Annotated in this window: 65 protein-coding genes and 1 other RNA gene (2 of these 66 running past the window's edge); 23 read left to right on the top strand and 43 right to left on the bottom strand. The window is 53.3% G+C overall.

Annotated elements, in window-relative coordinates:
• Positions 1–565 carry the 3' portion of a glycoside-pentoside-hexuronide (GPH):cation symporter gene (locus tag K7B04_RS24235; RefSeq protein WP_167575172.1) on the top strand. 803 nt of this gene lie to the left of the window's left edge, so only the last 565 of its 1,368 coding nucleotides appear in the window; the start codon falls outside the window, past its left edge; its stop codon occupies positions 563–565.
• Between the two features lie 43 nt (positions 566–608).
• Here the strand turns inward: K7B04_RS24235 and emrB are convergent, their stop codons facing one another.
• From emrB to K7B04_RS24195, 8 genes are all read right to left on the bottom strand, one after another.
• Positions 609–2,147, bottom strand: coding sequence for a multidrug efflux MFS transporter permease subunit EmrB (gene emrB / locus K7B04_RS24230; RefSeq protein ID WP_163446252.1), 1,539 nt, complete (start codon positions 2,145–2,147; stop codon positions 609–611).
• Between the two features lie 16 nt (positions 2,148–2,163).
• Positions 2,164–3,336 carry a multidrug efflux MFS transporter periplasmic adaptor subunit EmrA gene (emrA, locus tag K7B04_RS24225; protein WP_064543230.1) on the bottom strand — a complete coding sequence of 391 codons (1,173 nt, stop codon included), beginning with the start codon at positions 3,334–3,336 and terminating at the stop codon, positions 2,164–2,166.
• A 111-nt stretch (positions 3,337–3,447) separates the two neighbouring features.
• On the bottom strand, positions 3,448–3,978 hold the full coding sequence (mprA, locus tag K7B04_RS24220) for a transcriptional repressor MprA (RefSeq protein ID WP_163446251.1): 531 nt from the start codon (positions 3,976–3,978) through the stop codon (positions 3,448–3,450).
• Positions 3,979–4,115: 137 nt separating this feature from the next.
• A complete protein-coding gene (locus tag K7B04_RS24215) occupies positions 4,116–5,297 on the bottom strand; it encodes an MFS transporter (RefSeq protein WP_223803217.1) in 1,182 nt (393 codons plus the stop codon).
• 175 nt (positions 5,298–5,472) lie between these two features.
• Positions 5,473–6,474, bottom strand: a complete 1,002-nt coding sequence (gene proX, locus K7B04_RS24210) for a glycine betaine/L-proline ABC transporter substrate-binding protein ProX (protein ID WP_223803216.1) — start codon at positions 6,472–6,474, stop codon at positions 5,473–5,475.
• Between the two features lie 63 nt (positions 6,475–6,537).
• Positions 6,538–7,599: a glycine betaine/L-proline ABC transporter permease ProW gene (proW, locus tag K7B04_RS24205; RefSeq protein ID WP_163446248.1), complete on the bottom strand. Its 1,062-nt coding sequence runs from the start codon at positions 7,597–7,599 to the stop codon at positions 6,538–6,540.
• Positions 7,592–8,797: a glycine betaine/L-proline ABC transporter ATP-binding protein ProV gene (proV, locus tag K7B04_RS24200; protein WP_064543239.1), complete on the bottom strand. Its 1,206-nt coding sequence runs from the start codon at positions 8,795–8,797 to the stop codon at positions 7,592–7,594. The genes proW and proV overlap by 8 nt, the downstream gene beginning before the upstream one ends.
• Positions 8,798–9,197: 400 nt before the next feature.
• A complete protein-coding gene (locus K7B04_RS24195) occupies positions 9,198–9,629 on the bottom strand; it encodes a carboxymuconolactone decarboxylase family protein (protein ID WP_163446247.1) in 432 nt (143 codons plus the stop codon).
• A gap of 86 nt (positions 9,630–9,715) precedes the next feature.
• Between K7B04_RS24195 and K7B04_RS24190 the strand changes: the two genes are divergently transcribed.
• Positions 9,716–11,065, top strand: coding sequence for a PLP-dependent aminotransferase family protein (locus K7B04_RS24190; RefSeq protein WP_163446246.1), 1,350 nt, complete (start codon positions 9,716–9,718; stop codon positions 11,063–11,065).
• A gap of 67 nt (positions 11,066–11,132) precedes the next feature.
• Here the strand turns inward: K7B04_RS24190 and K7B04_RS24185 are convergent, their stop codons facing one another.
• Positions 11,133–11,459, bottom strand: coding sequence for a DUF883 family protein (locus K7B04_RS24185; protein WP_064543245.1), 327 nt, complete (start codon positions 11,457–11,459; stop codon positions 11,133–11,135).
• Between the two features lie 150 nt (positions 11,460–11,609).
• On the opposite strand from K7B04_RS24185, the gene K7B04_RS24180 reads away from it, so the two are divergent.
• Positions 11,610–11,954: a DUF2002 family protein gene (locus tag K7B04_RS24180; RefSeq protein WP_064543247.1), complete on the top strand. Its 345-nt coding sequence runs from the start codon at positions 11,610–11,612 to the stop codon at positions 11,952–11,954.
• Between the two features lie 39 nt (positions 11,955–11,993).
• On the opposite strand, the gene K7B04_RS24175 is transcribed toward K7B04_RS24180, so the two are convergent.
• From K7B04_RS24175 to K7B04_RS24160, 4 genes are all read right to left on the bottom strand, one after another.
• Positions 11,994–12,443 (bottom strand): L-alanine exporter AlaE, encoded by a 450-nt coding sequence (locus tag K7B04_RS24175; RefSeq protein ID WP_163446245.1) that lies wholly within the window; start codon positions 12,441–12,443, stop codon positions 11,994–11,996.
• A 465-nt stretch (positions 12,444–12,908) separates the two neighbouring features.
• Positions 12,909–13,088: a hypothetical protein gene (locus tag K7B04_RS24170; protein WP_064543251.1), complete on the bottom strand. Its 180-nt coding sequence runs from the start codon at positions 13,086–13,088 to the stop codon at positions 12,909–12,911.
• Positions 13,089–13,146: 58 nt separating this feature from the next.
• Entirely contained in the window at positions 13,147–13,668 is a 522-nt protein-coding gene (locus K7B04_RS24165; RefSeq protein ID WP_223803215.1) for a rhodanese family protein, read from the bottom strand.
• 13 nt (positions 13,669–13,681) lie between these two features.
• Complete coding sequence (locus tag K7B04_RS24160) at positions 13,682–13,981, bottom strand: metalloregulator ArsR/SmtB family transcription factor (RefSeq protein ID WP_163446243.1); 300 nt, start codon at positions 13,979–13,981, stop codon at positions 13,682–13,684.
• Positions 13,982–14,602: 621 nt separating this feature from the next.
• Here K7B04_RS24160 and K7B04_RS24155 point away from each other — a divergent pair.
• The 4 genes from K7B04_RS24155 (at position 14,603) to K7B04_RS24140 (ending at position 19,566) form a co-directional block, all read left to right on the top strand.
• Positions 14,603–15,184: a fimbrial protein gene (locus K7B04_RS24155; RefSeq protein WP_167575178.1), complete on the top strand. Its 582-nt coding sequence runs from the start codon at positions 14,603–14,605 to the stop codon at positions 15,182–15,184.
• Positions 15,185–15,250: 66 nt separating this feature from the next.
• Entirely contained in the window at positions 15,251–15,916 is a 666-nt protein-coding gene (locus K7B04_RS24150) for a molecular chaperone (RefSeq protein ID WP_223803214.1), read from the top strand.
• A 77-nt stretch (positions 15,917–15,993) separates the two neighbouring features.
• Positions 15,994–18,447, top strand: a complete 2,454-nt coding sequence (locus tag K7B04_RS24145) for a fimbria/pilus outer membrane usher protein (RefSeq protein ID WP_223804219.1) — start codon at positions 15,994–15,996, stop codon at positions 18,445–18,447.
• Positions 18,448–18,459: 12 nt separating this feature from the next.
• Positions 18,460–19,566, top strand: coding sequence for a fimbrial protein (locus K7B04_RS24140; RefSeq protein ID WP_223803213.1), 1,107 nt, complete (start codon positions 18,460–18,462; stop codon positions 19,564–19,566).
• A 110-nt stretch (positions 19,567–19,676) separates the two neighbouring features.
• Here the strand turns inward: K7B04_RS24140 and K7B04_RS24135 are convergent, their stop codons facing one another.
• On the bottom strand, positions 19,677–20,099 hold the full coding sequence (locus K7B04_RS24135; RefSeq protein WP_167575182.1) for a hypothetical protein: 423 nt from the start codon (positions 20,097–20,099) through the stop codon (positions 19,677–19,679).
• A 250-nt stretch (positions 20,100–20,349) separates the two neighbouring features.
• On the opposite strand from K7B04_RS24135, the gene K7B04_RS24130 reads away from it, so the two are divergent.
• Positions 20,350–20,646, top strand: a complete 297-nt coding sequence (locus K7B04_RS24130) for a DUF406 domain-containing protein (protein WP_223803212.1) — start codon at positions 20,350–20,352, stop codon at positions 20,644–20,646.
• Positions 20,647–21,421: 775 nt separating this feature from the next.
• Here the strand turns inward: K7B04_RS24130 and K7B04_RS24125 are convergent.
• From K7B04_RS24125 to K7B04_RS24095, 7 genes are all read right to left on the bottom strand, one after another.
• A complete protein-coding gene (locus K7B04_RS24125; protein ID WP_223803211.1) occupies positions 21,422–23,755 on the bottom strand; it encodes a primase-helicase zinc-binding domain-containing protein in 2,334 nt (777 codons plus the stop codon).
• 13 nt (positions 23,756–23,768) lie between these two features.
• Entirely contained in the window at positions 23,769–24,089 is a 321-nt protein-coding gene (locus K7B04_RS24120) for a DUF5375 domain-containing protein (protein WP_223803210.1), read from the bottom strand.
• Positions 24,086–24,313, bottom strand: a complete 228-nt coding sequence (locus tag K7B04_RS24115) for a hypothetical protein (RefSeq protein WP_223804218.1) — start codon at positions 24,311–24,313, stop codon at positions 24,086–24,088. Before K7B04_RS24115 ends, K7B04_RS24120 begins: the two co-directional genes overlap by 4 nt.
• 105 nt (positions 24,314–24,418) lie before the next feature.
• Positions 24,419–24,868 carry a hypothetical protein gene (locus tag K7B04_RS24110; protein WP_223803209.1) on the bottom strand — a complete coding sequence of 150 codons (450 nt, stop codon included), beginning with the start codon at positions 24,866–24,868 and terminating at the stop codon, positions 24,419–24,421.
• Entirely contained in the window at positions 24,861–25,160 is a 300-nt protein-coding gene (locus tag K7B04_RS24105) for a Derepression protein (protein ID WP_223803208.1), read from the bottom strand. The genes K7B04_RS24110 and K7B04_RS24105 overlap by 8 nt, the downstream gene beginning before the upstream one ends.
• On the bottom strand, positions 25,153–25,713 hold the full coding sequence (locus K7B04_RS24100; protein ID WP_223803207.1) for a host cell division inhibitor Icd-like protein: 561 nt from the start codon (positions 25,711–25,713) through the stop codon (positions 25,153–25,155). The genes K7B04_RS24105 and K7B04_RS24100 overlap by 8 nt, the downstream gene beginning before the upstream one ends.
• Positions 25,710–25,976 (bottom strand): AlpA family transcriptional regulator, encoded by a 267-nt coding sequence (locus K7B04_RS24095; protein ID WP_223803206.1) that lies wholly within the window; start codon positions 25,974–25,976, stop codon positions 25,710–25,712. The genes K7B04_RS24100 and K7B04_RS24095 overlap by 4 nt, the downstream gene beginning before the upstream one ends.
• A gap of 550 nt (positions 25,977–26,526) precedes the next feature.
• Between K7B04_RS24095 and K7B04_RS24090 the strand changes: the two genes are divergently transcribed.
• The 5 genes from K7B04_RS24090 (at position 26,527) to K7B04_RS24070 (ending at position 30,058) form a co-directional block, all read left to right on the top strand.
• Positions 26,527–27,330, top strand: coding sequence for a capsid protein (locus K7B04_RS24090; protein ID WP_223803205.1), 804 nt, complete (start codon positions 26,527–26,529; stop codon positions 27,328–27,330).
• Entirely contained in the window at positions 27,327–27,569 is a 243-nt protein-coding gene (locus K7B04_RS24085; protein WP_223803204.1) for an ogr/Delta-like zinc finger family protein, read from the top strand. Before K7B04_RS24090 ends, K7B04_RS24085 begins: the two co-directional genes overlap by 4 nt.
• Positions 27,570–27,584: 15 nt before the next feature.
• Entirely contained in the window at positions 27,585–28,160 is a 576-nt protein-coding gene (locus K7B04_RS24080; RefSeq protein WP_223803203.1) for a phage polarity suppression protein, read from the top strand.
• A gap of 399 nt (positions 28,161–28,559) precedes the next feature.
• A complete protein-coding gene (locus K7B04_RS24075; protein ID WP_021000668.1) occupies positions 28,560–29,453 on the top strand; it encodes a DUF4747 family protein in 894 nt (297 codons plus the stop codon).
• Entirely contained in the window at positions 29,453–30,058 is a 606-nt protein-coding gene (locus tag K7B04_RS24070; protein ID WP_223803202.1) for a hypothetical protein, read from the top strand. The genes K7B04_RS24075 and K7B04_RS24070 overlap by 1 nt, the downstream gene beginning before the upstream one ends.
• A 25-nt stretch (positions 30,059–30,083) precedes the next feature.
• On the opposite strand, the gene K7B04_RS24065 is transcribed toward K7B04_RS24070, so the two are convergent.
• The 3 genes from K7B04_RS24065 to smpB form a co-directional block, all read right to left on the bottom strand.
• Positions 30,084–31,277, bottom strand: a complete 1,194-nt coding sequence (locus tag K7B04_RS24065) for an integrase domain-containing protein (RefSeq protein WP_223803201.1) — start codon at positions 31,275–31,277, stop codon at positions 30,084–30,086.
• 184 nt (positions 31,278–31,461) lie between these two features.
• Positions 31,462–31,824: a transfer-messenger RNA gene (gene ssrA / locus K7B04_RS24060) on the bottom strand.
• A 184-nt stretch (positions 31,825–32,008) separates the two neighbouring features.
• Positions 32,009–32,491, bottom strand: coding sequence for an SsrA-binding protein SmpB (gene smpB / locus K7B04_RS24055; RefSeq protein WP_064543348.1), 483 nt, complete (start codon positions 32,489–32,491; stop codon positions 32,009–32,011).
• Positions 32,492–32,642: 151 nt separating this feature from the next.
• Between smpB and K7B04_RS24050 the strand changes: the two genes are divergently transcribed.
• Both K7B04_RS24050 and K7B04_RS24045 read left to right on the top strand, forming a co-directional pair.
• Complete coding sequence (locus tag K7B04_RS24050; RefSeq protein WP_064543350.1) at positions 32,643–33,080, top strand: type II toxin-antitoxin system RatA family toxin; 438 nt, start codon at positions 32,643–32,645, stop codon at positions 33,078–33,080.
• Complete coding sequence (locus K7B04_RS24045; RefSeq protein WP_223803200.1) at positions 33,070–33,366, top strand: RnfH family protein; 297 nt, start codon at positions 33,070–33,072, stop codon at positions 33,364–33,366. Before K7B04_RS24050 ends, K7B04_RS24045 begins: the two co-directional genes overlap by 11 nt.
• Positions 33,367–33,431: 65 nt before the next feature.
• Here the strand turns inward: K7B04_RS24045 and bamE are convergent, their stop codons facing one another.
• From bamE to nadK, 3 genes are all read right to left on the bottom strand, one after another.
• Positions 33,432–33,770, bottom strand: a complete 339-nt coding sequence (gene bamE, locus K7B04_RS24040) for an outer membrane protein assembly factor BamE (protein WP_064543353.1) — start codon at positions 33,768–33,770, stop codon at positions 33,432–33,434.
• Between the two features lie 148 nt (positions 33,771–33,918).
• Positions 33,919–35,580: a DNA repair protein RecN gene (gene recN / locus K7B04_RS24035; protein WP_223803199.1), complete on the bottom strand. Its 1,662-nt coding sequence runs from the start codon at positions 35,578–35,580 to the stop codon at positions 33,919–33,921.
• 85 nt (positions 35,581–35,665) lie between these two features.
• Entirely contained in the window at positions 35,666–36,544 is an 879-nt protein-coding gene (nadK, locus tag K7B04_RS24030) for an NAD(+) kinase (protein WP_064543386.1), read from the bottom strand.
• 121 nt (positions 36,545–36,665) lie between these two features.
• On the opposite strand from nadK, the gene grpE reads away from it, so the two are divergent.
• On the top strand, positions 36,666–37,259 hold the full coding sequence (gene grpE / locus K7B04_RS24025; RefSeq protein WP_167575206.1) for a nucleotide exchange factor GrpE: 594 nt from the start codon (positions 36,666–36,668) through the stop codon (positions 37,257–37,259).
• Positions 37,260–37,301: 42 nt separating this feature from the next.
• On the opposite strand, the gene K7B04_RS24020 is transcribed toward grpE, so the two are convergent.
• Positions 37,302–38,588 (bottom strand): HlyC/CorC family transporter, encoded by a 1,287-nt coding sequence (locus K7B04_RS24020; protein WP_163448353.1) that lies wholly within the window; start codon positions 38,586–38,588, stop codon positions 37,302–37,304.
• A gap of 16 nt (positions 38,589–38,604) precedes the next feature.
• A complete protein-coding gene (locus K7B04_RS24015) occupies positions 38,605–39,396 on the bottom strand; it encodes an inner membrane protein YpjD (protein WP_163448355.1) in 792 nt (263 codons plus the stop codon).
• A gap of 224 nt (positions 39,397–39,620) precedes the next feature.
• On the opposite strand from K7B04_RS24015, the gene ffh reads away from it, so the two are divergent.
• The 5 genes from ffh (at position 39,621) to rplS (ending at position 43,097) form a co-directional block, all read left to right on the top strand.
• Complete coding sequence (gene ffh, locus K7B04_RS24010) at positions 39,621–40,985, top strand: signal recognition particle protein (RefSeq protein WP_064543362.1); 1,365 nt, start codon at positions 39,621–39,623, stop codon at positions 40,983–40,985.
• A 109-nt stretch (positions 40,986–41,094) separates the two neighbouring features.
• Positions 41,095–41,343 (top strand): 30S ribosomal protein S16, encoded by a 249-nt coding sequence (rpsP, locus tag K7B04_RS24005; protein WP_064543364.1) that lies wholly within the window; start codon positions 41,095–41,097, stop codon positions 41,341–41,343.
• Positions 41,344–41,361: 18 nt separating this feature from the next.
• Positions 41,362–41,910 (top strand): ribosome maturation factor RimM, encoded by a 549-nt coding sequence (rimM, locus tag K7B04_RS24000; RefSeq protein WP_035894946.1) that lies wholly within the window; start codon positions 41,362–41,364, stop codon positions 41,908–41,910.
• A gap of 30 nt (positions 41,911–41,940) precedes the next feature.
• Complete coding sequence (gene trmD, locus K7B04_RS23995) at positions 41,941–42,708, top strand: tRNA (guanosine(37)-N1)-methyltransferase TrmD (protein ID WP_064543366.1); 768 nt, start codon at positions 41,941–41,943, stop codon at positions 42,706–42,708.
• Positions 42,709–42,749: 41 nt separating this feature from the next.
• Positions 42,750–43,097 (top strand): 50S ribosomal protein L19, encoded by a 348-nt coding sequence (rplS, locus tag K7B04_RS23990; protein ID WP_006687325.1) that lies wholly within the window; start codon positions 42,750–42,752, stop codon positions 43,095–43,097.
• 162 nt (positions 43,098–43,259) lie between these two features.
• On the opposite strand, the gene K7B04_RS23985 is transcribed toward rplS, so the two are convergent.
• From K7B04_RS23985 to K7B04_RS23945, 9 genes are all read right to left on the bottom strand, one after another.
• Entirely contained in the window at positions 43,260–43,478 is a 219-nt protein-coding gene (locus tag K7B04_RS23985) for a DNA-binding transcriptional regulator (protein WP_112933321.1), read from the bottom strand.
• A 111-nt stretch (positions 43,479–43,589) separates the two neighbouring features.
• Positions 43,590–44,768, bottom strand: coding sequence for a phage late control D family protein (locus K7B04_RS23980; protein WP_223803198.1), 1,179 nt, complete (start codon positions 44,766–44,768; stop codon positions 43,590–43,592).
• Between the two features lie 2 nt (positions 44,769–44,770).
• A complete protein-coding gene (locus K7B04_RS23975; protein ID WP_223803197.1) occupies positions 44,771–45,235 on the bottom strand; it encodes a phage tail protein in 465 nt (154 codons plus the stop codon).
• Positions 45,236–45,246: 11 nt separating this feature from the next.
• Entirely contained in the window at positions 45,247–47,676 is a 2,430-nt protein-coding gene (locus K7B04_RS23970; RefSeq protein ID WP_223803196.1) for a phage tail tape measure protein, read from the bottom strand.
• Positions 47,669–47,788 carry a GpE family phage tail protein gene (locus K7B04_RS23965; protein ID WP_110140889.1) on the bottom strand — a complete coding sequence of 40 codons (120 nt, stop codon included), beginning with the start codon at positions 47,786–47,788 and terminating at the stop codon, positions 47,669–47,671. The genes K7B04_RS23970 and K7B04_RS23965 overlap by 8 nt, the downstream gene beginning before the upstream one ends.
• A gap of 32 nt (positions 47,789–47,820) precedes the next feature.
• Positions 47,821–48,102 (bottom strand): phage tail assembly protein, encoded by a 282-nt coding sequence (locus K7B04_RS23960; RefSeq protein WP_223803195.1) that lies wholly within the window; start codon positions 48,100–48,102, stop codon positions 47,821–47,823.
• Between the two features lie 62 nt (positions 48,103–48,164).
• A complete protein-coding gene (locus tag K7B04_RS23955; protein WP_223803194.1) occupies positions 48,165–48,683 on the bottom strand; it encodes a phage major tail tube protein in 519 nt (172 codons plus the stop codon).
• A gap of 12 nt (positions 48,684–48,695) precedes the next feature.
• Positions 48,696–49,886 carry a phage tail sheath protein gene (locus tag K7B04_RS23950; RefSeq protein WP_223803193.1) on the bottom strand — a complete coding sequence of 397 codons (1,191 nt, stop codon included), beginning with the start codon at positions 49,884–49,886 and terminating at the stop codon, positions 48,696–48,698.
• A gap of 64 nt (positions 49,887–49,950) precedes the next feature.
• Positions 49,951–50,529, bottom strand: a complete 579-nt coding sequence (locus K7B04_RS23945) for a recombinase family protein (RefSeq protein ID WP_223803192.1) — start codon at positions 50,527–50,529, stop codon at positions 49,951–49,953.
• Between the two features lie 119 nt (positions 50,530–50,648).
• Between K7B04_RS23945 and K7B04_RS23940 the strand changes: the two genes are divergently transcribed.
• Together K7B04_RS23940 and K7B04_RS23935 are read left to right on the top strand one after the other, a co-directional pair.
• Positions 50,649–51,341: a hypothetical protein gene (locus tag K7B04_RS23940; protein WP_223803191.1), complete on the top strand. Its 693-nt coding sequence runs from the start codon at positions 50,649–50,651 to the stop codon at positions 51,339–51,341.
• 8 nt (positions 51,342–51,349) lie between these two features.
• On the top strand, positions 51,350–51,523 hold the full coding sequence (locus tag K7B04_RS23935) for a hypothetical protein (RefSeq protein WP_223803190.1): 174 nt from the start codon (positions 51,350–51,352) through the stop codon (positions 51,521–51,523).
• A 76-nt stretch (positions 51,524–51,599) separates the two neighbouring features.
• On the opposite strand, the gene K7B04_RS23930 is transcribed toward K7B04_RS23935, so the two are convergent.
• The 5 genes in view from K7B04_RS23930 to K7B04_RS23910 are tightly spaced (at most 4 nt apart) and all read right to left on the bottom strand, a layout consistent with a single transcriptional unit that may run on beyond the window.
• On the bottom strand, positions 51,600–51,758 hold the full coding sequence (locus K7B04_RS23930) for a hypothetical protein (protein ID WP_223803189.1): 159 nt from the start codon (positions 51,756–51,758) through the stop codon (positions 51,600–51,602).
• A gap of 2 nt (positions 51,759–51,760) precedes the next feature.
• Positions 51,761–52,747, bottom strand: a complete 987-nt coding sequence (locus K7B04_RS23925; RefSeq protein WP_223803188.1) for a phage tail protein — start codon at positions 52,745–52,747, stop codon at positions 51,761–51,763.
• A complete protein-coding gene (locus tag K7B04_RS23920; protein ID WP_110140879.1) occupies positions 52,744–53,355 on the bottom strand; it encodes a phage tail protein I in 612 nt (203 codons plus the stop codon). The genes K7B04_RS23925 and K7B04_RS23920 overlap by 4 nt, the downstream gene beginning before the upstream one ends.
• Positions 53,348–54,256, bottom strand: coding sequence for a baseplate assembly protein (locus tag K7B04_RS23915; protein ID WP_223803187.1), 909 nt, complete (start codon positions 54,254–54,256; stop codon positions 53,348–53,350). The genes K7B04_RS23920 and K7B04_RS23915 overlap by 8 nt, the downstream gene beginning before the upstream one ends.
• A 4-nt stretch (positions 54,257–54,260) precedes the next feature.
• On the bottom strand, positions 54,261–54,434 hold the final stretch of the coding sequence (locus K7B04_RS23910; protein WP_223803186.1) for a GPW/gp25 family protein. The gene runs 174 nt beyond the window's last position; 174 of the gene's 348 nt are visible here — the last part of the coding sequence; its start codon lies off the right edge, out of view; its stop codon occupies positions 54,261–54,263.

Here is a 54,434-nt window from a genome sequence, read left to right as displayed (position 1 = left end):
TTCTCTGTTTATGCTTGGCGGGATGTTTGCTTCCATGGCGGGGTCCGTGCTGGCAAAACCGTTTGGTACCCGTTTTTGCAAGGTGAAGCTGTCATTCTGGATTAACCTGCTCACCGCCGCATTTGGCGTTATTTGTTTCTTCGTTCCTCCGCAGGCATGGATAGCGATATTTGTCATTCACATTATTATTTCTATTATTCAGGGCGGAAACGGTGCATTGCAGTGGTCGATGATCACCGATACAAATAATTACGGCGAATGGAAAACGCAGCGTCGCATTACCGGTATGAATGTTGCGGCCAATATATTCATTATTAAGCTGGGGGTTGCCGTCGGTGGCGCCATTTTAGGTTGGGTATTGGCTTATTTCCATTACGAATCCGGCGTGGCGGTGCAGTCTGCTTCAGCGGCGCAGGGCGTCATGCTGTTATTTACGATTGTTCCGGCGGTTTTTTATATTCTCACGGCGTTTGCCATTAAGTTCTACGGCTTAAACGAAGGTCGTATGAATAACGTGGTTGCGGATCTGAAAAACGGTACGTTCGCGAATACGTCGGCTCAGTAGTTCTGGGTAAAAAAAAGCCAGCTCGCTTGAGCTGGCTTTTTAACTAGTGAGCGCCTCCGCCCCCGCTGCCTGCGCCAAATGGCGGTCTGGCGAACCATACCAGCCCCAGCAGCACCAGGAAGATCCCCGCCGAAATCCAGAAGATTTCATTGGCTGAGACAATCAGCCCCTGGTTGGTAATCTGCTGGGCTATCCAGCCGGAAGCCTGCTGCTGCGTCATACCCATGCCTTGCAGCTGATCGTACATCTGCTGGGCATTGGGGTTGAACGGCGTCACCGACTCGGTGAGCTGCGCGTGGTGCATCGCTTCACGGTTCGTCCACAGCGTGGTGGTAATCGACGTCCCGATGGAGCCTGCCAGCGTACGGGTAAAGTTCGACAGACTCGATGCGGCCGCCAGACGCTCAGGCGGTAGCCCGGAAAGCGTGATGGTGGTCAACGGCATGAAGAAGCACGCGACGGCGAAGCCCTGAATAAACTGCGGCCACGCCGAGGCGCCGAAGTCCATTCCCGGTTCGAAGGTGTAGGCGCGCCAGTAGAAGCACACGGCATACATAATAAAGCTGAAGGTCACCAGACGGCGCATATCCAGCTTATGGGCAAAGCGGCCGATAATCGGCGACAGCAGCACCGGAATGACGCCCACCGGCGCTGAAGCCAGACCGGCCCAGGTTGCGGTATAACCGTAGACCTCCTGCAATAGCTGCGGCAGCAAAACAATCGCGCCGAAGTAGAGCATATAGGCCAGGCTGATACACAGACAGCCGATGGTAAAGTTTCGCGACTTAAACAACGATAGATCGACTATCGGGTTATCGTCGGTTAACTCCCAGACTATCAGGAAGCTCAGCGACACCACCGCCACGATGGTCAGCACGATAATTTCCGTGGAGTTAAACCAGTCGAGCTCTTTCCCCTGGTCGAGCATCACCTGCAGGCTACCAATCCCCAGCACCAGCAGCGCCAGGCCAATACCGTCGATACGCCTTTGCTCGGTACGGGTCTCACGCCCGCGCAGGGTCTGGAGGCTTAACAGCACCACTATCGCGCCAATCGGCACGTTGATAAAGAAGATCCAGCCCCAGTGGTAGTTATCGCTGATGTAGCCGCCGAGGATTGGCCCGCAGATCGGGGCCACGATCACCGTCATCGACCACAGCGCCAGCGCGATTGAGCGTTTGGCGGGGGGATAGTTGCTGAGCAGCAGACTCTGCGACAGCGGGATCAACGGCCCGGCAACGATCCCCTGAATCACGCGGAAGAAGATCAGCATGCTCAGGCTGTTGGACATCCCGCACGCCCATGACGCAATGACAAAGGCGACGGTTGACCACAGGAACAGCTTCACCTCACCGACGCGCTTCGCCAGCCAGCCGGTAATCGGAATGGAGATGGCGTTCGCGACCCCAAATGAGGTGATAACCCACGTCCCCTGGCTCAGCGATGAGCCAAGGTTACCGGCGATGGTGGGGATAGCCACGTTCGCGATGGTGGAGTCCAGCACCTGCATAAAGGTGGCCAGCGACAGCGCAATGGTCATAATGACCAGCTGCGCGCCTTCCAGCGGTTTTTGCTGTTGCATTACGCGCACCCCAGCATTAGTTGGCGTTGGCCTGGACGATGTCGTTAATCAGCTTGTTCACCGGATCGAGGCTGATTTCACGCGCATTGCTCTCGTAAACCGGGCTGGTACGAATCTGGTTAGCCAGCATCTGACCGTCGCGGTTGGAGGTATCAACCTTCACCAACGTAGAGAGACCGATACGCAGCGGGTGTTTCGCCAGCTGATCGGCATCCAGTTCAATACGCACCGGCAGACGCTGCACGACTTTGATCCAGTTACCGGTGGCGTTCTGTGCCGGCAGCAGCGAGAAGGCGCTGCCGGTACCCATATCGAGACCGACTACTTTCCCGGTGTACTTGACGTCGTCGCCGTAGATATCACTGATGACCGTCACCGGCTGGCCGATACGCATGTGCGCCAGCTGCGTCTCTTTAAAGTTCGCGTCTACCCACAGGTTGCTGGCCGGTACTACGGCCATCAGCGGGGTGGTTGGGCTAATCTGCGCGCCCGGCTGGACGGAACGGCGGGAAACATAGCCGCTCATCGGGCTGACAATTTTGGTACGTTGCAGGGCAAGCCAGGCGTTACGAACGTCGGTTGCGGCCTGGCGAACCGTTGGCTGATCTTCCAGTTTGGTACCCAGAATCATCGCCTGGTTAGCGTTGTACTGCTGTACCGCCACATCGAGAGCCGCCTGAGCGCTGGTCACCGCATCTTTCGCGTGCTGCAGCTCTTCACGGCCAATCAGATTAGCGCTGCCCAGCGGAATACGACGGTTGAGGTCGGTTTGCGCCTGAGCCAGCGTGGTTTTGCGAATATCGATATTCGCCTGCAGCTGCTTGTTGTTGATCATCAACTGGCGCATCTGACGCACGCTGGAGGCCAGCTGGGTCTGCGCTTTTTCAAACGCCTGCTGAGCGTCGGTCTGGTCAAGCGTGACCAGCACGTCACCCTGCTGGATGTAGTCGGTGTTGTCGGCCCAGACTTTCGTCACGCTGCCGGACACCTGCGCCATGATTTGTACCTGGTTCCCTGCCACGTAAGCGTCATCGGTTTCTTCGAAGTGACGCAGAACCAAAAACCAGTAGGCCCCATAGGCCACGGCAATAATAACAAAGAGCAAGGTCAACAAGATGAGGGCGCGTTTACGTTTGCCTTTCTTGTTGGCGGGTTGCTGCGGGGTTTGAGTCTCCGCATTTGCGCTCATGTGATTCTCCACATTTCTTATTATTGATATCGGCAACGCCGACCTGTTTACCAGAAAGGCCAGCAGGGGTTATCTGCTGGCCTGTTTGTTTTCCTTGCGATCGCGGTAGTATCAGCGCAGGGCGTCGAGTACTGAGCCATCCTCTTCCATCTGATCCAGACGGGTAAGAAGTTTGCGGGTGATATGCTCAAGCTGATCTTTCTCAGCCGCGCTGAGAGACGACCAGAGCTGATGCAGGCAGTGATGCTGCGGAGGCAGAACCTCGTTCAGGAATTCGCGACCTTTGTCGGTGAGCTGCAGATGCAGGCAGCGGCGGTCATTGTCGCTTTCACGACGTTCAATCCAGCCGCGTTTTTCCAGTTCATCGGCGATGCGGGTGGCGTTGGTACGCGATGACCCGAGCGCGCAGCTGAGTTCGGAGGGCTGAATGCTGTGATTTTCTTGAGACTCCAGCGTGATTAGCGCCATAAACAACGTCTCGTTAATCCCTTGAGCTTTCAGCATTTTATTGCGGTTATCCAGCAGCTTACCCTGCATGTGCATGCACAGGCGAGTCAGGAGAATTTCCTGGAAAGGGAACTCTTCGCAGCGGCTGGCGCGAAATTTCAGCATTTGTTCAATGGGCGTAAACGAACTATCCATCTGGGCATTACCTCATTAGTTACAGCCGATATAGTAACGACAGTGACAAATAAAGTAAATGAATTATTGCCAGTAATTTATGTGATTGGTCTATGGCATAGGGGTGATGAATACGTATGCTCATCACCCCCTGGTCACTACTCGGCTGCCTGCCGATGGTAGCCCCACCACCAGACCAACAGGTTGGCGACGGAAATCGCCGCGCCAGCCGCACAGACACCGAGCCAGCCGGCATGCTGCCAGGCCCAGGCCGACAACAGCGACCCTGCCGCACCACCGATAAAGTAGCTGGTCATGTAGCCTGCGGTGAGTCGGTTACGGGCGTCCGGCTGCACGCGATAAATCACCGTCTGATTGGTGATATGCACGCCCTGAACCGTCAGATCGAGCACCAGAATACCGATAATCAGCGCAATGGCGGAGGTCTGGCCGTACCCAATCGCCACCCAGGAAAGCAGCAGCAACACCAGGCCCCAGGTGGTTGTCAGGTGCGCTTTGCCTTTATCCGCCAGCCCGCCGACAGGACGTGCGCCCAGCGCGCCTGCCGCGCCCGCCAGACCAAACAGGCCGATCGTGCCTTCCGAGTAGTTGAACGGTGCGCCCGAGAGCAGAAACGCCATTGAGGTCCACAGGATGCTGAAGTTGGCAAACGTCAGGCAACCGAGCAGCGCGCGGGTGCGCAGCAGCTTATCGTGCGCAAAGAGGCTAAAGATGGAGCCGAGCAGCTGTGGGTAGTTGAGGTGCGTCTCCTGCTTGAGTTTCGGTAGGCCACGCCACAGGGCGAAGGCCAGTACCAACATCAGCACGCTGGCGACCCAGTAAACGGTACGCCAACCGCCGAGGCTTGCCAGCAGTCCGGCGACGGTTCGCGCCAGCAGAATACCCAGCAGCAATCCGCTCATCACAGTTCCGACCACCTTGCCGCGCTTTTCCGGTGAGGCGAGGGTGGCCGCCATCGGCACCAGAAGCTGCGCGACGACGGAGAAGAGTCCCGTAAGGGCGGTACCGAGGATCATCATGCCCAGCGAACTGCTGCTGGCGGTGATCAACATGCCTCCCGCGGCGAGCAGCGTCATGGTGACAATCAGCGCGCGACGTTCAAACATATCGCCCAGCGGTACGAGAAACAGCAGCCCGGCGGCGTAGCCTAACTGGGCGGCGGTAACGATAAAGCCCGCCTGTCCGGCGCTCAGTGAGAAGTGACGGGCGATAGTCTCCAGCAGTGGCTGCGCATAGTAGTTACTGGCAACGGCGAGACCAGTGGCGATGGACATTAAGGCGATTAACGCTGGGCTAAGCCCGTGATCAGGTTTAGTCATGGTATTAAGAATGTGAGGAAGAATAGGGACGATAATAACGAAAGGCAGGGAGATGCGGGAACATGTCGCGTAGCGGAACGTGCTTTTTGATGGTGGGCTGGCCTTGTACAGGCCGGATAAGACAAAGCCGCCATCCGGCGAACGGTGGCGGCTTTGTCCGATACAGCTACGCTTATCAGGCCTTATTCTGCGCGGCCAGCGCTTCTTTTACCCAGCCGTCAAATAGCTGCTGGTGGGCTTTAATCCAGCCATCCACCTGGCCCTGAACGTCGGCTTCGGATGCCTTACCGGCATGCATCATGGAGTTCTGCGCGTTAATGTCAGACAGCGGCAGTTTCATAATGGCGAACAGTTTCGCGGCCGCCGGGTTTTTCTCAGCCCAGGCTTTGTTGGCAACGATATGGATAGTGCTCACCGGGAAGCCGTAGTTAGCGCCGTTAGGCAGCTTGGTGTCGGCATCTTTCGGTACGCCCGGCAGGGAAGAGAACGGCACCTGCAGCCACACCACGTCTTTACCCGGTTTCAGCACATCGCTCACCCAGTACGGCGTCCAGGTGTAGTAGAAGATTGGTTTGCCTTCTTTAAAACGAGTAATGGTGTCGGCCATCATCGCCGCGTAGTTACCCTGATTATGATCGACGGTTTTGTTCAGGTCGTAAGCATCCAGCTGGTGATTGATGGCCGCTTCACAGCCCCAGCCTGGCGTACAGCCAGTCAGGTCGGCTTTGCCGTTACCGTTGGTGTCGAACAGTTTGGCGATCTTTGGATCTTTCAGCTGCGCAATATTGGTGATGTGGTATTGATCGGCGGTTTTCTTATCGATCAAATAACCCTGTGCCGCGCCGCCAACCAGCGTCCCTTCACGATAGAACTTCTTATCCCCGCCCGCCGCGGCGTACATGTCATTATGCAGTGGGATCCAGTTGACGGCGGTGAACGTCGCATCGCCGGCGGCGATCGAGGTGTAGCCGACGTTGTAATCGACTTCGTTCGGTTTACTGACGGTGTAGCCCAGTTTTTCCAGCGCGCGGCTCACCAGCAGCGTCTGGAAGGTCTCTTCTGACAGGGTGCTCTGCACCGGCTGAACGGTAATGCCTTTCCCTGGGAGGTCGGCAGCAAACGCGCTGGTGGAGACCAGCGTGGTAAAAGCAGTGGCTAAGACAAATGAGTGTCGCATCGTTGTTCCTTTAATAGTGATAGTCGTGGAGCGTTGGCCCGGCAGCGCGGGCCAACACGATGGTTACTTAGTGAAAGGGCGAAGCAGCAGACCCAACGGACCGGTGCTGTACCAGCGGCGGTTGCCACGGCTGCGGGAATCCCGGCCTACGGCCTGCGTCAGGCGGTCGAGGATAATGGCGAGGATAACGATCCCCACGCCGCCAACCGTCGCCAGGCCCATATCGAGACGGCCAATACCGCGCAGCACCATCTGGCCCAAACCGCCCACAGCGATCATTGAGGCGATAACCACCATCGACAGGGCCAGCATCAGCGTCTGGTTCACGCCCGCCATAATGGTCGGCATGGCCAGCGGCAGCTGTACTTTGAACAGCATCTGACGCGGGCTGGCGCCGAAGGAGCGCGAAGCTTCAATCAGGTCCGCCGGTACCTGGTTAATCCCCAGAATGGTCAGACGCACAATCGGTGGCAGGGCGAAGATAATGGTTACCACCACGCCTGGCACGTTACCGATACCGAACAGCATGACGATCGGCACCAGGTAGACAAACGCTGGAGTTGTCTGCATCGCATCAAGCAGTGGGCGAATAATCTTCGCCGCTCGCGGGCTACGCGCCAGCCAGATCCCTAGCGGCAGGCCTATCACCACGCAGAACAGCAGGGCGGTGAGCACCAGCGCCAGAGTGATCATGGCCTGCGACCAGGCACCGATGGCGCCGATGGCAATCAGCGAAATAAAGGTCGCGATGCCCATCCCAACGCTGGAAATCTGCCAGGCAATCAGGGCGAACAGCACGATCGCCACCGGCGCAGGCATCCCCAGCAGCAGCTGCTGGAAGGCACTCAGGATGTAATCGACAGGAACGCGAATCCCCTGGAACAGCGGACGGAAGTGCGTGACCACCCAGTCGATGCCGTGCGTCACCCAGCTATCGAGCGGGATCAGCGTCTTATGGAACGGGTCCATAATGTCGAAGTGTTCGGGCTGTGGCGCAGGCGCGCTGTGCAGCCAGTCGGCGTTGCCGCCGGACGGTGCCGAAGCCGGTGAACCCCAGGCATCGGCGGAGTTAGCCGCGCTATCGGCGGCCGGTGCGGTATCCCACGGGTTAGATTGATCAGCCATTGTTGTTTGCCCCCTCGCGATCTAATGCCTGTAGCAGCATTCTTTTTGAAATAACGCCGACGTACTGCTGCTCTTCTCCAACAACCGGTACGGCGCAGGGGGCATGGCCCACATGAGAGAGCAATTCGCTGAGTGGCGTTTGCGCATCGACGGCCAGTGGCTCATCAAGAAGCGCCGCGTCAATTCCCTGGTTGGCTTTTAACGCCTCTTTCAGGGAATCAATGGAGACAATACCGACAAACTTATTCCCGCGTTCGATGACGTAGCCGTATTCACGGTCATCATCCTGCAGTAATTTGAGGGCTGAGCGCGGACCAAAGCCCGGAGTTTTACGGATCAGACCATCCGGATTACGGCGCGCAATATCCTTGGCGCTAAATACCTGGCTAATATCCACACCGCGGAAGAAGGTGCGGACATAATCATTTGCCGGATTATTCAGAATTTCATCCGGGGTACCGATCTGCACCACTTCGCCATTTTGCATAATGGCAATGCGATCGCCAATTCGCATAGCTTCATCAAGGTCGTGGGAAATAAATACCACGGTCCGCTGATGTTTGGCCTGTAATTTGACTAACTCATCCTGCATCTCGGTACGAATTAACGGATCGAGCGCCGAGAAGGCTTCATCCATTAACAGGATATCAGGGTTAATGGCCAGCGCGCGGGCTAAACCGACGCGTTGACGCATCCCGCCGGAGAGTTCGTCAGGATAGGCGTGCGCATAGTTTTCAAGGCCCACCTGGCGTAGCGCGTCCAACGCTTTCTCCTGGCGCTCTTTCACCGGCACACCGGCCAGATCCATGCCAAACGCGGTGTTATCCAGTACGCTCATGTGCGGCATGAGGGCGAATGACTGGAAGACCATTGCAATTTTTTTACGGCGGACATCGCGAAGCTCGGCGTCGGATATTTTGGCAATATCCACGCCGTCAATCAGCACCTGTCCACGAGTCGGTTCAATCAGACGATTGAGAAGGCGTACCATGGTGGATTTGCCGGAGCCGGATAACCCCATGATGACAAATATCTCGCCTTCTTCAATGGCCAGACTGGCATCTTTGACGCCAAGCGATAACCCTGTTTTCTCCAGAATTTGCTCTTTGCTGAAACCTTTGTCGATATATTTAAATGCTCGCTGTGGATGCTCGCCGAATATTTTATAAAGATTCTTAATTTCTAATTTAACTGCCATGCAATATGAAATTTCCTGTTTTTAGTTTATGTCGATATGCTACCTGATGAAAATAATGACCTGTATATACCCTAGCATACTGAGACGATGTGACAACCCTCAATCTGTTTTCATCCGAAATAGCCGGTAGGGTGATATCGCTCTCATTTCCCATGATATAAGGGCTGAGCGCAAATTCGCGGTGGTTGATTTTTTTATAATTTAAGTCAGGAAATTTGGTCGAGATCTAAAAAATGCACTGAATATTTTCTGAAAAAATGGCGGCGATTATTTGTATGATGATGACGTTTTTTTAGGAAATATCCGGGTGAAAAATAAGGACGTGTTTTGCTGAATTAACGCGATATATTCGAGGTAAAATAATGCCCGTGCATGGCGATGATTCACGGGCATTTCAGGACTACATCCGCATGCCAACGGCCAGGCGGTTAAAGGCATTCATCAGGCTGATGGCAAAGGTCATGTCGCTGATCTGCTCGGCGCTGAAGTAGGCCAGTAGGGGTTGATAGACGCTGTCTTCAGCGTGCGTTTCGGCGACGTACGTCAGATCTTCGGCCCAGGCCAGGGCGGCGCACTCCGCGTCGCTGAAGTGATTACTCACTCTCCATCCAGCCAGCGCATCTAATTTGGCTTGTTCAACGCCAGATTTACGCAGCGCTTTGCTGTGCATTTCCAGGCAGAACGCGCAGCCGTTGATTTGCGATACGCGTAAATACAGCAGTTCCAGCAGCGTACGCTCCAGCGAGCTTTTTTCCAGCGCGATACTGGCCTGTACCAGCCCGGCATAGACGTTGGGGCTGAGTTCACTATAGGGTTGGCGTAATGCAGTCATTGTCTTTCTCCTCGTTCAAGATGCGACAAAAATAGCACTATAATGGTCTTAGAAAGATGACCATATTAAGAGTAAAAAATAAGACCATGAAGCAGAAGAGCGAACCGCGTTACCGGCAAATAGCTCGCCAGCTGAAGACGGCGATTGAACAAGGAGAGCTGGCGGCAGGCAGGCGTCTGCCATCGAGCCGTCTCTATGCTCAGGAGCTTGGCGTTTCAAGGGTGACGGTGGAGAACGCCTACGGCGAACTGGTGGCACAAGGGTGGCTTGAGCGACGCGGACAGGCCGGTACGTATGTAAGCGATCACTTAACATTGGAGGCCGCGCCAGTCGAGCCACTTGGTTTTGGTGGCGAACAGTTTCAGCCGCAACCGTTTCAACTGGGACTACCCGCGCTGGATCTCTTTCCGCGTGGAATATGGTCCCGTGTGATGGGGCGTCGGCTGCGTACGCAAACGCGTTTTGATTTAGCGCTTGGCGACGTTTGTGGCGAAATGGCGTTACGCCAGGCGATTGTTGAATACCTGCGATTGTCCCGAAGTATTGAATGTGAAGCTGAGCAGGTGTTTATCACCTCGGGCTATGCGGCCGCGATGAGCCTGACCTTACAAGCTCTGTCGGGGCGTGGTGAGGGGATGTGGGTTGAAGACCCTGGTTTTCCGCTGATTCGCCCCATCATCGAGCAGGAAGGCGTGACGCTGCATCCTGTGCCGGTCGATGGCGAAGGGATGGACGTTGACTGGGCGCTCAAACATGCCGCCAATGCGCGTTTTGCGCTGCTGACACCCGCGCATCAAAGCCCGACGGGCGTGGCGCTATCGTTGCCGCGGCGGCGGCAACTGCTCGACTGGGCAGCGCATCACCAGGCGTGGGTGATTGAAGACGATTACGACAGCGAGTTTCGCTATCACGGCAAGCCGCTGCCGCCGCTGAAAAGCCTGGATGCACCGCAGCGGGTTATTTACATCGGTACATTCAGCAAAGCGCTATTTCCGGCGTTGCGTACCGCCTGGCTGGTGGTGCCGATGCCGCTGGTGGCGGCGTTCCGCCGCCAGGCCCAACGCGTGGCCTGCCCGGTACCGCTGCTCTGGCAGCAAACGCTGGCGGACTTCCTGCGCGAAGGCCACTTCTGGCGGCATCTGAAGAAAATGCGTCTTCACTACGCTCAGCGTCGGCGCTGGCTTGAAACAGCACTCGTGGCGCATGGTTTTCAGGTGGTGGAACAGCTGGGGGGCATCCAGTTGGTGGTATCGGTCGACGGGGATGATCGAATGATGGCTCGCCGGGCGCGAGAGGCGGGCCTGGCGGTGCAGGCGATAACCGACTGGCGCATGGCTCATCCCGGAGATGTCGGGCTGATTATGAGTTTTACTAATATAGTCTCGCCGGTGATGGCAAATGAACAGGTCGCGGCGCTGAGGCGAGCGATAAAATAAAAACCCCGGAGCATCAAAGATACTCCGGGGTAGACGCGTTTTTATTATCAACATCGTTATGGTTATATTATCGGCGCGATCCCAATAATACGCCAATAAAAATCCCCACTGCCGCGGCAGCGCTCACACTTTGCCAGGGTTTATCGCGAACATAGCTGTCTGCGGTGTCGGCAACATCGCAGGCGCTCTGTTGTAAACGGCTGCGACCATGAATACGAGCGCGGGTTTCACTCAGCAACGCTTTGGCTTTGCGTCGTGCAGTTTCCACTTCATCTTTATTCTCGCTGGCCCAGCTCTTGAGAATATCCTCCAGGCTATCGGCTAATTGGCTGACATCGTTATGAATATCCTGAGCTTCATCTTCTGCTTCATTGCGGTTAAATAATTTGGGCATAACGTCCTCCACGAAATTTGCTGGAGCGTTAAGTGTAGGTCATCCGCTATAAATTGCCGTGATTTAACGTGTTTATGGATTTATCTGAAAGCGAGGCGAATACTGATTCATGTAAGGTGGCGATGCAGTAAAAGATGACGAGGAAAAAATATGTATCTACGACCTGATGAGGTGGCGCGCGTTCTTGAAAAAGCGGGCTTTACCATGGATGCGGTAACCGCCAAAGCCTACGGCTATCGCCGGGGGGAAAATTATGTTTACGTCAACCGCGAAGCGCGGATGGGGCGTACGGCGCTAATCATTCACCCGGCGCTCAAAGACCGTAGCTTTAAATTTGCCGAACCGGCATCTGATATTAAAGCGTGCGATCACTACGAACAGTTTCCGTTGTACCTTGGCGGCGATGTTGAGCAGCATTACGGTATTCCGCACGGCTTTAGTTCACGAATGGCTTTAGAACGTTTCTTAGATGGGCTTTTTGGCGAGAATATCTAAATAAGAGACTGGCATGGCCAGTCTCTTATTACCCTGCTATCAGGCTTTCGCTTGGGTGTATTGCTCGACGCGGAACAAGCGACGGCAGAAATCGAGGAAGTAGCCGTAAGCGGCACCCATCACCAGCGATATCACCGCGTTTGAGCTAACCGCAGCGATAATCTGATGCCAATCGGCACCCACGCTCAGCAGAATTAAGACGTATACCGGCGACTGGAAGGTCACGTACGCTAGCGGATCTGCCACTCTTTTCATCCAGCCAGCCGGGCTGATTCGCGCGGCCTGGCGCATGATGAAGTCACGGTAGATACCGTATGGCCATGCAATAATAATGTTCACCGGAATCGCCACCAGTCGAGACGAAAGTGACTGCTCGAAGGTCATTCCCGAGAGAAAAATTTCAATCATCATGTTCACGACGGAACAGTAGACCACCATGGCGAAAGTGTCTGCTGCCGCATGACGCAGGCGTGACTGCGCAGAGAACATCGGTATGCTCCTCGAAAATAAACATTAAAACTGAGAGAAAACGTGCTTTTTGGCGTTTTGGGTTGGTTTGTTCAACGCATATAGGTTATCCATCTGCAATAAAACAAACAACTAGTGAAATATTTTTATTTAATGCGTTTTTATCAATAAAATACTCTGTTTTTGGTTGTTTTTTAACCTGTGCGCTATTTTTGTTTTCAATTCTGGTTTTTGTCTTAAAAATCATTTAATTACGCTTTGTTATCGAACAGTTAATTGTTTTGGAAGCGCAGGTCTTTTTTGCTGTCAGCGTGCTAATGCTGATTTTATTGTGATTACCGTCACTAATGGTGTTTTTATCTGACTGGAAGGTGTTTTTTTAGCATTAAACGCTGATGGATAGCATGGGAGGATATGCGTGATTTATGGGTAAACATTCAGTTTCGTGAGAAGAGGCGGTGAGGCTGGCTCACCGCGGGGGAGGTCTTAGCAAACGCCAAAGTCGCCTTCTTCACGATACGGGGCGACGTCATCGTTTTTCAGCGTGTATTGCTTACCGTGCTCATCGCTGGCCTGGACGGCCACGATGCTGTCTTCGTGTGCTTCAATAACCTTTAATTTCGGTCCGCCCATTTTCGGCTGAACCAGATCGCCAGGTGCAAACATCAACGTGCTCCTTTGTTATCTCTTGTCTTCATTAACGTTGCCGCAGCAGCGATAGCGCTTATCGCCTGTTCCACGGCATCACGGCTAGCAGGCGCGCCATACCGCAAAATCCGGTCATCCCGGCCAGGGTTAAGCCTGCGCCCACAAATGCACTCAGCAAGAAGAAGGCGCTGGATACGCTATAACCCAGTACGACGCCCAGTAAAATTAGCACGCCCGCGGCGATCTGTACCTGGCGCATAAGGGGTAGCGGCTGTGTTTTATCCTCGACCATCGGCAGACCCGCCTTTCGCCAGGCGTCGATCCCTCCGTCAACGATTTTGACTTCTGCTGGCGCGGCTGCGGCAACCAGTCGCGCTTCGTTGTTACGCGTGCGGTTGCCGGACTGGCAGTGAAAAATCACGACGCCACCGTCGGAAGAGGGTAGCGTTTGCCCTTTTTCGATAGCGCTGAGCGGGAAGGGGCGGGCCATGGGAATGTGTTCACGCACGTACTCATCGGCATCGCGTATGTCGATGAGGGTGGCACCCTGCTCAATGAGCGTAAGCGTGGCTTGTGGGGAAAGATATTCAACGGTCATGTTCAGGTGTTCCTCAAGGGCAGAAAAGCGTTTTTAAGGTAGCGACGATCTGCCTCACCGCGTCGTTTTTAATCGAGTAGTGGATGCGTTGGGCAGCGCGCTGGCTGTCAATCAGCCCCTCCTCGCGCATGCGAGCGAGATGTTGAGACGTGGCTGACGGGCTTAAGCCGGTGACTCGCGCGAGCTCGCCGGCACTAGTTCCGGGGGCATCGCACAGCATGCAAAGGATCAGTAGCCTGTGGGGGTTGCTCATCGCTTTCAGTAGCGTGGCGGCTTCACCGGCACGAGCCTGCAAAAAATCGATTTCGTTCATATCTTACTTTAGTGTTTTCTTAATTAAGAAAACACTAAATCAAAGTTGTTCCAATGACAAGTCCTGTTGTTCGAAGATGCTCTTAATGCTTAGCGTGATTATTATCAGAATTTAAAAAGTCCAGAGGGTGACGGTGTTCGGATTATTCTTACTTTGATTCATGTTCAGCATTTTTTGTTACGCAGATAATCTGATGTCATGCCTTGTAGTGTTAATTTCGTTAAATTTTAAAAGGTGGTGTTAATAATTGTTGGTCGTGCATTTGACACCGACACGTTGATAATCCTTTGTGGATAACATTTAGTGATAATTATCTATTTCTGCGAGTAAATAGAAGGTTCTTTTACGATATTTTTACGTAATTCTTTGTTGCAATGGTTTTTAATGTGGATATGATTAATGTCGTATTTCTAATGCACTTAATGAATTAGTGGTTAGTCTTAACTTACAAATAAAAAAATACTCTCCGTCTTTATAAAGGCGCGGAGTGCGATTACTTGTTTAATACCCTGTGGATGGAATCGAAGATTAATAATCATGGAGGGCTTTACGGCGAGGCGCGGATAAATCGTTTTTACCCGGCAACCGTCAGCATCAATGTATATCAATCAGAGATGAAGAATGAAAACACAATTTCGTATTATGGCAAGTGTCATCGGCTTAGTGGTATCGGGTGCGGTAGCCGCTGCTGGTGTGACCACTAACCCTGGTTCAACAGCGGGGACGCAAGGTACAGGCGGGCAGGTTGAATTCACCGGCTCCATTACGGATGTTTCCTGTAACGTCACCAGCAAAAGCGCCAATCAGCAGGTCGATCTTGGCAAATGGGCAAAATCCTATTTCACCGGGAGCGGCATTGAGACGACCAAAACTGCCTTCCATATTAATGTCGAAGATTGCCCAAGTTCGGTAACTCAGGTTGCCGTGCTGTTTGATGGTAATAAAGACAAAACCGACTCGTCTCTGCTTGCAATTAACACGGGTACCGGTAACGCTACGGGCATCGGCATCAAGCTGTATGAAGAAAATCAAAGTAAACAGGTGGCTTTGGGAGCGGTAACGGATAAGCATCCGGTTACTGCGGGGACATCTGGCACCGGCTCTGCCGATCTCACCTTCTACGCCGACTATAAGTCTACGGGCACTGCCGTCACTACCGGGAATGCAAACGGTGTCGCTGACTTTAACATGGTTTACAACTAATTAAAGCTCTGAGCAGAAGGTGCTTTCTGCTCAATCTCTCTGTTATTTTCTAACTCTGGTTTTCCAATGAATCGTTTTATCGCGAGCCTGGCTATTTCTTTATTCATAATCTCATCTGGCGCTCAGGCGGGGATCGTTATGGGCGGTACCCGCGTTATTTATGAAGAAGGTAAGCGTGAGGCATCTATTTCAGTGACGAATGCCGATAGCGCTACACCTTATTTGGTCCAGTCGTGGGTGGAAAATTATCTGACTACGGATAAGGGGCAGCCACCGTTTATTGTGACTCCTCCGCTCTTTCGTCTGGAGCCTGAGCAGAAAAATGTGCTGCGAATTAATTACACCGGCGCGCAATTACCTGCTGACCGTGAGTCCGTGTTCTGGTTGAACGTAAAAAGTATTGCCCCGACGCAAAAAGACGATGCCAATAAACTGCAGGTCAATATTAAATCGAAGTTTAAGATCTTTTATCGACCGAAAAATTTAGCCGGTGAGGCGGAAAGCGCCTGGCAGGCGCTAATATTCCGTTCGACCGGGAGCCGTCTGGTTGCTCATAACCCCACAGCTTATTTTGTCTCCTTCTTTTCACTGTCCGTTGGCGGGCAAGAACTGGAGTCGCCAGGCATGATTGCTCCCTTCAGCGATCAATCGTGGCCGGTTAATCGTTCAGGCGTCGTGAAGTGGCGAGCGATTAACGACTTTGGCGGTATTACCGACTACGCGCAGCAGTAACCTGACTGGCTCTCATTGTGAAAAAGTTAACCTCCGACAACGTGTTTGGTGAGGCTAGCGTTGGCCGTCATCCGCTGATGGCCTGCGTACCAGCGGCGCTGTTGCTGCTGTGCTACCAAAATACCACGCGAGCAGAGGACTATTTTGACCCTTCGGCGTTAGAGCTTTCGGACCCACAACAGAAAATGGCCGACTTGCACTATTTCGCGAAACCGGGTGGCCAGCAACCGGGGCGTTATCCGGTGGATGTGTGGGTCAATAACCAGCAGATGGGCCATGAAACCATTGAATTTGTCGATGTTAATGGCAGGCTGCAGCCACTTTTAACGCCAGCGCAGCTGGCCGAGTATGGCGTAAACGTTAGCGCCTTTTCGGCATTTGACTCGCTGCATGAACGGGAAACTTTCAGCCTGATTGGCAAGTTCATTCCCGATGCTTCCAGCACGTTTGATTTCACCGAACAGCGACTCAAACTGAGCATTCCGCAGGCGGCGATGAATCTGCAAAGCCATGGTTATGTCGACCCTTCCCGCTGGGATGATGGCATTCCCGCCGCATTTGTCGACTATAACCTGACCGGTGCGCAGACCCAGCAAAGTGGCGGTGACTTTCGCTCCAGCTATTTAAACTTGCGCAGCGGTATTAACCTGGGCGGCTGGCGGTTGCGCAATATTGCCGCCATGCAGTACGACAAGACTCGCCGCTGGCGCTCGCAAAGCACCTATCTACAACATGACGTGCGCGCTTTACAGAGTCAGCTGCGCATGGGCGACACCTATACCAGCGGTGATATTTTCGACAGCGTGCAGTTTCGTGGCATTCAACTGATGTCCAACGAAGAGATGCTTCCGGACAGCCTGCGCGGCTTTGCGCCGACAATTCGCGGCATGGCTCACAGTAACGCCAAAGTGACGGTCTCTCAGCATGGCTATGTCATTTACGAAACCTTTGTCGCGCCGGGCGCATTTGTCATTAACGATCTGTACCCGACTTCGCAGAGCGGCGATCTGGACGTGACGGTCAAAGAGAGCGATGGCTCAGAGCGTCAATTTACCCAACCGTTTTCAGCGGTGCCGTTTATGCTGCGTCAGGGGCGCATAAAATACAGCGTCAGTGCGGGACGTTTTTATTCGGCGCAGGCGCAGACACGCCGTCCGCAGTTTATGCAGTCCACTTTGTTCTACGGTCTACCTGCTGGCGTGACGCTCTACGGCGGCGCGCAGATTGCGGAGGATTACCAATCCTGGTCGGCCGGCGCGGGGCGCGGATTTGGCGTACTGGGCTCGCTGGGCGCTGATTACACCAGCGCGGTCACCCGCACTCCGTCAAAACAGCGCTATAACGGGCATTCGGCGCGGCTACAGTATCAAAAAGACTTCGTGACTACCGGCACGACATTGAGCCTGGCGAGCTACCGCTACTCTTCCAGCGGTTACTACGATTTTAGCGAGGCCAACGCCCTCGAGGGGCGCTATGGCGAAACGGACAACAAGCGGAATCGTGAAGAGATCTCGCTGTCGCAAACCTTAGGGAGCGCAGGTAGCCTGTCCGCTTCTGCTTGGACGCAAACGTACTGGCATTCCCCGCGCCACGATCAGACCGTTCATGTGGGATTCTATAGTGCATGGCACAGCGTTTCCTGGGGTGTGGGCTATTACTATACGCAGTCGTCGCAAAGCAATAAAAACGATCGTTCGCTCTCTTTCAACCTCAATATCCCGTTAGGCCCGGTGCTGCCGGATGCCTCCGTTAGCTACAGCACCACCTCCAATAACAACGGTTATGCCTCACAGCAGGCTTCGCTGTATGGCTCAGCGCTGGAGAAGAATAATCTCTATTACACCGTGCAGCAGGGCTATGGCAATAATGGTCAGGGTAGCAACAGCGGTGTATCGCTGGACTATCGCGGCGGCTATGGCGAAGCGCAGCTTGGCTACCAGCGCGATAAAACCTCCCGCCAGATTAACTGGGGAGCGTCTGGCTCCATTGTGGCGCATCCTCACGGCATTACCTTCGGCCAGTATACCGGCGACAGTTTTGCCATCGTTCGCGCTCCTGGCGCGGACAATGTGGCGATTCAAAATGGCACCGATCTGCACACCGACTGGCGCGGCTATGCCATCGTGCCGACGCTCACGGCGTATCGTAAAAACGATATTAGCCTGGATACCGAATCCATGGCGGATGACACCGAGGTTGAACTGGAAGGCCAAACGGTGATCCCCGGCGGCGGCGCGATCGTAGAGGCTGATTATCAGACGCATATTGGCCAGCGCGTCTTGTTTACGCTTCGAGGCAAAAACGGCCCGCTGCCGTTTGGTGCTAGCGCAACGCTTTCTGGCGTGGACGGCGCGGCATCGGGGATCGTGGCAGAGCAAGGCCAGGTGTATCTTAGCGGCGTTCCGGATGAAGGCATCCTGGCTGTGCGCTGGGATGTTGGCCATGTCTCGCAAAGCTGCGCGGTCCATTTCCATCTTCCCAACAACCAACAGCGTAATCCGGTTAAAACGGTGAACGCGGTCTGTTTATAAAAAGGCTTGAGTATGTACATCGGGTTACGGCGTATTTGCGTTTTTATACTGTTCATCGCGGGGCTGAATAGCTCGCAAGCCTGGGCGGAAAACTGCAGTAATACCATCGGCGATATGACTGTGAATACGCAGAACATCAAATACCTGCCTTCGCTGCCGATCAATTCGCAGATGTCCGGTTCAATGGCCGATAACAGTAGCGGTATACGCTTTACCTGCGACTTAACGGTTCCCGCCGCGGGTTGGAAGCGCCTGGTATATCAGCAGATGGATACCCAGGGGGCGGCGATCGCCGTGAATGGCGTGCATATTTTTGCCAGCAAGCTCAACGGTCTGGGTTACTCGCTTGGGTTCCAGTGCAATGGCGGTCCGGTGCATTATATTGACGGGAGCTCGTCTCCGGCGGGGAACGAGTCGACGACCATTTGCGATAGTGCCGATATGCCTACGCTGCTTGGCATGAAAGAGGTGATCATTAAGGCGTATATCACTTTCTACAAAACCGGCGAGGTGAACCTGTCCGGGGGCAATCATACCAACGTTGATGCGCAGCCGCAGGTGGGGAAGCTGTTTATGGAACTGCAGCCGGCATCGGGGCAAACCACAACCAGTACGTCGCCCACTTTCCTCGGGCTGTCGGCGCTTAACGTCGATATCGGCGCCAGCGGTAGCTGCCAGGTCACCACGTCCACGATTCACGTGGCGTTAGGCTCCGTTAATAAATCTGAATTTAAAGGCATTGGGACGACCGGTGGGCGTGCCCAGACGTTCGCTATTCCCGTTTACTGCTCGCAGCCGACGGAGGTACGGATGGGGTTCTTTGGCGTGGAGGATACGTCCGGGCAGCCGAATATTCTGGCGCTCACAAAGACCAGCGCAGCGGCCAGCGGCGTTGGTGTGGCGCTGAACTATGGTAACAACGGCGCATCAGCGCCTGCAGAAGGAACGGCGGTGAGTATTAATGAAGCCATGAACCTTCCGGTACTGAAGACGATTACGGCAAGCAACGCCGCCAGCGCCGAGCGGATAAATTTCTCTGCCCATTACGTGCAGACTGGCGCGGTAGTCAACGCCGGGACGGCGAACAGTATGGCGACGTTTACGCTGGTTTATAATTAATGGGGAAGGGCGAGATACCCCTATCGTCGTTGAATTGATCTGCCGTCTTAAAAGGGGCCTGACCGATGTAAAAAAAGCCGCTGATGCGGCTTTTTTGTATGAACGTCCGGTTACTCGCTGACTTTTTTCTCAAGTTCAGCGGCGCCGTCTTTGGTTTTATCCCAGCCTTCCTGAGCGCCTTTTTTGGTGGCGTCCCAGCCTTTCTGGCTAACTTGCTTGGTTTTATCCCAGCCTTTCTGCGCGCCTTCTTTGGTGGCATCCCACCCTTTTTCCGTTCCTTCCTTAGTTTTATGCCAGGTTTTCTGCGCACCCTCGCTGACCTGGCTGCCGACGCTATCACTTTTCCCTTCGGCGGCATGTTTCGATTTCAGCTTCAGCTCTTCACCCTGATTCTGCGCCTGATGCAGCTTTTCCTTCGCTGTGTTGGCGTTTTCCTGTGCTGCGGCTACGGTGTCGTCAGTTGCGTGAGTCGTTGCGGCAAAAACCGGTGATGCCAGCATAAGTACAGATAATGCAATCATTGTCTTTTTCATAATATCCTCATCTAACGATCTCAGTGTTATGAGCATGAACAAGGTTGGCATACCAGAGATTATGCGTCTCCAGGAATAAACTGTAAGTGAATCGTCTGGGTTTTGAATGAATGTTATGACCGTTGGGGGCAAAGGTGAGCTTCGTTCACGGCAGTTTGTATCGTAAGCGACTGGACGGTTTACGCACTAAAAGTATGGATTTTCCCTCGGTAGCGTCCTATCCTGAGAACAAATATACGAGGTTATCATTATGAAAGATGTTGTTGATAAGTGCAGTACCAAGGGATGTGCAATCGATATTGGTACAATTATTGAAAATGACGATTGTACCTTTCAAATCGAGCGAATTTTTCCAACGGAAAATGAAGCGGAGCTAGCGGTCGCTAAAATCCAGAAACTGGCTTCTGCTGCGGCATCGGATGGGAATCCAGAGGTTGAGTATCAGATTCTGAACGTCGATAACGAGGTGAAACTGGACGCTTCTGTCACATTCTCTTGTCAGGCAGAAAAGATCATTTTTGAATTATCACTACGTTCCGCATTCTGAGTGTAAGCGCGCCTGCCGGGACGTTCAGTTGATGAACGGTGGCAGGCCTGTTAAACGCCATCTTGTAGGCTCTGCCGGGAAAATGTGTTTATCCACCTCGGTTGCCATCGTGCTATATCGACCTTTCTTGTCCTTTATTATCTTGCTCGTACCTATCAGCCGGAGGCTGCATAGGTGCATTTGTTTGTCTGAAGCTGATAATAAAGCAACTGCCAGAGCTTAGTTCTACGGGACTTTATTAACAAAGTAAGCCCGTCACCGTGCGTTTAGACCTAACGAAAAAGTAGAGCTTTTCGTTGGGCCTATTAATGGGCCTAAAAGGTTCGGATTAATGAGTTCTCTTCGGACTTCTCGGGAAATTGAGGGCACAAAAAAGCCCGCAGGGCTTGCGCCGTGCGGGCTCTCAGGACTTCATCGGATGACTCTGGTAATCACCGATGGAGAATTTTGGTGGAGCTGGCGGAGTCTGAATAATTCACGTAACTATATGTTATAAAGTAATTTTAATCAATTCAACTTTCATTGGTATACCTAAGCGTATACCAATGGCGATTTGTTGCAGCGCTTCCTGTGGTTAAGTGAACCTGTTTTTGAATAGGTCACATCAAGAAAAAAACTTTTTTTTAGAAAAACTGTTCACACTGTTCACTAATGGTTTTTATTAATAATATTCATTAACTTACGTGGTGAATGGTTGGTGAACAGTGAACACTTTACTGTTCACTCTTTCCGTTTTGCAGGTAAAAAAAGACCGGCGATTGCCGGTCAGGGTAGGTTATTTCGCTACGGGGTCATCACATTTCGGCAACCAGTCGGCGTTGCTTTCCTCTCTTAGCGCGAGATTGGTTTGTATGCCCTGATTTTTTCGGCGCTTCTCATAACTCAGCCCGTACTCTTTCAGCATGGCTGGCAATCCCTTACCGAACATGGTGAGGCTGAGTGTATTCCTGTAGCCGTGGGCTTCCATATACGCCAGATAGGCATGATACAGATACAGGCGCGGCTGACGCGGAATGATGTTGGCATTGCCAATAAACATACCCTCAGGCTCCGGCAGGGCTTCCAGATAGCCGCAAAAATCAAATGTCGGATCGGCATCACGCTTGATGCTGAGCGCCTCGTCGGAGTTCTGCTGTGACTGGAGCAGTGCGCGCGCAGTCATCGGATCGCTGAACTTCTGCATTAGCTGGCGCACAATCACGGCCAGCTCACGGGCGATTTTGTTCTTGAGCTGCGGGTCGCGTTCCTCCGGGGCAATCTGCTCCGGGAAATGCAGGATCACCCGGCGACGGGAAACACCGCCGCTGCGGTCGGTAAAGCGCATCGGGTTATTGTTCACGGCCAGAATCACCGCCGGAATATGGGTGGAGTATGCATCCTTGTATTTCGGGTCGACCGATACCGCATCACCGCCGGTGATGGCCTTAAGTCCGGCACCGTCACCGCTCCATTTCTCCTGGTCAGGCAGGCGTATCAGCGAGAAGCCAATCAGCGCCGCACGTTCGCGCGGGGATTCCAGCGTCTCGATGGTAGCCGACGTGGCGTTATCTTCCCCGGCGAGCATCGTCGCAATTTCGGCCAGAATACTTTTGCCGCTGCCTCCGGGGCCGGTCACTTCGAGGAAGAGTTGCCAGTCGTAGCGGTTCGCCAACACCATAAACAGCGCGGCCAGAATCACGTCGCGTTTTTCCGGTCTGCCACCGGCGGCGCGATCGAGCCAGCGCCAGAAATCCGGGGCGTGGGTTTCCAGTGTTTCACCCTCGACCGGCGGGGTAAAATCGACATCACAGAGCGTGCGCAGCCAGTGTGATTTATGGTGAGGGTTGAATGAGCCGGTGGCGGTATCGAGTACGCCGTTGCGAAAGCCAATCAGACGGCGCGCAGGGGAATCCTGCTGCGGAATAATCAGTTTCAGGGTCTCAACTACTGAGGCAATTTTCCCCGAAGAAAACGGCGCGCGCAGGCGCTGGAACAGCCCGGCCACGTCGCGCGCAAAGTCCGACGGCGGGATGATTTTCCAGATTCCCGCCTCATAGCGGGACAGGAGCTGCCCGTTCGCATCCACGGCCAGCGCTTCGCCGTAATGTTCATGCACCCGCATGGCTTTCTCACTGGTGCTCATGGCGGTAAATTCCGCCTCGCTCATGGTAGAGAAAGGGCTTTCAGCCGGTGGCCGGATTGCGTCATACATGGCTTTACGCGTGGCATCTCCGCCGTGCTGTGTATACGCATCATTCCAGTCACCGAACACCGGCGGCAGGGCGACCACGCCCTCACAGGACTTTGCGGCCGCAGACGCTTTGGTCTGTCCGTCGCCGTTAAGGTCACGGTCGGCGGCAATGATAATCCGACAGGCCGGGAATTTGTGACGGGCAAGGCTCGCCAGAGAAAGGAGGTTCACCGACGACAGCGCCACCATGACGGTTTCCCCGGTCAGGTGATGCACGGTGAGCGCGGTCGCGTAGCCCTCCGCTATCCACAGCCGTTTTCCCGCCTCTTTTTTTCCGTCGAGAATATGACATGCCCCTTTTACCTGCCCCCCTTTCAGGGTGCGCTTGAGACCGTCAGCATTAATGAGCTGGACGTTAACCAGTGCGCCGCTATCGTCATACAGCGGGACAACCACATCCCCGGCGCGGTACGTTACGCCGCCGGTTTTATGCAGGGTGGTGAGCGTCAGACATTCCCGGCCGGGGAAGCCCTTGCGGGTGAAGTAGGCGTTGCCGGTGGCCGGGCGGGTTTTCTCCATCAGTTTTACGGCCAGCGCGGCGGCCGCTTTGCGGTCGGCCTCAGTTTCAGCGTCTGCGGCCGCAGTCACCGCCGGGGATACCAGCGGCAGGTTTCCGGTCACGGCGTTCACCTTCCCGGCCGCCTCTGACGGGGTCACGCCGAACACTTTCTCAACCAGTTTCAGACCGTCTCCCGCGCCGCACTGATTACAGAACCACGTCCCGCGCCCCTCTTTATCGTCAAAGCGAAAGCGGTCGGAGCCGCCACACACCGGACAGGCCTGATGGCGGTTTTTGATGACCGTTACCCCCAGCGCCGGGAGAATGCGCGGCCAGTGGCCACACGCCTGTTTTACGGTGTCCGTTACGTTCATTTTCATGGTGCTTTCTCCCTCAGTGCAGTGCCGGTGTGGTGATATGACGGGCGCAGAGTTCATCCATCACGACCAGCCCGAGAAAGGACAGCGACGGCGCGGCCTTGAGTGGTCCGGCTTCCATTAAATCTTCGAGCAGGGCACAGGCAATCTGGCGGCCTTTTTCCTCGCCATGCTGGCGCAGGTAGAAACCCTCCAGCTCGGTCGCAATGGCGCTTTCCAGCGTACTGAGCGTGAGCTGCGGGTAGCGGTGCTGACGTTCGCACAGGGTCAGCCAGGCACAGGCGACCGCCCGGCGATAGAGCGCGGCGCGTAAGACGGGCGTTAATGGCTTTTTCATACGTTGCCCTCCCCGGTCAGCCAGCACTGATTACAGCGGTCGACCACGCCGTCGAGCCGGGCAGTCATGAGGTAAATCACCGAGGTGAGCTGTAGCTGCTGCGCCGGATTGTGACGCAAAGAGGTGCAGTCCTGCACCTGCATCAGGTCGCCGACAAGCTGGCCGACATTGCGAAGATGTTCGAGACATTCAAGGTCTGCCCGGCTGATGGTGGGCTGGTTTATATTCTGCGGCCGTTCCGTACTGTTAACAGGCATTATTTCGTCTCCTGAGGACGTGCGTATCCCTGCGCAGATACGCACATTTTATTTTTTGGGTGTCGTTTTTAATTACAGATAATGGCGGTAGCTGTTATCAGGTTTTATTTCCGTTTCCGGACTGAAATTATTCCGCCATTTATGCGCCACCGGCGCCGGGCGTTTAACTGGGGGAATATCGTCAGGATATTTATCGATATTCCGTGCCCGGTATTGCTGTAATGCCGGGTCGGCCGCTATTTCGCGCAATACGGCGTGGCGGTTTTCAGGGTTGCGCTTAAATACGTCGGGATGCGCACAGGTAAAGTCCCGCAAAAAACGACTGAGCGGAATTTCTGCCATACGGCCACCGGCAATAATACGAATGAGGATGGTGTAGGTGCGCCGGTACGGGTTCCAGACCAGCCCCGGACAGCGGTACGGCATATCCCACGGAATCCCGTTGGCCAGCACGCCCGACACCACCACATCAGGAAATCCTGTACAGCGATATATTTCACCCGGCTGAGGGAAATCAAACATGGTGCTCACCTCCGTTTCCCGACGTCGTGGTGAGAAAGTCACGGCACAGGCCTTTGGCTTTCAGCTCTTCCAGGACGTAGCTGACGTCCTCATGGATATAACTAAAAATCTGCGGCAGGTATAGCTGGTGTAAACCGTTCAGCTCACGGCGAAGCAAATCACCGCCCACGAACTGCGAGACGGCGCTGGCGCGATTGAGTTTATGGTACGCCTCTATGCTGAGGTGTTCCTGCATGGGGTTAAGGTCATCACGACGCGCTGAGACGGTATGAGGGGTGTTTTTATTATGCATGTGACATCTCCACAACCGGCAGGCGGGCGGCAAGGGAAAGCACGTATTCCCGGACAAGAGTGCGGCGGGCGGCCAGCTCGTCACCGGCAACGGTGCGGAGCATACAGATACGGGGTTTACGGTCTGCGCGACGGACGGCGGCAAACACAAAGACAAACTGCGGGTGTGACGGGGTGAGGGTCGTAGCCATGATGGCAATCTCCTTGAAGTAGTCTGAAAAACTACCACCGGAAACGCCAATTTCACTGGTGGCAGCCCGAACGGGGTTGGCGTAACCGGCCTTCAAGGGTACCGGCCAGCCCGAAGGCTGCCCCGCCCGGACTACCATTATCTGACTGGAACCGTGGTGTACGCATAAACACCACAGCCCGAAAAATGGGTGTGCCTGAGCAACGACGTAAAAAAACACGCATGGCGCGTGTCGTGTCGCCTTGAAGTTATACGGAACGCCAATTCCGGCTGTCGATTTTGCGACAGCGACAAAACTGTACCAGGAAACACACAACGGATGCAAGCCAGAAAAAGGGGCTCTGTGAAATCGGCTCTGATTCATGCGTCGTATTTCCGGTTGCGGTGCGCGACACGTTCTTCCATCCACGCCGTGATTTCAGACTGTAGCCAGGCGACATTTTTACCCCCGAGGGAAACCTGCGCCGGGAAAGCATTGCGGGCAATTAAATCGTAGAGCGTGGAGCGGGACAGGCCGCACTGATGAATTACTTCCGGGAGACGTAAAAAACGCTCCTGAGCCGGGGCTGAAACCGGCATCGGGTGCATGGTGGTGGGGGAGGATGGTACTGATGAAACTGTGTGCATAACGCTACCTCGTTAATATCCGCAGAGATCCGGACGTGTCCGTCCGGTATCAGGTAGCGCTCTATTTTGTGAATATTTTTTCTCAATGCAACAGGGGGAAATTGTACTAAGCACGGGACAACGGGTGATGTTTTTTTACTCAAGACCATTTAAAGGCACTGGAAGGAGTTATAAGGCACTGGAGATTTCAAAAGTGAAATGCAAATTGATTTAATCACCATAAGAGCATGAATTAATAGGATATACCGCATAAAATTTACATTTGTGACGTTCAGAACAGTGAACACTAGTGAACACTCGGTGAATACTTCATTCTCAACTGTTCACTCTTTAATTTACTGTATTAATTAACTTTTTTCTTTGAGTGAACAGTAGTGAATAGTTATTAGTAAAAAAACAAACAGAGAGAGGTTTTTCCTTCGACTTTCCTCTGGCAAGCCGGGTTTTTAAGTCCTGTTTGTGCCATGACTGCTACAACCGCAATGAATCGAGTTGTTGTCTGAGGGGCGGCAGAATGGCGTCAGGTTGAAAACACACAGAGAGCCCGACGATGAAAGCAGACTTACTTACTTCAGTAATGAAAACCATTGGCAGCACACAGAATGAGACAATACGTACAGCCATCGAGATCGCACTGGATACGCTTAATGAGCAAGCCAACCAGAGCGCAGAGACCACGATAAATAACGCGCTTGATGCGTTCAGCCAGGCTAAATCCGCACACATGGAAAATATGCTGAAACTGAATGATATCGAGGCCGCCATTACCCGCAGCGAGAAAGAACGTCAGAACGCGCTGAATGAGAGTGCTGAAGCGGAACAGAACTGGCGCGCCCGTTTTCGTGAACTGCGCGGCATGATGACCCCGGAACTGAAAGCGGAACATGGTCAGCGAATGGCCGGTCGTGAACTGGCAGAGGAATTCGCCGCCCTGATTGATGAGCTCAATGATGATAAAGCCCGTACTATGCTGGCCGCCTGTACGTCAGGAAAAGAATACGTCAGCGCTCATTCAGATGCGTTTTCAGCCTATGCCCGGAATGAGTGGGCGGTGGTAATTAAAGACATTCCCCCCCCACTGGTACGCGCATTTGCTTTACGTCTGCGTGAGCTTGAGATTAAGGGGGAAGAACACCCTCACACTATTCTTATTCAGGAGCTGGGCGAGAATGTACTGACACAGAGCCAGTATTACGTATTCAACATGGAACATGAGCCGGTGATTTCACAGATTGGCCTTCATCGTCCGGCACTCACCGGCGTAGATATGAAGCTCTTTAAAAGTCCCGCCCTCAGAATGGCGCGGGCTAAAGAGCTGGCACAGAAGAAACAACCACAGGGGGTGAAGTCATGATGCGCTGTCCGTACTGCAAACAGGCGGCCCATGTTCGCACCAGTCGTTACCTGTCGGATAACGTCAAACAGAGTTATCTCCAGTGTGTGAATGTCTTCTGCTCCGCGTCCTTTCGCACCATCGAATCTATCGATGAGGTGATACGGCCACCGGCGCCGGAAAAGCCAGAACCGGCGCAGACAGCGCCAGTGACACCGCCCCGAATTCTGGATTGCGCTCGCTCATCGCTGCGCCACTGATTCAGGAGAAAAGAAATGATACGAGCACCACTGGAGCAGGCCTTTGAAACCTGTCAGAAGAATAAATCGGACTGGATGAGCAGCAAGTCAGCACTGGCACAGGCTGAAATGGCGCTGAAAGAACATGAGCTCACCAGTACCCGCTATGAGCCTGACGCTGTACAGGCGCTGCGTGATGATATTGACCTGAAAAAATGGGCAGTAAACCAGTCTGCCGGTCAGTATATCCGGTCACATGAGGCCGTGCAGCGTGTCAGCATGCGTCGCCAGCTCCACGCCTTTATGCAGGTCAGTGGCGACGCGCTGGTCGCAGCGCTGGCACCGGAATTAATGCACCTCAGAGAGCAGCCTGAAATCGTCAGAGAACGGGCTCTCGACCGGGCGGCCGCCAGCGTTCGCGAAGCGCTATCGGTTCATCTGGCCAGCGGAAGAGATATTTATTATGCAGAGGATGACCGGGATATCCTGACGACCATCGGATTCCGGCCTGACAGAGCGTCCAGAGAAGACAACCGGGCAAAATATACACCTGAACAGAGTCAGATTTTCATGTGCCGACAGGCCGCGCAGACCCGCAAAAAATCCGCATAAAAAGCCCCGAAAATCCCCGTCTTTTTTAAGAAAAATAGCCATGCATGCCTACGCTGCATGGCTTTGCATGCAAAATCCTGAATTTTCCACACCCCGCCGCACCAGCACTGGCGCTGCCTGAAGCCCTTCATGCACTTGCATTAAAAGCGCCCCCGGAAGCGGGCAGGCGTGGCGGGGAGAGCATTGCGCGCTGTTCTTGGATGTTGTTTTTCTAATTTTTACGAATCTGGTAGTGGAACCAATGAGCATTATCCGCGGGGGAAATGATATTCCCATTTTGAATAATAAATTGTATTTTTATTTCCTTTGGTTATTAGATGGTGTGCGTTAAGACATGGTTTTTCCTAAGTCTTTAATGTATATATGATTCTTTCACGAAATAAGGGAACAAAGATAAAAATGGCAAGGGCAAAAAAATTAACTTACGGGGCTGTAAATATAACCATGCACCCCCACTCGCCAGAAAAGTATGTCGAGTTATTCAGGATGGCAAGAAAAAATGCGAGCAATGTTAATTTAAGAGGAGACTCATTCGCAACTTTATCATATTTTTACCCTTATAAGAAAGGCCAGGTGATTAGTGAACCTTTTGAGGGGGAAATTCTAAAGTATACAGATATTGACGTTAATGGCGACTGGTTCGATATCGTAAAGAAAGATATAGCTTCAGATGAGGAAAAGGAAAGAATAAATATACCTGATAATTTAAAACCAAATGTAGCTAGATTCTCTTTTGTTTTTCTACCCGCAAGTCATCTTTTGGTTTACGAAATGCAGGACAAGAGCCGGCATCTTACATCAAGACAAATAGAAAACTTTCTGAATGGGATATTTTCTCATGAGAGAATTATAGAGAAGTTTGGAAAGGTTAATGTTACAATATTGACTGAGCCAGATAGTGTGGAACGTATGCTTTCTTTAAAAGGTATTACGTGTATAAATATGGTCACTCGACGTCCTAATCCGGATGATCTCGCTTCTGCAGAAAGTGTTATGCAAAAGCGCTTCAAGCGTATTGGGGTTATTGAAGAGGATAAAACATATAAGTCTGAGCGAGGTCAGGAAATTAAACCTGATGGTGAGTTAAAACAGGATGCTCTTATTGCTTCGAGAAATGGTGAAGTTAGTATACGCAGGATTAATGAGGCGGGATTAGTAGAGGTTCATGCCTCAAGTGACGTACCACTTCAAAGGGTTGAACCATATGATTCTGACGTAACATCGGTTTCTGAGCTATTGTTATTAAGGGCAAAATCATTAGCAGATGAATTTAAGAGGCTTCTGAGAAAGTAATGAGTGAAGAAAAAGAATCAACCAGTGCATTGGCTAGATACTGGAAAATCTATGGTGGCGCTGGGGCTGTGTTTAAAAGTCGCTATTTTTGGTGTGCTTTTTTAATGACAGTGATTCTTTATCCATCTTGGTCTCATCAGGGGTGGTGGAATGACATCCTGTCATTGATGCCGAACCTTCTGGGCTTTTCATTAGGTGGTTTTGCTATGTGGATAGCTATTGGTGATGAGGCCTTTAAAAAAATAATAACTGGTGATGAAAAAAGTGAAAGTGGAGAAGTAGAATATTCTCCTTATATGTCAGTCAATGCAACGTTTGTCCATTTTATATTGTTGCAATTACTAACTATTATTACGGCCTTGGTTACCAAGGCCTATAGTAGCATTCTCATAAATAATGCTTTTATGTATTATTATTTAGGTGTTTTCTATAAGTATGCGTTATTAACATTTAGTTTTTTTGCTTATTTTATATTTATTTATTCAGTGTTCTCTGCATTAGCAGCTGTTCTTGCTATATTCCGTGTTTCTAGTTGGTATAATACCTTTATGACTTATCAAAATAAACAGTATGCTGATAATTCCAAAAACAATGCAGGAAAATAAAAGCTCATAAGAATGAGCTTTTTTTTCAGTTTTTATTATAAACTTTTTCACCCCACCATTCCATCATGCCTATTCTTTGCTTTAAATAGATAGAGCGGTTATATGCTCTTCTTACCTCATTTTTATCTGTATGAGCTAATGCCGCTTCTATCACATCTGAATTAAAGCCCGCTTCATTCAATGTAGTACTTGCAATAGATCGTAAACCGTGTGCAACTAATTTTCCTCCATATCCTATACGCTTCAAAGCTGCATTAGCTGTTTGGCTATTCATGGATTGTTTTGGATCATTCCTACTGGGAAAAACATGTTCACGGTGAGCACTGATTGGTTTCATCACTTCGAGAATCTCTAATGCCTGAGTTGAGAGAGGAACTATGTGCTCACGTTTCGCCTTCATCCGTTCGGCTGGAATTGTCCAAAGCTTTGCATCGAGATCGATTTCTGCCCAACGAGCACCGGAGGCCTCAGAAGGGCGCACAAGCGTCAGGAGTTGCCATTCAATTAAACAGCGAGTCGAAACAGAGAGATTTGACATCACCAAAGAACGCATGAGTTTTGGTAACTCTTCTGGCCGAAGCGTCGGCATGTTTTGTTTTTTGGGCTTCTCAAAGGCCATCCCAACACCTGATGCTGGATTAGCATCAATCAGGCCAGTGTTTACGGCATAAATCATTATCTCGTTAATGCGCTGCACCAGTCGACGTACAGTCTCAAGCGCCCCACGAGCTTTGATTGGCTCGAGAGCTTCAATCAGTGTCCGGGCTTTGATTTGCTGAACGGGGATCTCACCAATGGCAGGGAATACATCTTTCTCCAATGAACGCCAAATGTCTTTTGCGTAATCAGGGGTAACGCTTTTGCTTTTGAGTTGGAACCAGTTAGCGGCAACCGTTGAAAAAATACTGTCCAGAGCGATTTGTTGCTCTTCCTCTGCAACTTCAGCTTGAACTTGGGGGTCGATGCCATTAGCTAACAAGGCAAGGTAATCCGCTCTTAAACCTCGGGCGTCAGCAAGTGAAAGGGCGGGGAAAGCACCGAGCCCCATCATTGTCCGCTGCTTTGTTGCCGGACGTTGATAACGAAAGCGCCAGAGCTTTTTGCCACTAGTTTTCACTATCAGGAAAAGCCCATTGCCATCATGCAGAGTTAGATCCTTCTCTAACGCTTTCGCGCGTAGAACTTCGGTGTTGGTCAGGGGGCGTGTTGTCCGTGCCACTGTGGCCGCTCCTTCATGAATTGGTATACGCTTTTAGGTATACATCCTACCGTATACCTAAACGTATACCAATAATCACCGGATTTAGCCGGATGTTCTCGGACAACGACAGACACAAAAAAGCCCGCAGGGCTTGTGCCATGCGGGCTTTCTGTACTTCACCGGACGTATCCGGATCATTGTTTGGTGGAGCTGGCGGGAGTTGAACCCGCGTCCGAAATTCCTACATCCTCGGCACTACATGCTTAGTCAGTCTTTACATTCGCCTGGCACCTGCGGACAGACACGCCACTACCAAACTAGCCTGATTAGTTTTAACGCTTCAACCCCAGGCAGGGCTTCCACGCGATCTCTTTTGGGTTTGACCTCTCTTTGATCCCCGTCTTAAGAGCGGAAGCTAGGGAGAGAGGGCTCAGAGCAGGTTATTAAGCTGCTAAAGCGTAGTTTTCGTCGTTTGCGACTATTTTTTGCGGCTTTTTACGAGGCCAACCGCCCCTCGGCATGCACCTTGGGTTTCGCAAATCCCGTCGAATCCAGAATCAGCCCCAATAGTGTTGCAGCAAGTATAACAGAGATGCGGAAGGTGTTGCCAGCAAAAAACGTGTCTCAACAAGCTGTTGGCTGTGCGTTTCTCGTGCAGTTGGCGGTGTTCAGGAGGGATAATGGGCTGATACTAAAAAATATCCCCCATAGGTTGGGGGATATTTGTTGTAGCTGGACAGGTATCTGGCTTAGCGCCCTGCATGTTTCATAATACGCGCTTTATCGAGCTGCCATTCACGATCTTTCAGGTCGGAGCGTTTGTCGTGCTGCTTTTTACCTTTGGCGACGCCGATCTTCACCTTACACCAGGCGTTTTTCCAGTACAGCGACAGCGCGACTACGGTGTAACCTTCGCGGTTGATACGCCCGTACAGAGAATCCAGTTCGCGCTGGTTGAGCAGCAGTTTACGCGTGCGGGTAGGATCGCAAACGTAATGCGTAGATGCCACGGCCATCGGGGTAAAGTTGGCGCCGAACAGGAACGCTTCACCGTCTTTCAGGATAACGTAGCTGTCGCCGATGTTGGCTTTACCTGCGCGCAGGGATTTCACTTCCCAGCCCTGGAGCGCCAGGCCCGCCTCAAACTCTTCTTCGATAAAGTATTCGTGGCGGGCGCGTTTATTCAGCGCAATCGTGGCCGATCCAGGTTTGTGTGCTTTTTTCTTTGTCATAATATCCTGAAATTATCGCTAATCTGATAAACCTAGCCTCAAGCTCCCGCGAGGCGTAATGCGTTATCTTAGCACGATATAGCCTGTGTCCGTTTTTTTTAACCGTAGATAAATGATACTATTTACGCCGTGTTCGATCATGGAAATTGCTATGCCTCAGATTAGCCGTACTGCGCTGGTTCCCTACAGCGCGGAGCAAATGTATCAACTGGTGAATGATGTGAATGCCTACCCGGATTTTCTTCCCGGTTGTACGGGCAGCCGCGTTCTGGAGTCTGGACCGACGCAAATGACGGCGGCGGTCGATGTCGCAAAAGCGGGTATCAGTAAGACCTTTACCACGCGTAATACCTTAACCGATAACCAGAGCATTTTGATGCATCTGGTCGATGGGCCGTTTAAAAAGCTGATTGGCGGCTGGAAGTTTACGCCGTTAAGCCAGGACGCTTGTAAGATTGAATTCCATCTTGATTTTGAGTTTACCAATAAGCTTATTGAACTGGCGTTTGGTCGTATCTTTAAAGAGCTGGCGCTGAATATGGTGCAGGCATTCACGATGCGTGCCAGAGAGGTTTACCGTGTCGGGTAAGATTGCCGTGGAAGTGGCTTACGCGCTGCCGCAAAAGCAGTACGTGCAGCGTGTCACCCTGGAGGAAGGGTCCACGATCGAGCAGGCGATTCAGGCAAGCGGGTTGTTGGCGCTGCGTGATGATATTGACCTGAGCAAAAATAAGGTCGGTATTTATAGCCGTCCTGCTAAATTGCAGGATGAAGTTCACGACGGCGACCGGGTTGAGATTTATCGTCCCCTGATTGCCGATCCGAAAGAGCTTCGCCGTCAGCGGGCGGAGAAGTCGGCGCAGAAAAAGGGATAGCGCCTTACCGTGATTTACAGACAATAAAAAAGCGCTCAATGAGCGCTTTTTTTGTCACCGCTGACTTATTTGGTCAGCGCTGGTTTGTTATCGATGTTGGTCAGCACACCGCTGCTGTTGAAGGTCAACGTCAGCGTTTGTTGGGTTGCTTTTTCATGCCCAGGCTGCTGGCGGAAAACATAGAACCAGGTGTTGGTGCCGAACGGATCGGTCATCATCGGGGTACCTAAGGTGTAGGCGACCTGTTGTTGGGTCATGCCTGGACGAATTTTCGCTACATCGTTAGGTGCCAGGTAGTTCCCCTGACTAATATCAGGACGGTAAACCACTCGCTCCAGAGTGGAACAGCCTGCAGTCATCATCAGAAGAACCGCTGCGGCAGCAGTCAGCGTTTTACAGCGCATAGTGATTTGATTCCTTTTCGGGCCCGAGCAGTACGCGGCTCATATGTCATGTGCCGATGATAATAGACCTGAGGTAAGTTGGAAACCTTTGATATCAGGTCTTACGGCGTTTTTATTGTGAACTCAGACTCTAAGAAATCAAAAAAGTTTATGCGGCCAGCAACTCTTTCGCATTCGCCAGCGTATTACGGGTGACTTCACTGCCCCCCAGCAGCCGCGCCAGCTCTTGCAGGCGAGCGCGTTTGTCCAGGGGTTGCATATGGGTTTCGGTCATTGCGCCGTCGGTCTCTTTGCTGACGTAGAAGTGGTGGTGCCCACAGCCTGCAACTTGCGGTAGGTGGGTCACACACATCACCTGGGTCGATTCACCCAGTTGGCGCAGCAGCTTACCGACGACTGCCGCCGTTGGGCCGCTAATCCCGACGTCCACTTCATCGAAAATCAGCGCAGGTGTTTCCATCTTGCGTGCGGTAATCACCTGAATGGCCAGCGCGATACGCGACAGTTCACCGCCTGAGGCGACCTTGGCAATCGCCTGCAGCGGCTGCCCCGGGTTAGTGGTGACGCGGAACTCAATACGATCTGCACCTTCGGCGGTCAGATGCTGTTCTTCAAAACTGACGTCAATATCAAACAGGCCGTGCGGCATCGAGAGCATATGCATGCTGTCGGTAATCAGCTGCGCCAGCTCCTGTGCGCTGGCCTGACGCTGTGCGTGCAGCTGGCGCGCGGTGTCCAGTGCCTGTTGGTGATAGCGAGAAACCGCCAGTTTGAGCGTTTCGAGTGAGTCGCTCTGGTCGTCGAGCAACTGCTGTTCGTCCAACAGCGACTGGCAGTATTCAGGCAGCGCTTCCGGCGAGATTTGATGCTTCCGCGCCAGGGAAATCTGTTTTGACAGACGCTGTTCCAGCTCGAACAGACGGTTTGGATCGAGATCCATGCGATCGCAATAATGGCGCAGCTCGTCGCTGGCCTCGCTGAGCTGAATGGCCGCTTCTTCCAGCATATCCAGCACGCCGGAGAGTTTGCTGTCCATGCTCACCAGTTCACCGGCCAACTGACGGGCTGTGTAGAGCTGGCTTTGCAGGTTTACGTCGTCGCCGTCGGCCAGGATAGCCAGCGCGTGCTGGCTCGTGGAGAGTAACTGGCCGCTATTTGCAAGGCGCTTGTACTCTTCATCGATTTGTTCATATTCACCGGGCTGCGGATTGAACTCGATCAGCTCTTTCAGCTGGTATTGCAGCAGCTCGGCTCGCGCGGCGCGTTCCTGGCTTTGCTGCTGGTGAGCCGCCAGATCGCGGCAGCTTTGGTGCCAGAGACGGTAATTTTCCGCCATTTGATGCGTGAGAGTCGATTCGCCTGCGTAGGCATCAAGCAGCGTTTTCTGGTGTTCGGATTTAACTAACTGCTGGTGTGCGTGCTGGCCGTGGATCTGAATAAGCAGCTGGCCCAGCTCTCGCAGTTGGGAAAGCGGTACGGCCGTGCCGTTAATAAAGCCACGAGAACGACCATCGCTGCTGATGACGCGGCGCAGCAGGCACTCGCGGCCATCTTCCAGCTGGTTTTCCTCAAGCCAGCGCAAGGCCGCAGGCGTGTCCTTTAGCGCAAAGCGCGCGCAGAGGTCGGCGCGTGTGGCGCCAACGCGGACCATGTCGGCTTCCGCTCGACCGCCCAGGCACAGCCCGAGGGCATCAATTGCAATAGATTTACCCGCACCGGTTTCCCCGGTGATGGCCGTCATGCCGCTGTTGAAGTCGATTTCAAGTTCACGAACGATTGCAAAATTGCTGATGGTCAGTTGTGCCAACATAGCCGCTTTCCTGTATGAAAACCCATAACTGTGTTTTCATACAGTATAGACTGGTTTTTTATCCAGTAAAGAGGCGGCGATAAAATTAGAACAATTTTTTTGACCAGCCAAGTTTTGTGCTTAATGTATTGAAATAGCTGTAGTCTTTAGGGTGAATGAGATTCAGGTGATAGTCGCTGCGGCGGATCAATACGTCTTCGCCTTCCTGGATGGGCAGGGCAATCTGGCTATCACAGCTGATTTCCAGGTCGCTGCGGCGGTGCGAAAAACGCAGGCGGATGGTGCTGTTGCTGTTAATCACCAGCGGGCGCGCGGAGAGCGTATGCGGGAACATTGGCACCAGAGTAATCGCATCTAATGATGGGGTGAGAATCGGCCCGCCGGCGGAAAGTGAGTAGGCGGTGGAGCCGGTTGGGGTGGAGATAATCAGGCCATCGGAGCGCTGGGAGAAGGCGAAGGTCTCGTCGATATACACTTCGAACTCAATCATGTGCGCCACTTTGCCCGGGTGCAGCACGACTTCGTTGATGGCGGTGCTGATCCGCTTCTGGCAGTTCTGCTGGCATACCTGAGCCTCCAGTAAGAAGCGCTTTTCAGCAATGTAATTGCCGTCCAGCACGTCGGCAAGCTGCTGATGGGCGTTGTCCGGGTCAAGGTCGGTCAGGAAGCCGAGGTTGCCGCGGTTAATGCCAATGACGCTGATGTCGTAGCGCGCGAGAGTACGCGCCGCGCCGAGCATATTGCCGTCGCCGCCAACCACCACCGCGAGATCCGCTTTTTGACCAATTTCGGCCAGCGTGCCGGTTTTCACATTATCGAGCTTCAGCTCCTGGGCTATCTGGCGCTCAACAATCACATCGAGGCCTTTGGTGCACAGCCAGCGATAGAGCATTTCATGTGTCGTCAGGGCCGTCGGGTGACGAGGGTGTCCTACAATACCGATACACTTGAAATGATTGTTCATTTTCTGAATGTCCTTGTGCCGAAGATTGGTGACAATGTGAGAGCTTCCCTTGAAACCCGAAATCTTATCCCCATAATAAGCCAAGTTAGCGAGATGATTGCGAAAAAACGCGGAGAAATTCATGAGTAGTAAAGAACAGAAAACGCCTGAGGGGCAATCCCCGGAAGAAATTATCATGGATCAGCACGAAGAAGTTGAGGCGGTTGAACCAGACGCTTCTGCTGAGCAGGTGGATCCGCGCGACGAAAAAATTGCGAACCTTGAATCGCAGTTGGCGGAAGCCGAAACTCGCGAGCGCGAAAGCGTACTGCGTGTGAAGGCCGAGATGGAAAACCTGCGTCGTCGCACTGAAATTGACGTTGAGAAGGCGCACAAGTTTGCGCTGGAAAAATTCGTCAACGAACTGCTGCCGGTGCTGGATAGCCTGGACCGCGCGCTGGAAGTGGCCAACAAAGACGGCGACGCGATGGCGGCGATGATCGAAGGTATTGAACTGACGCGTAAGTCGATGCTGGACGTGGTCGCGAAATTTGGCGTGCAGGTTGTCGCCGATATCGACGTGCCGATGGATCCGAACGTTCACCAGGCGATTGCGATGGTGGAGTCTGACGAAGTGGCCGCTGGCAACGTGCTGATGGTGATGCAGAAGGGTTACACCCTGAACGGTCGTACTATTCGCGCGGCGATGGTGTCTGTTGCGAAAGCGAAGGCATAACCTTCGCGTTACCCTCTCCCCAGCCGGGGAGAGGGGATATCTTTAATCCTTCACGCTTTCCCGTAGCGGTTTCACCGGGTTCACCTGCACCTGCTTAATCACGTTATCCTGCACCTCGAGAATATCGATATCATACTGGGCAATGCGAACGCGCGTGCCTGCCGCCGGAATCTCTTCCAGTGCTTCAACAATCATCCCGTTCATGGTGCGCGCTTCGTCTTCCGGCAGGTGCCAGTTGAAGGCTTTATTCAGTTCGCGCACGTTGGCGCCGCCGTCGATAATGACGGAGCCATCATTTTGCGGGTTAACTTCTTCGGCAAGCGATGGTGACATAGAGGTGGTGAAGTCGCCGACGATCTCTTCCAGAATGTCTTCCACCGTCACCAGCCCCTGAATATCGCCATACTCGTCAACCACCAGTCCCACTTTCTTCTTATTGCGCTGGAATTTCACCAACTGGGTGCTGAGCGGCGTTCCCTCTGGCACGAAGTAAATCTCATCGGCGGCGCGTAGCATCACCTCTTTGGTGAACTCTTTTTTCTCGGTCATCAGACGGTAGGCTTCGCGCACGCGCAGCATACTGATGGCGTCGTCGAGGCTATCGCGGTACAGCACGATGCGACCATGTGGCGAGTGGGTGAGCTGGCGGACGATAGATTTCCAGTCGTCGTTGATGTTGATACCGACGATTTCGTTGCGCGGCACCATAATGTCATCGACGCTGACCTTTTCCAGATCCAGCACCGACAGCAGCATGTCCTGATTGCGGCGTGAAATCTGCGAGCGGGATTCATTCACGATGGTGCGCAGCTCATCTTTGCTGAGCGCGCTGCTGATAGTGATGTCGGTTTTAATGCCCATCATGCGCATCAGGATGCGGGTGATGAGGTTAAGCAGCCAGACCAGCGGCATCATCAGAACTTGCAGCGGCGCGAGCAGGAAGCTGCTGGGATAGGCGACCTTTTCCGGGTAGAGCGCGGCGATGGTTTTGGGCAGCACTTCAGCGAACACCAGTACCACAAAGGTCAGCACGCCGGTAGCGATGGCGACGCCCAGATCGCCATACAGGCGCATGCCGACAATGGTACCGAGCGCGGAAGCCAGGATATTGACCAGGTTGTTGCCAATCAGCACCAGGCTGATGAGACGGTCAGGCTTTTTCAGCAGCTTTTCAACTCGCCGCGCGGATTTGTCGCCCTGCTTCGCCAGATGACGTAGTCGATAGCGATTGAGCGTCATCATGCCGGTTTCAGAACCGGAGAAATAGGCGGAGATGACCACCATGATGATCAGCGTCACGATCAGCGTGGTGGTAGAGATATGTTCCAAGAGAATTCCTTAGTACTTAGCCCACGAATTGTTGAATCACGCGGCTACCAAAGTAGGCGAGCGTCAGAATGCCAGCGCCCGCCACGTTAAACCAAACCACCCGGCGGCCGCGCCACCCTTCGTGATAGTGACCCCATAACAACACGATATAGACGAACCAGGCGATGATGGAAAGGACAGCCTTGTCGATATTTTCCATGCTAAAGAGGTTATGCATGTAAAACAGGCCGGTACAGAGGGTCAGCGTGAGCAGAACGACGCCAACCTGGGTGATGTGAAACATTTTGCGCTCAATGACCATCAGCGGCGGCATTTCGTGATTGAACGCCAGCTTCTTATTCTTGAGCTGATAGTCAATCCATGCCAGCTGTAGCGCATACAGAGCGGCGATAATCAGCGTTGCGTAGGAGAACAGCGACAGGCCGATATGCACCATCATCCCCGGCGTCGCTTCCAGATGGGTAATAAACTCATTGGGCATAAAGGTGGCGAAGGCGAGGTTGATCAGCGCGAAGGCATAGACGATGGGCAACAGCAGCCAGCCGCGGTTACGCGAAGCAACGATGGTCATCACCGTACAGATCATCAGGCTCACCAGCGAGCCAACGTTTAACAGGCTGAGATTCTGCCCGCTGTCACCGCCCGGCAGGATACGGGCTTCCAGCGCAAATGCATGGCACACCAGCGCCACGGTGGCGGAAAGAATCGCCATACGCCGCCAGCCGCTGTTTTTTTGCAGCAGTCCGGGGATGATCAGCGCCAGGCTGATGGAGTAGGCAACAAGCGCGAGCAGGGCAAACACAGGCATAAAGAGTCGGCAGTCGTCAAAGTGAAGAAAGAGAAGCAGTATATACGCAAAATCCCTCGAGTTGTATCAAGGCGCACAGGTGGTGTGAGGGGGATGGCGTCACGTTACGCGATATCAGCGCCAACCACGGCCTCACAACTCGCCCGGTGTCGTGTTATACTCCCGCAAATTTCCGTTTTTTTGTCGCGTAAGCGACTCACCGTTTCCACCCCAGGCGAGAGACAATGTTTGATAATTTAACCGATCGTTTGTCGCGCACGCTGCGCAATATCAGTGGCCGTGGACGCCTTACTGAAGACAACGTAAAAGAGACGCTGCGCGAAGTGCGCATGGCGCTGCTGGAGGCTGACGTTGCGCTGCCGGTAGTGCGTGATTTTATCAATCGCGTAAAAGAAAAAGCGGTTGGTCATGAAGTTAACAAAAGCCTGACTCCGGGTCAGGAATTCGTCAAAATCGTGCGTAGCGAACTGGTTTCGGCGATGGGCGAAGAGAACCAGACGCTGAACCTCGCCGCGCAGCCGCCGGCAGTCGTGCTGATGGCGGGCCTGCAGGGTGCGGGTAAAACCACCAGCGTCGGTAAGCTGGGTAAATTCCTGCGCGAGAAGCACAAGAAGAAAGTCTTGGTGGTTTCTGCCGACGTTTATCGCCCGGCGGCGATCAAACAGCTGGAAACCCTGGCTGAACAGGTTGGTGTGGACTTCTTCCCGTCTGACGTTGGCCAGAAGCCTATCGATATCGTTAACGCGGCGCTGAAAGAAGCGAAGCTGAAATTCTACGACGTGCTGCTGGTGGATACCGCCGGTCGTCTGCACGTTGACGAAGCGATGATGGACGAAATCAAGCAGGTTCACGCGGCCATTAAGCCGGTTGAAACCCTGTTTGTTGTCGACGCGATGACCGGTCAGGATGCGGCAAACACCGCTAAGGCCTTTAACGAAGCGCTGCCGCTGACCGGCGTAGTGCTGACCAAGGTCGACGGCGATGCGCGCGGCGGTGCGGCACTCTCTATTCGTCACATTACCGGCAAACCGATTAAATTCCTCGGTGTCGGCGAGAAAACCGAAGCGCTGGAGCCGTTCCACCCGGACCGTATCGCTTCCCGTATCCTCGGCATGGGCGACGTGCTGTCGCTGATCGAAGATATCGAAAGCAAGGTTGACCGCGCGCAGGCTGAGAAGCTGGCGACCAAGCTGAAGAAGGGCGATGGTTTCGACCTGAACGACTTCCTGGAACAGCTCAAGCAGATGAAAAACATGGGCGGCATGGCGAGCCTGATGGGCAAGCTGCCGGGCATGGGCCAGATTCCAGACAACGTTAAATCGCAGATGGATGACAAAGTGCTGGTGCGTATGGAAGCGATCATCAACTCGATGACGCTGAAAGAGCGCGCGAAGCCGGAAATCATCAAAGGTTCCCGTAAGCGTCGTATCGCCCAGGGCTGCGGCCTGCAGGTGCAGGACGTGAACCGTCTGCTCAAGCAGTTCGACGACATGCAGCGCATGATGAAAAAGATGAAGTCGAAAGGCGGCATGATGAAAATGATGCGCGGAATGAAGGGTATGATGCCCCCAGGATTCCCCGGCAGATAATACGGATTGCATTTTGCCCAAAAATGAGTAAAATTTTCGGGCTTTTAATATGACACCGGGCCCCTTCCCTCGATGGGGCCCGGTTGTTCTATTCACACAAGAGGATGTTATGGTAACTATTCGTTTAGCACGTCACGGCGCTAAAAAGCGTCCGTTCTACCAGGTTGTTGTTACTGACAGCCGTAACGCACGTAACGGTCGCTTCATCGAGCGCGTTGGTTTCTTCAACCCGATCGCTTCTGGCGCGGAAGAAGGCACCCGTCTGGATCTGGACCGTATCGCACACTGGGTTGGCCAGGGCGCAACTATCTCTGATCGCGTATCTGCGCTGATCAAAGAAGCTAAAAAAGCAGCTTAATCTGTCACGGTGGTCATGATGAGCAAGCAACACACCGCACAAGCACCTGTTGATCCGATCGTATTGGGGAAAATGGGTTCTTCCTACGGTATCCGTGGTTGGCTCAGAGTGTTTTCCTCCACCGAAGACGCCGAAAGCATTTTTGACTATCAGCCCTGGTTAATCCAGAAGGCGGGTCAGTGGCAGACCGTTGAGCTGGAAAGCTGGCGCTACCACAATCAGGATATCGTTATTAAGCTGAAAGGCGTTGACGATCGCGATGCCGCGAATCTGCTGACGAACTGCGAAATTATCGTGGATTCCTCGCAGCTGCCGGCGCTGGAAGATGGAAGCTATTACTGGAAAGACCTGATGGGCTGCCAGGTAGTGACCACGGAAGGCTACGGTCTCGGTAAAGTCATCGATATGATGGAAACCGGGTCGAATGACGTTCTCGTCATTAAGGCAAACCTGAAAGATGCATTTGGCATCAAGGAGCGGTTGGTTCCGTTCCTCGATGGGCAGGTTATCAAGAAAGTCGATCTCGCTACTCGTACTATCGAAGTAGATTGGGATCCTGGTTTTTAAACCACCGGATAAACGGTAAAAGACGGCGCTATGTGGATTGGCATAATTAGCCTGTTTCCTGAAATGTTCCGCGCAATTACCGATTACGGGGTAACTGGCCGGGCAGTAAAAAATGGCCTGCTGAGCATCCAGAGCTGGAGTCCTCGTGACTTCACGCATGACCGGCACCGTACCGTGGACGATCGTCCTTACGGCGGCGGACCGGGGATGTTAATGATGGTACAACCTTTACGGGACGCCATTCATGCAGCAAAAGCCGCGGCAGGTGAAGGCGCAAAGGTGATTTATCTGTCACCTCAGGGACGCAAGCTTGATCAAGCAGGCGTCAGCGAACTGGCCACGAATCAAAAGCTGATTCTGGTATGTGGTCGCTACGAAGGTATCGATGAGCGCGTGATTCAGACCGAGATTGACGAAGAATGGTCTATCGGCGATTACGTTCTCAGCGGTGGAGAGTTACCGGCAATGACGCTGATCGACTCCGTTTCCCGGTTTATTCCGGGTGTACTGGGTCATGAAGCATCAGCAATCGAAGATTCGTTTGCTGACGGGTTGCTGGACTGTCCGCACTATACCCGCCCTGAAGTGTTGGAAGGAATGGAAGTACCGCCGGTTCTGCTGTCGGGAAACCATGCCGAGATACGTCGCTGGCGTTTGAAGCAGTCGCTGGGCCGCTCCTGGCTTAGAAGACCTGAACTTCTGGAAAACCTGGCTCTGACTGAAGAGCAAGCAAGGTTGCTGGCGGAGTTCAAACAGGAACACGCGCAACAGCAACATAAACATGATGGGCTGGTCTGAGACCCCCAAATATCAGTTTACCCAGGATAAGAGATTAAATTATGAGCAACATTATTAAGCAACTTGAACAAGAACAGATGAAGCAGGACGTACCTTCCTTCCGTCCGGGTGATACCGTGGAAGTGAAAGTATGGGTTGTTGAAGGTTCCAAAAAACGTCTGCAGGCATTTGAGGGCGTGGTTATCGCTATTCGTAGCCGCGGTCTGCACTCTGCATTCACTGTTCGTAAAATTTCCAACGGCGAAGGCGTTGAGCGTGTCTTCCAGACTCACTCTCCGGTAGTTGACAGCATTGCTGTTAAACGTCGTGGTGCTGTACGTAAAGCTAAACTGTACTACCTGCGTGAGCGCACTGGTAAGTCTGCTCGTATCAAAGAGCGTCTTAACTAAGAGCGCTTTCACGCTGCATCCAAAGCGTGTTAGAAAACAAGGGGTTAGCGAAATGCTAACCCCTTTTTTTGTCTTCATGTCCACGGAATGTCCACGTAGAATTGTTTTGTGTCCACAGGTGTCCACTGATAGCAGATAATAAAAAACCTGCCGAAGCAGGTTCTAAAGCCAAAGCTGATGTTGTTGATGCCGGGTCGGGTGGGGCGGGGCTGGTTCAATTTCACCCGGCTTCACAATGAATCGAGCGAGAGTCTCGTGGGTCACAAAGGTGCATCCGCAGTTGATATTTTGACATTGGTGGTAACGTTCTTTCGTTTCCATACTCAGGTACCGGCTGGACCTTGCGTGAGCTGCATCCTGACATAATGGGCAGTGCATCATAATCTTTCCCCCTCTACTGGCTTGAGAGAATGATAATCCTATAACTTACATTTGCAAGTCTCGATGTGCATTTTTGCCGTTAAGGGTTTGCAACTCACAATATGCCTTGCTTTAATCGTCACCATCTTCGTCCTCATACTCCACACCAGAAAGCATCACCTCGAGCTCCACAGCCGTCGTGAAGCCATTCCCGCCGAGGTTATGGGTCACCTTACTGATTATCCACGGCTGGTCATCTATGACGCGCTTAAAGCCCGATACCCTGACCGGCATTTCGGGGTAAATATCTTCTCGGCCAGTCGCCAGCATAATCGAGAACTCAGCAACGCCACGCTGCAATTTATCCCACTTCGCCTGAGCCGCGCGCATCGCTTGCGCCTTCGTGGCGTAAATGGTCGTCAGCGCGAAAACGTTGTCAGCCTCACCGGCCATGTATTCACCCTCGCGAGCTTCCTGCTCTTTTTCTTTTTTCGCTGCAGCCTTACTGCTCACCGGTTTCGCTTTCGGGTGCTGTAACGCCCTGAGGTGCTGCACTTTGGGCTTTCGCTTCAGCCTCACCGCTTGCTTTTGCTTCGCCGGTTTCGGGTCTTTGGTATGCAACCATTTAGCGGTCACGCCGGTGTAAGCACCCCGGTCAGCAATGGCAAACTGATGCCGGTCGCCGTCACTGCGCTGGATCGTGATTTGAGGGATGGGCTTTCCGCTGGCCGTGGTGCCACTCCCCGCTTTGAGCATCAGCAATTTACCGGCTTTCACCGACACCGCGCCGCCGTTACGTTCCGCGAGACGTGTCAGGAAAACGGCGTCGGATTCCTGCGACTGGTCAATATGCGGAATCTGGATCCCCGCGAGTGATTCGGCGACGCTGGCCGTTAGTTTGTTCCGTTCTGCTATCGTGTGGACGATAGCGCCGAGCGTGGTATCGTGCCAGGACTCTTCACGGCGGGAATTGAGCGTGCCGCGAAAATCCGCACTCCGTGCGCGGATGGTCACCGTATCAGGTGCGCCCCGGTGCTCCACCTCATCGACGGTAAATCGTCCCTTACCGACCAGCGAGAATCCTTTCCACCCGAGATACAGTGACAGCACCGCGCCGCGAATCGGCAATACGACCAGCCCGTCACTATCGTCGAGCTCAATATCGAGCTGGTCGGCCTCAAATCCCCGGTTGTCCGTCATCGAGAGGTTAATCAGTCGATCGCTGATATTGCCGGTGATATCTTTGCTTTCCAGTGTCAGCATAAAGTCGGGCGTCAGTGTGGCACCCGCGCCGGTGATAATATCCAGCATGATTATGCCCCCACCATCGACAGCAGATCGCCAGCTTTCCCGACCAGACTCTCGGCCTGTTTGCCGATATCGCCATACACCACCGCGAGCGACTCATCGACACGGGTCAGTGACAGGGTAAAACTGATTTTTCGTGGCGACCCATCCTCAAAAAATACCGTGCCGGTCTCCGAGACATTGCCGATTTTAAACATCCCATAAATCCGGCCATCCCCCGAAATAAGCGGCCACGCGCGCCCCTGCTCGGCCATCGTATACAGCGCCAGCATCGAGAACTTACCGCCGGTCAGGGCAGGATATAAATCACCGCTCAGGGTGATGTTGTCTTCCCCCTCGCCGAGGTACTGAAAAGCGTCACGCTTCCCTACGCGAGAGTTAGACGCCCAGCGATAATCCGCGCTGCGCTGCATGCTCTGATAGGGCAGTGTCTGACGCATAAAAACAAACATACCGAGTGCCAGCATCATAATCAGTCTCCTTAATCGTGCATCATGCTTGCGCGAGCTTTAGCGCGTTTCTCACGCTCATATTTTTCTAATGCATCCTGCAAATCGTTACCCAACCGACCGCCCGGCATACCATTGCCCGGCACGTTGATTTGATAGGTTGGCCGACTCTGGTCAATGTAGGTTTTACCGGCGGGTGCCGTGACCGGCTGATAGCTGTTGTATGAACTGATAGCGGGGCTGTAGCCGTTCTGCGTCGCCGCATTGGCTTTCGCTGCGGTCTGGTCAAGCGAGCTGGATTCTTTGTTGATAATTCCGAGTTTTTCGAGCACCCAATCAATCCCGCTTCGCAGCTTGTTAAAGGCATTAAGCGGCATCAGCAGCGCATCGGCCAGCGCCTGACCGAACATAACCCCAACATCACGACAACTGTTGAGTGTGTCCTGAGTCGCTTTCACCGGCGCTATCAGGTCTTTAAACCACTGCCAGACACCGCGAAGTTTTTCGCCGAGACCGTCAAAGATGGGCGCCAGTGGCGCGAACATTTCCCCGACCGGTGCAAAGGCGCTCATCAGCCCCTCGATGACACCACCGAAAAAGGCGCTGACAGGCTCCCAGTATTTGCGAATCAGCAGCGCGCCAGCGACCACCGCCGCCGCAACGGCCACAACCGGCAACGTGATTGCACCGAGTGCCGTCACAATAGCGCTACCGGCCACGGTAAAGACGGTACCCAGCAGACTCGCGGCGGCGATAATGGCATTAATCCCGGCGATGACCGGCCACGCAATCAGACCGATACCGCCCAGCACGCCAATAATCGACAGCACGGCAGTCACGACGGTGAACAGCGTTTTCGTCAGTTCAGGATTCGCTTTTGTCCATGCTGCAACGGTACTTATCCAGTCGGTTGCGGTATTTGTCAGCTTGCGAAGTGCTGAATCCTGTTTCTCGAATACCTCGATTTGCAGGTCTTCCCACGCTGACTGAAGGTTTTTTAAATCCCCGTCGAGGTTGTCAGTCTGGATTTTTGCGATGAGCTCAGTCGTCCCTGCGGAGTTCTGAATCTCGCGGCGTTTGTTATCGAGCGAGCCATCACCGGCGGCGGCAACCAGCTTGATCGCGCCTTTCATCGCCTCTTCACCAAAAATAACTTTGAGGTATTCGCCCTGTTCAGCCGTCCCGAGTTTGTTTTTAGCAAAAGAGGTGTGAATGTCTTTGAGGATGCCCTCGACCGGTAACATGTTGCCTTTGCTGTCGCGGGTCTTAACGCCTAATTCAGCAATCGCGTCGACGGCTTTACCCATAGGAGCCTGTAGACGGTTAAAGATAGCACTCGCGCCCGTACCGGCCATCGAGCCTTTGATACCGTTATCGGCCAGCACACCCAGCATCGAGGTCGTGCTCTCAATACTCGCCCCTGCGGCCTCGGCGATCGGCGCGACGTATTTCATCGCCTCGCCCAGCTCAACGAGGCCGGTATTCGAGGACGTAAAGCCTTTGGTCATCACGTCAGCAACACGCTGAATCTCGGTCGTCGGCAGGTTAAAGGCCGATTGCATATTCGTGATAATGTCGGCAGCTTCAGCAATATCGACACCGGCGGCAAGACTCAGATTGACCGTTGAGCCCGTCGCGGCCAGCACGTCATCGGCCTTATAACCTGAGCGCGCCAGCGTGGTTTGTGTACGGGCAACATCACCGGGTGAAAAGGCGGTCGTTGCGCCGATATCGCGCGCTTGCTGGCGAATCGCCGCGAGCTTTGCATCCCCTTTTTCAAGACCGAGAATCGCCTGAGTACCTGACATCTGTTTATCAAAACCGATGCCCGGCGCGATAAAACGCGATTCAGCATATAACCCTGACATAGCGAGGCCGGTCCCCGCCATCCCCGCATTACGCGCACCGGCAGCGAGCTTTTGCCCGGACTCATAGCGCGATTTAACTGCGCTCAGTTTCGCCTGTTGCGTACTGACGCGCGCCAGTGCTTCACGCTGGCGGTTAAGCTGTACGGTTGTTTCACTGATGGTGGTTTTCAGGCGTTGCTCATCGCTCGACAGTTTGCGGGTATTAATCCCGGCCTGACTGAGCTCCTGACGCTGACGCTGTACGGACAACCGGAGACCGTTATATTTGAGCTGAAGGTCAGCCGCGCTTTTCTTCGCGAGTTCGAGCGCGCGAGCCTGTGCGCGAGTCGGGTTTTCGGTGTTTTTAAACTGCACGGCCAGCGCGGCGGCTTCCTGCTTTGCCTGTTTCAGTGACTGACCGGTTACGGCCAGTTGTGCGCTGGCTTTGCGAAAACTGTCGATTCTCGACGCCTGACCATTCAAATCACGCAGGGATTGCTGAGTCGTGCGGATATCACCAGACAGCGATTTACTCGCCGTCTGGATCGCTTTAAAGGGTCGGGTCGCCTGGTCGACAGCTTTCAGCAGCACTTCGAGTTTGAGGTTATCACTCATTCGTGTTTCCGCTTCGCTGTAGCGCTTTTTCACGCCAGTTGATGAGCTCGGTCAGGCTCATGGGATACAGGTCTGATGGCGACCAGTGGAAAATTACCGCTATGTCAGCCATCAGGTCATCGACCGAGAGTTTTTTCGGGAAGGTTAAGCCGCCGAATTCGGTGACAAAAAACCGACCACCTTAGCGGCAAATGACAGCATGTCGGGCAGCTCCAGCGCGGCGACTTCCTGCTCGGTCAGTGACGGCATGGTCATGCGCGGCAGCACTTTAATCAGCGCATCGACGTCGGAGTTTGCGACAGATGCCAGGCTGACGCCGCGCAGGGTTCCGGCGGTCGGTTTTAACAGGGTGACGTCGGTGATCACCTGCTCGCCGCGGGTAATTGTTTTAATCAATTTGACGATGTTTTCGTTAGTTTTTTCCATGATATTTCTCTCTAAATTCAGGTTTCAGGATGCCCGGCCAGACGTGCTGACCGGGGCAGAAATTACAGGCCGATGTTTTGTCGGTGCGCCTCAATCATGTCGACACCGTTCACTTTTTCGATGAGGCTCACCGTGTCGATTTCGACCAGTTCCGAGCCGTTCATCGTCAGCTTGAAATAGGTACACGCGAGCGAGATTTTCGACTCGGTGTCTTCTCCCTGTTTGGCTTCGCCGAGGTCGATTTCTTTCTGACGGCCACGGAGAACAACCTCAACCGGCACGGTCTCGCCGGTGTCGTCGCGCTGGTAAGACCCGGCAAAACGCAGCGGGACAGAGGCCGTGCCGGTGGCAGCGTATAGCGACCAGATGGCGTCATCAGGGAAGCCACCGAGGGAAAACTCAGTCGATAGCGCATCGTCATCAAGACCGAGGTCGACCGGTGCCGAGCCATTCATCCCGCCGCCGCGATAATTCTCGAGCTTGCGGGTTAATTTCGGCAGCGTGACGGACTGCACGACGCCGAGATAACTCACCCCGTCGATAAACAGATTCATGAGTTTGAGCTTGCGCGGTAATGCCATGGGTCAGGCTCCTTATTTGCTGTTCACTGACGAGACCAGATTCGCCAGATATTTATCAGTAATGCGCTGGCGTAACGTCATACGTTCGAGCGGTGGGACAGGCGTGTAGTCGTAATCGATAAGTAGTTGACCGGCTTTCAGTGTTTCTTTGCTGTTAGCCTCGGGGTCAAACCAGCATTTAGCATCGATGATGTAACCGCCGTTTTTCAGCTCGCGGAATTTCGCGTTGATACCGTCGATAATGTCGCGAATCAGGGTCGCGGTGATCGGCTTATCCACCGCCCACATATGACCCTCAGCCATCGTATCGGCGATGACCTGCGCGGTGCGGGTGTAGTTCTCAAACTGGAAGAGCGGATCATCGGAGCAAGTACGGTTACCCCAGAAGCGGAAACCATCTTCACGAATCAGCGTCGTGATACCGGTTTCGTTCAGCAGGTCAGCATCGGTGCCTTTTTCCTGCAAATCCCAGAAGACTGATGCGCTGATGCCGGTTACCTCATTGACCGCGACGTTTGACAGGGTTTTATGCCAGCCGGTGTCATTGTCAATTTTGGCCCGAAGCCCCAGCGCAACGGCGCTCGCAAAGCTAATGTCGGTCGCGTTCTTCGTGGTATCCCATCCGAGGAAGTCAGGCCAGATTGGCATCAACTCACGGCCACTGAGGTTTTCGCGGTAGGCGATCGCCTCGGAAACCGTTTTACAGCCCCATACGTTGGCATATGCAAAAGCGCGCAGCTTCTGAGCCACAGAGACAAGCGCGGTTGTAACCTCCTGAGTCTCGAGCCCCGGCACACCGAGAATACGAGGTTTCACGCCGGTGACCGCTTTCGCCGTTAACAGCGCTTTCAGCCCGGTGTATTTGCCGTTCTCATCCGTGGTACCGATGATGTTAGAAATGGTTTGCGCCTGAGCGGTTTCCTCATCGTCGCCAGTGCCTTCTGCGACACGCACAGCCACGATGACCGGTTTTGACTGGTTAGCGATAAGTTGTAGTGATTTTGCCAGGGTGCCTTTGGTGCCAGCTTTTGCAATAGCGCTTTGCGGGCTGGTAATCAGCACCGGCTCATTGAGCGGGAACATATCGGCGTCAGCATCACTGGCCGTGCAGACCATGCCGACAACCGCCGTTGATACCGTCGAGATTGTGCGTGTGCCGTCGTTAATTTCGACGACTTCGACGCCGTGATGATAATCACTCATCCGTTTAACTCCGTTAGTTGGGGTGAGTGATATTGTCTGGTTTACGCCTGTATGCGGCTATTTGTCAGGGTTCGGCGGTGGCTGACACAACGGAATGAGTCGCCGGGAATTTTTTATATAGCGTCGATATGCCCACATCAAAAATCAGCGCGACACGCTGACGGGATTCACCAGCGGCAATAAGCCGCCCGGCCTGAGCCCACTCGTCAGGGGTCAGCTTTGGCCGACGACCTCCGACTCTTCCCTGTGCGCGAGCTGCATCGAGCCCGGCGCGGGTGCGCTCGACAATCAGCTCGCGTTCCATTTCCGCAAGTGCGCCCATGATGTGAAAGAAAAAACGCCCCATCGGCGTTGAGGTATCGATACTGTCGGTCAGACTTCTGAAATTAACGCCGCGCTGTCGAAGCTCTTCAGTCATCGAGACAAGGTGCCGCATGCTACGACCGAGCCGGTCGAGCTTCCAGACAACCAGCGTATCACCGGCCTGAAGTCGCTTTAAAGCGCGATTGAGTCCCGGCCTGTTGGTCGATTTCCCGCTGATTTTATCCTCGAAAATTAGCTCACATCCCGACCGTTCCAGCGCGTCACGCTGTAGCGCGGTGTTTTGCTCATTTGTTGATACGCGCACATAGCCAACCTGCATCTGTTTTCCCTTATGCAAAAGCCGGAATGATGCCAGCCCGGCGGGAAAACTGCATTTTCTCAAACGTTCAATTGCGAGAATCGTTTTCTGGCGTCGTCGGGCAGTCCAGAAATGCGCGCATGAGTGTTACCAGCGCAACCCAATCAGCTACCTTTACCGCCGATGAGCTGATCGTGGAAACAAGCACCGGGAAACAATACCGCCTAAGTGAATTTGATAAGACGATTAACGTTGCCACAACTGGCGCGGGTGGGATGGATGCGGGAAATGTACCGGAGGCGGGATTTATCGCTATTTACGCGATTTTAAACCCAACAAGCGGGGCGACAGCATTGCTGGGTGTTGACGCTACGGCTATCACTGCACCGGAGAAGTACAGCGGAGAAAATATGCCCGTTGGATATACGGCATCGGCCCTTGTTAGCGTGTGGCGGGTAGCATCTGGTCAGTTTACGGTGGGCTATCAGTTGGGGCGAAATATTTATATGTCCTTACAGACTGCATATAGCACAACGGTACCTTCAACAGAGCTGCACCCAGTTTCATTCAGCCAGTTTGTGCCCTTGAATGCTGTCAGCGTTTCTGGTCATGGGCAAAGCAACGGCACTCTTGCTCCTACAAACTGCATTTGGGTTGTTGCTGGTGATAAAACAGGAATAGGGCAGATAAGCACCGGAACAAGTAATACGGGTAATCTTATTACTTACAAAGACGTTCCGCTGATAACACCACAAACAGTTTATATTTACGCATACACAGCCAATGGCGAGTTTGCATCAGCATTTTTTGGTGTAAACGGATATGTATTTTAGGAGGAAAGATGAATCGTGTTTTCGTGCTTTTTTCAGATGAATCAAAGGAAAAGGTTATCTCTGCTTTTTCCTCTCCGCAGCCAGAGCTGAAAGGTGTCGAAGAGATAGCAAAAACAGATGAGCGCTATCAGGATTTCGTAGGACGTATTGTGGACCAATTTAACCTGATGAATGATATTTGAAACAAAAGCGGCATATTATGCCGCTTTTAAATTGATAGCGTTTAAAGTAATTTTGTTCAGGATGTTTTCGGACTTATTACCCCTGATTAAAATCAATAATAATTGTCGCCATCGATTCTGTAATAAGTTTTTCACGCTGTTGTTCAGTTATTTCCTGAACGTCGGCGGGAAGGTCATAATCTGCAAAGTCTGTGTCATAAAAACCTTTTGTGCTCTCACTGTAATACAAAGCCATAATTAATATCCCTCACATTCCCAACGTAGAAGAATCTTAGATGCGGCGCTCATTCCGTTAACGACATAACCGCCAATAGTTGTTGCTTTTGATGCAGGTAACCTTGTATCGGCGGTACCGGTAAACGGAGAACCAACATCCATCACCGAAGCAAATACACCACCCCCGGTCGCCCCCATCCCCAGACTCACAGAGGCAGTTAGCATTTCATTTGGAAATGCTGTGGGTAACGCTACTGACCACGACCCGCCAACACCAGCGCCCAAAGTAGATGTAATAACGGTTCCCCACATTTTAATGTGGCCATCAGGTGATTTTCGATAGCCCGTTCCCGAACGGAGTGACGTAAATTGCTTGAGGAGTACAACATCTCCTAAACCAAGGTTTTCGAGAACCTTGTTAATCAGCCCGGCGTCGGCCATTTCTTTGAGGGCGTTCTCGATAAGCGGGTATTGTTTATGAGGGTTTGCCTTTGCTTCATGGTCTTTCATGAGCTTATCGGCGTAACCCTTCACCTCAATGACCGCATCATCGACGTATTTGCGGGTCGCCAGCACGACTGACGGGTCGATTTTTAAGGTGATCGCCGACGTGCTCGAGACAACCAGAATCATACGAATGGTCTGCGTTCGACCGCTACCCTCGGCCAGTAACGGCTTATAGGTTTCCGGGCAGTTGGCGACAGCAATCAATATGCCATCTTCATCATAAAGACCGATTTCACGAATGAAGAAACCGCCCTCATTCTCCGGGATGATTTGCTCGGCAATAATCTGACCGGCGTCGTTAGCAGCCACGCCCAGCGAATTAATCGGGGCGATGCGGGTCTGGTTAACGAGTTTTGTCTGAGCCGGGTCAGGTGTCGGCAAGGTACCGCCCCCGTCACCGACGGCCATTTGTGTGATATTCAGTTTTGTACCGAGCGCGGTCGCGTTTGCCAGTCGCGCCGCGCCCTGATTGGTCAGGATGGCAAAATATTTCGTCGTCATGCGCTTACTCGCAGGTTATCAATCAGATGAATGGCCGAAGCCGGATAAAAATCACCACCGACGACAATTTCCTCGGCGGCGTAGGGATAAACGGTTAACAGGTCGCCGTCGTAGCAGCTTGCGCCCACATAAGCGCGCCCGGTGGTGCTCAGGCTGATGGCGAGCCCGGTCAGGTGTCGGCTTGCCGGTTTTGCCCCTTCAATCAGGCGCTCGAGCTCGAGATACATTTCATCGGTGATGCCGGTCTCGAGTACGCCCACAACCAGCCGGAAAGTACCCGGCTCTTCGTTGAGCTCCCACCACTCTTTAACCTCAATCAGATAGCCCAACGGCTCCACCACGCGCCGTAATGCGGCGATGGTGCCTTTGTGGGCGTGAACGTAAAACGCCGAGGCGATGACGCTGCGTTTTGTCGCTTCCGGCCAGCTCTCATCCCACCGGTCAACTGAAAACGCCCACGCCAGATACGGCAGCAGCCGCACCGGGCAGGTACGCCAGTTCCATAACGTGCGAAGCGGTACCGGCACACGCTCGATATCTGCGGCCGCGCGAGCGGCGGCAACCTCCAGCACCGACGAGCCAACAGGCAAGAGCCGGTTATCACTCATCGGCACCCCCGTCAGCGATGCTGTATTCGGTGCAACAGGATGCCTGGTATTTACTGAGCACAATGTCAGCCAGCGGCGCGGCCAGCTCGACACGCTGCACACCTTCGACGTGCAGGGCGGCATAAATCGCCGACTGACGAATGTCGCGCCCGAGTCGCTGTTGTGCGGTGATATACGCCTTGAGCTTTTCTTCAGCGGCCTGACGGATAGGCTCGGCTTCCGGGCCCGGATAAAAATAAAGGGTCGCGTCAATCTGGTACGGCACGATTTCAGCACTCTGCACCGTCACCCGGTCGCCAACGGGGCGCACCTCTTCAGCGTTCAGCGCTTTTTCCACGACGGCCAGCAGGTCATCGGATGCGGTGCCGTCATCCTCGCGTGAAAGTACGGTGATGGTCACACAGGCCGGTGACGGGCTGACTACCGATATATCAGCGACACGCCCGTCAGCGCTGCGGCCATGATATTCATACGCACCGACAGGCCCGGCCACGCTGAGCCCCTCATACGCCTGTTGCGCGCGTAGCCGCAAATCAGCATCGGATTCCATGACCGCCGGTGTCGGCGGGATAGTGCTGTCATCGGCAGGTGTCACAGTCTGACGCTCGGTATTGTTGTTCCCGGCCATCACGTCGAGGTCGTTATTATTCGCATAGGCCAGCGTGCAGGCTTTCCCGGCATCGTTCACGCGCTGACGCCAGATGACTTCGCGGTAGGCGTTTTCCTCCAGATATTTCACCAGCGGCTCAGACTCGAGGGCGAGAGTGCGCGCAACAGCTTCCTGTTGCTCTTCAGGATAAAGCGAGACCAGCGTCGCTTTGCGTTCCGCGAGAATGGTTTCAAAATCCAGCGTTTCCACGAAGTCGGGCGCGGGGAGCTGGCTCAGGTCAATAGTTGCCATAGATTCAACTCACAGGGATGGTTATAGAAAGTGGTTTGCCGGTGGCTTTAACTTCGCCGGTCAGGTCAACAACCATCCGGCCATCAAACTGGCGCTCAACCGTCAGCGCGCTGATGCTGATGCGCGGTTCCCACTTCAGCAGCGCCATATAACAGGCACACATAATTTGCAGCTTCAG

Origin of the sequence: Kluyvera sp. CRP (assembly GCF_019930565.1) — a bacterium.
Taxonomy (GTDB): domain Bacteria; phylum Pseudomonadota; class Gammaproteobacteria; order Enterobacterales; family Enterobacteriaceae; genus Kluyvera; species Kluyvera georgiana_A.
Note: the sequence above shows the minus strand (reverse complement) of the source record. Positions and strands in the feature narration are given on the sequence as shown.

Bases quoted from the DNA above. Each gene is read 5' to 3' on its own strand.
- emrB (WP_163446252.1), bottom strand. From the start codon at position 2,147: ATGCAACAGCAAAAACCGCTGGAAGGCGCGCAGCTGGTCATTATGACC.
- emrA (WP_064543230.1), bottom strand. From the start codon at position 3,336: ATGAGCGCAAATGCGGAGACTCAAACCCCGCAGCAACCCGCCAACAAG.
- mprA (WP_163446251.1), bottom strand. From the start codon at position 3,978: ATGGATAGTTCGTTTACGCCCATTGAACAAATGCTGAAATTTCGCGCC.
- K7B04_RS24215 (WP_223803217.1), bottom strand. From the start codon at position 5,297: ATGACTAAACCTGATCACGGGCTTAGCCCAGCGTTAATCGCCTTAATG.
- proX (WP_223803216.1), bottom strand. From the start codon at position 6,474: ATGCGACACTCATTTGTCTTAGCCACTGCTTTTACCACGCTGGTCTCC.
- proW (WP_163446248.1), bottom strand. From the start codon at position 7,599: ATGGCTGATCAATCTAACCCGTGGGATACCGCACCGGCCGCCGATAGC.
- proV (WP_064543239.1), bottom strand. From the start codon at position 8,797: ATGGCAGTTAAATTAGAAATTAAGAATCTTTATAAAATATTCGGCGAG.
- K7B04_RS24195 (WP_163446247.1), bottom strand. From the start codon at position 9,629: ATGACTGCATTACGCCAACCCTATAGTGAACTCAGCCCCAACGTCTAT.
- K7B04_RS24190 (WP_163446246.1), top strand. From the start codon at position 9,716: ATGAAGCAGAAGAGCGAACCGCGTTACCGGCAAATAGCTCGCCAGCTG.
- K7B04_RS24185 (WP_064543245.1), bottom strand. From the start codon at position 11,459: ATGCCCAAATTATTTAACCGCAATGAAGCAGAAGATGAAGCTCAGGAT.
- K7B04_RS24180 (WP_064543247.1), top strand. From the start codon at position 11,610: ATGTATCTACGACCTGATGAGGTGGCGCGCGTTCTTGAAAAAGCGGGC.
- K7B04_RS24175 (WP_163446245.1), bottom strand. From the start codon at position 12,443: ATGTTCTCTGCGCAGTCACGCCTGCGTCATGCGGCAGCAGACACTTTC.
- K7B04_RS24170 (WP_064543251.1), bottom strand. From the start codon at position 13,088: ATGTTTGCACCTGGCGATCTGGTTCAGCCGAAAATGGGCGGACCGAAA.
- K7B04_RS24165 (WP_223803215.1), bottom strand. From the start codon at position 13,668: ATGACCGTTGAATATCTTTCCCCACAAGCCACGCTTACGCTCATTGAG.
- K7B04_RS24160 (WP_163446243.1), bottom strand. From the start codon at position 13,981: ATGAACGAAATCGATTTTTTGCAGGCTCGTGCCGGTGAAGCCGCCACG.
- K7B04_RS24155 (WP_167575178.1), top strand. From the start codon at position 14,603: ATGAAAACACAATTTCGTATTATGGCAAGTGTCATCGGCTTAGTGGTA.
- K7B04_RS24150 (WP_223803214.1), top strand. From the start codon at position 15,251: ATGAATCGTTTTATCGCGAGCCTGGCTATTTCTTTATTCATAATCTCA.
- K7B04_RS24145 (WP_223804219.1), top strand. From the start codon at position 15,994: ATGGCCTGCGTACCAGCGGCGCTGTTGCTGCTGTGCTACCAAAATACC.
- K7B04_RS24140 (WP_223803213.1), top strand. From the start codon at position 18,460: ATGTACATCGGGTTACGGCGTATTTGCGTTTTTATACTGTTCATCGCG.
- K7B04_RS24135 (WP_167575182.1), bottom strand. From the start codon at position 20,099: ATGAAAAAGACAATGATTGCATTATCTGTACTTATGCTGGCATCACCG.
- K7B04_RS24130 (WP_223803212.1), top strand. From the start codon at position 20,350: ATGAAAGATGTTGTTGATAAGTGCAGTACCAAGGGATGTGCAATCGAT.
- K7B04_RS24125 (WP_223803211.1), bottom strand. From the start codon at position 23,755: ATGAAAATGAACGTAACGGACACCGTAAAACAGGCGTGTGGCCACTGG.
- K7B04_RS24120 (WP_223803210.1), bottom strand. From the start codon at position 24,089: ATGAAAAAGCCATTAACGCCCGTCTTACGCGCCGCGCTCTATCGCCGG.
- K7B04_RS24110 (WP_223803209.1), bottom strand. From the start codon at position 24,868: ATGTTTGATTTCCCTCAGCCGGGTGAAATATATCGCTGTACAGGATTT.
- K7B04_RS24105 (WP_223803208.1), bottom strand. From the start codon at position 25,160: ATGCATAATAAAAACACCCCTCATACCGTCTCAGCGCGTCGTGATGAC.
- K7B04_RS24100 (WP_223803207.1), bottom strand. From the start codon at position 25,713: ATGAATCAGAGCCGATTTCACAGAGCCCCTTTTTCTGGCTTGCATCCG.
- K7B04_RS24095 (WP_223803206.1), bottom strand. From the start codon at position 25,976: ATGCACACAGTTTCATCAGTACCATCCTCCCCCACCACCATGCACCCG.
- K7B04_RS24090 (WP_223803205.1), top strand. From the start codon at position 26,527: ATGAAAGCAGACTTACTTACTTCAGTAATGAAAACCATTGGCAGCACA.
- K7B04_RS24085 (WP_223803204.1), top strand. From the start codon at position 27,327: ATGATGCGCTGTCCGTACTGCAAACAGGCGGCCCATGTTCGCACCAGT.
- K7B04_RS24080 (WP_223803203.1), top strand. From the start codon at position 27,585: ATGATACGAGCACCACTGGAGCAGGCCTTTGAAACCTGTCAGAAGAAT.
- K7B04_RS24075 (WP_021000668.1), top strand. From the start codon at position 28,560: ATGGCAAGGGCAAAAAAATTAACTTACGGGGCTGTAAATATAACCATG.
- K7B04_RS24070 (WP_223803202.1), top strand. From the start codon at position 29,453: ATGAGTGAAGAAAAAGAATCAACCAGTGCATTGGCTAGATACTGGAAA.
- smpB (WP_064543348.1), bottom strand. From the start codon at position 32,491: ATGACAAAGAAAAAAGCACACAAACCTGGATCGGCCACGATTGCGCTG.
- K7B04_RS24050 (WP_064543350.1), top strand. From the start codon at position 32,643: ATGCCTCAGATTAGCCGTACTGCGCTGGTTCCCTACAGCGCGGAGCAA.
- bamE (WP_064543353.1), bottom strand. From the start codon at position 33,770: ATGCGCTGTAAAACGCTGACTGCTGCCGCAGCGGTTCTTCTGATGATG.
- recN (WP_223803199.1), bottom strand. From the start codon at position 35,580: ATGTTGGCACAACTGACCATCAGCAATTTTGCAATCGTTCGTGAACTT.
- nadK (WP_064543386.1), bottom strand. From the start codon at position 36,544: ATGAACAATCATTTCAAGTGTATCGGTATTGTAGGACACCCTCGTCAC.
- grpE (WP_167575206.1), top strand. From the start codon at position 36,666: ATGAGTAGTAAAGAACAGAAAACGCCTGAGGGGCAATCCCCGGAAGAA.
- K7B04_RS24015 (WP_163448355.1), bottom strand. From the start codon at position 39,396: ATGCCTGTGTTTGCCCTGCTCGCGCTTGTTGCCTACTCCATCAGCCTG.
- ffh (WP_064543362.1), top strand. From the start codon at position 39,621: ATGTTTGATAATTTAACCGATCGTTTGTCGCGCACGCTGCGCAATATC.
- rpsP (WP_064543364.1), top strand. From the start codon at position 41,095: ATGGTAACTATTCGTTTAGCACGTCACGGCGCTAAAAAGCGTCCGTTC.
- rimM (WP_035894946.1), top strand. From the start codon at position 41,362: ATGAGCAAGCAACACACCGCACAAGCACCTGTTGATCCGATCGTATTG.
- trmD (WP_064543366.1), top strand. From the start codon at position 41,941: ATGTGGATTGGCATAATTAGCCTGTTTCCTGAAATGTTCCGCGCAATT.
- rplS (WP_006687325.1), top strand. From the start codon at position 42,750: ATGAGCAACATTATTAAGCAACTTGAACAAGAACAGATGAAGCAGGAC.
- K7B04_RS23985 (WP_112933321.1), bottom strand. From the start codon at position 43,478: ATGATGCACTGCCCATTATGTCAGGATGCAGCTCACGCAAGGTCCAGC.
- K7B04_RS23980 (WP_223803198.1), bottom strand. From the start codon at position 44,768: ATGCTGGATATTATCACCGGCGCGGGTGCCACACTGACGCCCGACTTT.
- K7B04_RS23975 (WP_223803197.1), bottom strand. From the start codon at position 45,235: ATGATGCTGGCACTCGGTATGTTTGTTTTTATGCGTCAGACACTGCCC.
- K7B04_RS23970 (WP_223803196.1), bottom strand. From the start codon at position 47,676: ATGAGTGATAACCTCAAACTCGAAGTGCTGCTGAAAGCTGTCGACCAG.
- K7B04_RS23965 (WP_110140889.1), bottom strand. From the start codon at position 47,788: ATGGCTGACATAGCGGTAATTTTCCACTGGTCGCCATCAGACCTGTAT.
- K7B04_RS23960 (WP_223803195.1), bottom strand. From the start codon at position 48,102: ATGGAAAAAACTAACGAAAACATCGTCAAATTGATTAAAACAATTACC.
- K7B04_RS23955 (WP_223803194.1), bottom strand. From the start codon at position 48,683: ATGGCATTACCGCGCAAGCTCAAACTCATGAATCTGTTTATCGACGGG.
- K7B04_RS23950 (WP_223803193.1), bottom strand. From the start codon at position 49,886: ATGAGTGATTATCATCACGGCGTCGAAGTCGTCGAAATTAACGACGGC.
- K7B04_RS23945 (WP_223803192.1), bottom strand. From the start codon at position 50,529: ATGCAGGTTGGCTATGTGCGCGTATCAACAAATGAGCAAAACACCGCG.
- K7B04_RS23940 (WP_223803191.1), top strand. From the start codon at position 50,649: ATGAGTGTTACCAGCGCAACCCAATCAGCTACCTTTACCGCCGATGAG.
- K7B04_RS23935 (WP_223803190.1), top strand. From the start codon at position 51,350: ATGAATCGTGTTTTCGTGCTTTTTTCAGATGAATCAAAGGAAAAGGTT.
- K7B04_RS23930 (WP_223803189.1), bottom strand. From the start codon at position 51,758: ATGGCTTTGTATTACAGTGAGAGCACAAAAGGTTTTTATGACACAGAC.
- K7B04_RS23925 (WP_223803188.1), bottom strand. From the start codon at position 52,747: ATGACGACGAAATATTTTGCCATCCTGACCAATCAGGGCGCGGCGCGA.
- K7B04_RS23920 (WP_110140879.1), bottom strand. From the start codon at position 53,355: ATGAGTGATAACCGGCTCTTGCCTGTTGGCTCGTCGGTGCTGGAGGTT.
- K7B04_RS23915 (WP_223803187.1), bottom strand. From the start codon at position 54,256: ATGGCAACTATTGACCTGAGCCAGCTCCCCGCGCCCGACTTCGTGGAA.